This is a genomic window from Geojedonia litorea (genome assembly GCF_042654525.1).
Taxonomy (GTDB): domain Bacteria; phylum Bacteroidota; class Bacteroidia; order Flavobacteriales; family Flavobacteriaceae; genus Geojedonia; species Geojedonia litorea.
The window spans coordinates 1-57671 of the sequence record NZ_JBHSGP010000012.1; the positions used below are offsets into that span (position 1 = coordinate 1).

Annotated in this window: 55 protein-coding genes (1 of these 55 running past the window's edge); 21 read left to right on the forward strand and 34 right to left on the reverse strand. The window is 35.3% G+C overall.

The genetic code is table 11. The annotated features are described in order from the left end of the window. Both ACFO5O_RS06100 and ACFO5O_RS06105 read left to right on the forward strand, forming a co-directional pair. Nucleotides 1–719: gliding motility-associated C-terminal domain-containing protein (locus ACFO5O_RS06100; RefSeq protein WP_387961926.1), on the forward strand; the 719-nt coding region annotated here is incomplete at its 5' end. A 19-nt stretch (nucleotides 720–738) separates the two neighbouring features. Continuing rightward, nucleotides 739–1704 carry a PorP/SprF family type IX secretion system membrane protein gene (locus ACFO5O_RS06105; protein ID WP_387961928.1) on the forward strand — a complete coding sequence of 322 codons (966 nt, stop codon included), beginning with the start codon at nucleotides 739–741 and terminating at the stop codon, nucleotides 1702–1704. Between the two features lie 84 nt (nucleotides 1705–1788). Here ACFO5O_RS06105 and ACFO5O_RS06110 read toward each other — a convergent pair whose 3' ends face one another. Further along, a complete protein-coding gene (locus ACFO5O_RS06110) occupies nucleotides 1789–2133 on the reverse strand; it encodes a winged helix-turn-helix transcriptional regulator (protein ID WP_387961930.1) in 345 nt (114 codons plus the stop codon). Between the two features lie 232 nt (nucleotides 2134–2365). On the opposite strand from ACFO5O_RS06110, the gene ACFO5O_RS06115 reads away from it, so the two are divergent. Continuing rightward, a complete protein-coding gene (locus ACFO5O_RS06115) occupies nucleotides 2366–3352 on the forward strand; it encodes a zinc-dependent alcohol dehydrogenase family protein (protein ID WP_387961932.1) in 987 nt (328 codons plus the stop codon). Between the two features lie 460 nt (nucleotides 3353–3812). On the opposite strand, the gene ACFO5O_RS06120 is transcribed toward ACFO5O_RS06115, so the two are convergent. Continuing rightward, nucleotides 3813–4397 carry a DUF4251 domain-containing protein gene (locus ACFO5O_RS06120; protein WP_387961934.1) on the reverse strand — a complete coding sequence of 195 codons (585 nt, stop codon included), beginning with the start codon at nucleotides 4395–4397 and terminating at the stop codon, nucleotides 3813–3815. Nucleotides 4398–4582: 185 nt separating this feature from the next. Here ACFO5O_RS06120 and ACFO5O_RS06125 point away from each other — a divergent pair, with 185 nt between their 5' ends. From ACFO5O_RS06125 to ACFO5O_RS06135, 3 genes are all read left to right on the forward strand, one after another. After that, a complete protein-coding gene (locus ACFO5O_RS06125) occupies nucleotides 4583–5437 on the forward strand; it encodes an OmpA/MotB family protein (protein ID WP_387961936.1) in 855 nt (284 codons plus the stop codon). Nucleotides 5438–5590: 153 nt separating this feature from the next. Next, nucleotides 5591–5878 carry a DUF3817 domain-containing protein gene (locus ACFO5O_RS06130; protein WP_387961938.1) on the forward strand — a complete coding sequence of 96 codons (288 nt, stop codon included), beginning with the start codon at nucleotides 5591–5593 and terminating at the stop codon, nucleotides 5876–5878. A gap of 4 nt (nucleotides 5879–5882) precedes the next feature. Beyond that, nucleotides 5883–7133: a mechanosensitive ion channel family protein gene (locus ACFO5O_RS06135; RefSeq protein ID WP_387961940.1), complete on the forward strand. Its 1251-nt coding sequence runs from the start codon at nucleotides 5883–5885 to the stop codon at nucleotides 7131–7133. An 89-nt stretch (nucleotides 7134–7222) separates the two neighbouring features. Here the strand turns inward: ACFO5O_RS06135 and leuB are convergent, their stop codons facing one another. The 12 genes from leuB to ACFO5O_RS06195 all read right to left on the reverse strand — a co-directional run bounded on the left by leuB (nucleotide 7223) and on the right by ACFO5O_RS06195 (nucleotide 22420). Then, a complete protein-coding gene (gene leuB / locus ACFO5O_RS06140; protein WP_387961942.1) occupies nucleotides 7223–8281 on the reverse strand; it encodes a 3-isopropylmalate dehydrogenase in 1059 nt (352 codons plus the stop codon). 24 nt (nucleotides 8282–8305) lie between these two features. Then, nucleotides 8306–9829 carry an alpha-isopropylmalate synthase regulatory domain-containing protein gene (locus ACFO5O_RS06145; protein ID WP_387961944.1) on the reverse strand — a complete coding sequence of 508 codons (1524 nt, stop codon included), beginning with the start codon at nucleotides 9827–9829 and terminating at the stop codon, nucleotides 8306–8308. Next, nucleotides 9830–10426, reverse strand: coding sequence for a 3-isopropylmalate dehydratase small subunit (leuD, locus tag ACFO5O_RS06150; RefSeq protein ID WP_387961945.1), 597 nt, complete (start codon nucleotides 10424–10426; stop codon nucleotides 9830–9832). A gap of 105 nt (nucleotides 10427–10531) precedes the next feature. Beyond that, nucleotides 10532–11929 carry a 3-isopropylmalate dehydratase large subunit gene (leuC, locus tag ACFO5O_RS06155; protein WP_387961947.1) on the reverse strand — a complete coding sequence of 466 codons (1398 nt, stop codon included), beginning with the start codon at nucleotides 11927–11929 and terminating at the stop codon, nucleotides 10532–10534. A gap of 268 nt (nucleotides 11930–12197) precedes the next feature. Next, on the reverse strand, nucleotides 12198–13337 hold the full coding sequence (gene bshA, locus ACFO5O_RS06160) for an N-acetyl-alpha-D-glucosaminyl L-malate synthase BshA (RefSeq protein WP_387961949.1): 1140 nt from the start codon (nucleotides 13335–13337) through the stop codon (nucleotides 12198–12200). Between the two features lie 25 nt (nucleotides 13338–13362). Further along, nucleotides 13363–16278: a glycoside hydrolase family 3 N-terminal domain-containing protein gene (locus ACFO5O_RS06165; RefSeq protein ID WP_387961951.1), complete on the reverse strand. Its 2916-nt coding sequence runs from the start codon at nucleotides 16276–16278 to the stop codon at nucleotides 13363–13365. A gap of 152 nt (nucleotides 16279–16430) precedes the next feature. Beyond that, nucleotides 16431–17651: a phosphoserine phosphatase SerB gene (gene serB, locus ACFO5O_RS06170; protein ID WP_387961952.1), complete on the reverse strand. Its 1221-nt coding sequence runs from the start codon at nucleotides 17649–17651 to the stop codon at nucleotides 16431–16433. Nucleotides 17652–17731: 80 nt separating this feature from the next. Next, nucleotides 17732–18217 (reverse strand): ABC transporter ATPase, encoded by a 486-nt coding sequence (locus ACFO5O_RS06175; RefSeq protein ID WP_387961954.1) that lies wholly within the window; start codon nucleotides 18215–18217, stop codon nucleotides 17732–17734. Further along, nucleotides 18217–19008 carry a (Fe-S)-binding protein gene (locus tag ACFO5O_RS06180; RefSeq protein ID WP_387961956.1) on the reverse strand — a complete coding sequence of 264 codons (792 nt, stop codon included), beginning with the start codon at nucleotides 19006–19008 and terminating at the stop codon, nucleotides 18217–18219. The genes ACFO5O_RS06175 and ACFO5O_RS06180 overlap by 1 nt, the downstream gene beginning before the upstream one ends. Before the next feature lie 16 nt (nucleotides 19009–19024). Next, the gene (locus ACFO5O_RS06185) at nucleotides 19025–20329 is read right to left on the reverse strand and encodes a 4Fe-4S dicluster domain-containing protein (RefSeq protein ID WP_387961958.1); all 1305 of its coding nucleotides are present in this window, start codon (nucleotides 20327–20329) and stop codon (nucleotides 19025–19027) included. Nucleotides 20330–20332: 3 nt separating this feature from the next. After that, the gene (locus ACFO5O_RS06190; protein ID WP_387961960.1) at nucleotides 20333–21265 is read right to left on the reverse strand and encodes an MlaD family protein; all 933 of its coding nucleotides are present in this window, start codon (nucleotides 21263–21265) and stop codon (nucleotides 20333–20335) included. A gap of 54 nt (nucleotides 21266–21319) precedes the next feature. Further along, nucleotides 21320–22420 carry an N-acetylmuramoyl-L-alanine amidase gene (locus ACFO5O_RS06195; RefSeq protein WP_387961962.1) on the reverse strand — a complete coding sequence of 367 codons (1101 nt, stop codon included), beginning with the start codon at nucleotides 22418–22420 and terminating at the stop codon, nucleotides 21320–21322. Between the two features lie 110 nt (nucleotides 22421–22530). Between ACFO5O_RS06195 and ACFO5O_RS06200 the strand changes: the two genes are divergently transcribed. Together ACFO5O_RS06200 and ACFO5O_RS06205 are read left to right on the forward strand one after the other, a co-directional pair. Then, the gene (locus ACFO5O_RS06200; RefSeq protein WP_387961964.1) at nucleotides 22531–25284 is read left to right on the forward strand and encodes a putative LPS assembly protein LptD; all 2754 of its coding nucleotides are present in this window, start codon (nucleotides 22531–22533) and stop codon (nucleotides 25282–25284) included. Nucleotides 25285–25371: 87 nt separating this feature from the next. After that, the gene (locus ACFO5O_RS06205) at nucleotides 25372–25752 is read left to right on the forward strand and encodes a RidA family protein (protein WP_387961966.1); all 381 of its coding nucleotides are present in this window, start codon (nucleotides 25372–25374) and stop codon (nucleotides 25750–25752) included. A gap of 4 nt (nucleotides 25753–25756) precedes the next feature. Here ACFO5O_RS06205 and ACFO5O_RS06210 read toward each other — a convergent pair whose 3' ends face one another. Continuing rightward, complete coding sequence (locus ACFO5O_RS06210; protein WP_387961968.1) at nucleotides 25757–27874, reverse strand: M28 family peptidase; 2118 nt, start codon at nucleotides 27872–27874, stop codon at nucleotides 25757–25759. Between the two features lie 153 nt (nucleotides 27875–28027). On the opposite strand from ACFO5O_RS06210, the gene ACFO5O_RS06215 reads away from it, so the two are divergent. The 7 genes from ACFO5O_RS06215 (at nucleotide 28028) to ACFO5O_RS06245 (ending at nucleotide 33967) form a co-directional block, all read left to right on the forward strand. Next, nucleotides 28028–29068 carry a GMP reductase gene (locus ACFO5O_RS06215; protein ID WP_387962457.1) on the forward strand — a complete coding sequence of 347 codons (1041 nt, stop codon included), beginning with the start codon at nucleotides 28028–28030 and terminating at the stop codon, nucleotides 29066–29068. A gap of 98 nt (nucleotides 29069–29166) precedes the next feature. Then, the gene (locus ACFO5O_RS06220) at nucleotides 29167–29808 is read left to right on the forward strand and encodes a peptidylprolyl isomerase (RefSeq protein WP_387961970.1); all 642 of its coding nucleotides are present in this window, start codon (nucleotides 29167–29169) and stop codon (nucleotides 29806–29808) included. After that, nucleotides 29808–30527 (forward strand): 16S rRNA (uracil(1498)-N(3))-methyltransferase, encoded by a 720-nt coding sequence (locus ACFO5O_RS06225; protein ID WP_387961972.1) that lies wholly within the window; start codon nucleotides 29808–29810, stop codon nucleotides 30525–30527. The genes ACFO5O_RS06220 and ACFO5O_RS06225 overlap by 1 nt, the downstream gene beginning before the upstream one ends. Continuing rightward, on the forward strand, nucleotides 30514–31155 hold the full coding sequence (locus ACFO5O_RS06230) for a DUF4159 domain-containing protein (protein WP_387961974.1): 642 nt from the start codon (nucleotides 30514–30516) through the stop codon (nucleotides 31153–31155). Before ACFO5O_RS06225 ends, ACFO5O_RS06230 begins: the two co-directional genes overlap by 14 nt. Before the next feature lie 15 nt (nucleotides 31156–31170). Then, nucleotides 31171–31671, forward strand: coding sequence for a TrmH family RNA methyltransferase (locus ACFO5O_RS06235; protein WP_387961976.1), 501 nt, complete (start codon nucleotides 31171–31173; stop codon nucleotides 31669–31671). 21 nt (nucleotides 31672–31692) lie between these two features. Then, nucleotides 31693–32781 carry an AI-2E family transporter gene (locus tag ACFO5O_RS06240; RefSeq protein ID WP_387961978.1) on the forward strand — a complete coding sequence of 363 codons (1089 nt, stop codon included), beginning with the start codon at nucleotides 31693–31695 and terminating at the stop codon, nucleotides 32779–32781. A gap of 7 nt (nucleotides 32782–32788) precedes the next feature. Beyond that, a complete protein-coding gene (locus ACFO5O_RS06245) occupies nucleotides 32789–33967 on the forward strand; it encodes a THUMP-like domain-containing protein (protein WP_387961980.1) in 1179 nt (392 codons plus the stop codon). Between the two features lie 51 nt (nucleotides 33968–34018). Here the strand turns inward: ACFO5O_RS06245 and ACFO5O_RS06250 are convergent, their stop codons facing one another. The 19 genes from ACFO5O_RS06250 to ACFO5O_RS06340 all read right to left on the reverse strand — a co-directional run bounded on the left by ACFO5O_RS06250 (nucleotide 34019) and on the right by ACFO5O_RS06340 (nucleotide 52843). Next, complete coding sequence (locus ACFO5O_RS06250; RefSeq protein WP_387961982.1) at nucleotides 34019–34708, reverse strand: tRNA pseudouridine synthase A; 690 nt, start codon at nucleotides 34706–34708, stop codon at nucleotides 34019–34021. 96 nt (nucleotides 34709–34804) lie between these two features. Continuing rightward, on the reverse strand, nucleotides 34805–35401 hold the full coding sequence (gene hisIE, locus ACFO5O_RS06255) for a bifunctional phosphoribosyl-AMP cyclohydrolase/phosphoribosyl-ATP diphosphatase HisIE (protein WP_387961984.1): 597 nt from the start codon (nucleotides 35399–35401) through the stop codon (nucleotides 34805–34807). After that, complete coding sequence (gene hisF / locus ACFO5O_RS06260; RefSeq protein WP_387961986.1) at nucleotides 35401–36156, reverse strand: imidazole glycerol phosphate synthase subunit HisF; 756 nt, start codon at nucleotides 36154–36156, stop codon at nucleotides 35401–35403. The genes hisIE and hisF overlap by 1 nt, the downstream gene beginning before the upstream one ends. Nucleotides 36157–36161: 5 nt before the next feature. Next, nucleotides 36162–36896, reverse strand: a complete 735-nt coding sequence (gene hisA, locus ACFO5O_RS06265; protein ID WP_387961987.1) for a 1-(5-phosphoribosyl)-5-[(5-phosphoribosylamino)methylideneamino]imidazole-4-carboxamide isomerase — start codon at nucleotides 36894–36896, stop codon at nucleotides 36162–36164. 1 nt (nucleotide 36897) lies between these two features. Next, nucleotides 36898–37479 (reverse strand): imidazole glycerol phosphate synthase subunit HisH, encoded by a 582-nt coding sequence (hisH, locus tag ACFO5O_RS06270; RefSeq protein WP_387961989.1) that lies wholly within the window; start codon nucleotides 37477–37479, stop codon nucleotides 36898–36900. Nucleotides 37480–37498: 19 nt separating this feature from the next. After that, entirely contained in the window at nucleotides 37499–38638 is a 1140-nt protein-coding gene (hisB, locus tag ACFO5O_RS06275) for a bifunctional histidinol-phosphatase/imidazoleglycerol-phosphate dehydratase HisB (RefSeq protein WP_387961991.1), read from the reverse strand. Beyond that, nucleotides 38635–39684, reverse strand: a complete 1050-nt coding sequence (gene hisC, locus ACFO5O_RS06280) for a histidinol-phosphate transaminase (protein WP_387961992.1) — start codon at nucleotides 39682–39684, stop codon at nucleotides 38635–38637. The genes hisB and hisC overlap by 4 nt, the downstream gene beginning before the upstream one ends. Next, nucleotides 39681–40964 (reverse strand): histidinol dehydrogenase, encoded by a 1284-nt coding sequence (gene hisD, locus ACFO5O_RS06285; protein ID WP_387961994.1) that lies wholly within the window; start codon nucleotides 40962–40964, stop codon nucleotides 39681–39683. The genes hisC and hisD overlap by 4 nt, the downstream gene beginning before the upstream one ends. A gap of 4 nt (nucleotides 40965–40968) precedes the next feature. Then, nucleotides 40969–41826, reverse strand: a complete 858-nt coding sequence (hisG, locus tag ACFO5O_RS06290) for an ATP phosphoribosyltransferase (RefSeq protein WP_387961996.1) — start codon at nucleotides 41824–41826, stop codon at nucleotides 40969–40971. A 265-nt stretch (nucleotides 41827–42091) separates the two neighbouring features. After that, a complete protein-coding gene (locus ACFO5O_RS06295; RefSeq protein WP_387961998.1) occupies nucleotides 42092–42907 on the reverse strand; it encodes a prohibitin family protein in 816 nt (271 codons plus the stop codon). Nucleotides 42908–42917: 10 nt separating this feature from the next. Beyond that, nucleotides 42918–44951, reverse strand: coding sequence for a VWA domain-containing protein (locus tag ACFO5O_RS06300; RefSeq protein ID WP_387962000.1), 2034 nt, complete (start codon nucleotides 44949–44951; stop codon nucleotides 42918–42920). Between the two features lie 14 nt (nucleotides 44952–44965). Continuing rightward, entirely contained in the window at nucleotides 44966–45712 is a 747-nt protein-coding gene (gene fabG, locus ACFO5O_RS06305) for a 3-oxoacyl-[acyl-carrier-protein] reductase (protein WP_387962002.1), read from the reverse strand. 107 nt (nucleotides 45713–45819) lie between these two features. After that, the gene (gene sucD, locus ACFO5O_RS06310; RefSeq protein ID WP_387962004.1) at nucleotides 45820–46692 is read right to left on the reverse strand and encodes a succinate--CoA ligase subunit alpha; all 873 of its coding nucleotides are present in this window, start codon (nucleotides 46690–46692) and stop codon (nucleotides 45820–45822) included. Between the two features lie 97 nt (nucleotides 46693–46789). After that, nucleotides 46790–47725: a UDP-3-O-(3-hydroxymyristoyl)glucosamine N-acyltransferase gene (locus ACFO5O_RS06315; protein ID WP_387962006.1), complete on the reverse strand. Its 936-nt coding sequence runs from the start codon at nucleotides 47723–47725 to the stop codon at nucleotides 46790–46792. Between the two features lie 6 nt (nucleotides 47726–47731). Further along, a complete protein-coding gene (efp, locus tag ACFO5O_RS06320; protein ID WP_387962008.1) occupies nucleotides 47732–48298 on the reverse strand; it encodes an elongation factor P in 567 nt (188 codons plus the stop codon). A gap of 4 nt (nucleotides 48299–48302) precedes the next feature. Further along, nucleotides 48303–49088 (reverse strand): acyl-ACP--UDP-N-acetylglucosamine O-acyltransferase, encoded by a 786-nt coding sequence (gene lpxA / locus ACFO5O_RS06325; protein ID WP_387962010.1) that lies wholly within the window; start codon nucleotides 49086–49088, stop codon nucleotides 48303–48305. A gap of 9 nt (nucleotides 49089–49097) precedes the next feature. Further along, nucleotides 49098–50504 carry a bifunctional UDP-3-O-[3-hydroxymyristoyl] N-acetylglucosamine deacetylase/3-hydroxyacyl-ACP dehydratase gene (locus ACFO5O_RS06330; protein WP_387962012.1) on the reverse strand — a complete coding sequence of 469 codons (1407 nt, stop codon included), beginning with the start codon at nucleotides 50502–50504 and terminating at the stop codon, nucleotides 49098–49100. Further along, entirely contained in the window at nucleotides 50491–51519 is a 1029-nt protein-coding gene (lpxD, locus tag ACFO5O_RS06335; protein ID WP_387962014.1) for a UDP-3-O-(3-hydroxymyristoyl)glucosamine N-acyltransferase, read from the reverse strand. The genes ACFO5O_RS06330 and lpxD overlap by 14 nt, the downstream gene beginning before the upstream one ends. A 94-nt stretch (nucleotides 51520–51613) precedes the next feature. Then, nucleotides 51614–52843: an HD domain-containing protein gene (locus ACFO5O_RS06340; protein ID WP_387962016.1), complete on the reverse strand. Its 1230-nt coding sequence runs from the start codon at nucleotides 52841–52843 to the stop codon at nucleotides 51614–51616. 33 nt (nucleotides 52844–52876) lie between these two features. On the opposite strand from ACFO5O_RS06340, the gene porX reads away from it, so the two are divergent. From porX to ACFO5O_RS06370, 6 genes are all read left to right on the forward strand, one after another. Next, nucleotides 52877–54430 (forward strand): T9SS response regulator signal transducer PorX, encoded by a 1554-nt coding sequence (porX, locus tag ACFO5O_RS06345; protein ID WP_387962019.1) that lies wholly within the window; start codon nucleotides 52877–52879, stop codon nucleotides 54428–54430. 96 nt (nucleotides 54431–54526) lie between these two features. Beyond that, complete coding sequence (gene tsaE, locus ACFO5O_RS06350; RefSeq protein WP_387962021.1) at nucleotides 54527–54979, forward strand: tRNA (adenosine(37)-N6)-threonylcarbamoyltransferase complex ATPase subunit type 1 TsaE; 453 nt, start codon at nucleotides 54527–54529, stop codon at nucleotides 54977–54979. Nucleotides 54980–55222: 243 nt separating this feature from the next. After that, entirely contained in the window at nucleotides 55223–55768 is a 546-nt protein-coding gene (locus tag ACFO5O_RS06355) for a hypothetical protein (RefSeq protein ID WP_387962023.1), read from the forward strand. 59 nt (nucleotides 55769–55827) lie between these two features. Beyond that, a complete protein-coding gene (locus ACFO5O_RS06360) occupies nucleotides 55828–57027 on the forward strand; it encodes an alanine dehydrogenase (RefSeq protein ID WP_387962025.1) in 1200 nt (399 codons plus the stop codon). 27 nt (nucleotides 57028–57054) lie between these two features. Next, complete coding sequence (locus ACFO5O_RS06365; protein ID WP_387962027.1) at nucleotides 57055–57426, forward strand: hypothetical protein; 372 nt, start codon at nucleotides 57055–57057, stop codon at nucleotides 57424–57426. Between the two features lie 64 nt (nucleotides 57427–57490). After that, nucleotides 57491–57671, forward strand: the 5' end (the start) of a protein-coding gene (locus ACFO5O_RS06370; protein WP_387962029.1) for a DegT/DnrJ/EryC1/StrS family aminotransferase. Its footprint extends 911 nt past the window's final position; 181 of the gene's 1092 nt are visible here — the first part of the coding sequence; its start codon is at nucleotides 57491–57493; the stop codon falls past the right edge of the window.

Genomic DNA, 57671 nt, shown 5'->3' on the forward strand with positions numbered 1-57671 from the left:
CGACCAACGGCACCGACCCATTAAATGCAGACAGCGATGGCGACGGTATTAACGATGGTGCTGAAGGTACTACTGATACCGATGGTGATGGTACGATTGATGCTTTAGAATCAAACACAGCCGATGCCGATAACGATGGCGTTGTAGACCAATATGACGCGGATGACAGTGACCCGAATAACGATACAGATGGTGATGGCATCTCAAATACTTTGGAATTATTAGAAGGGTCAGACCCCATGGATTCTTGTGATTTTAATCATTTAAATCAAAACCTTAATAATGTGTCAGACTATTGGCTTGAACTCGATTGTGATAACGATTCAATTTTAAATAAAAACGAATTAGATGATCTAAACAATAATGGCTATCCTGATTATTTGGAAATAACAGAACCTATGTCCGAAGAAGAAAAATTAGTTGTGTATGATATAATCACACCTAATGGTGATGGTTTAAATGATTATTTAGTTTTTAAAGGTCTAGAAGATTTTCCTAATAATACATTACAAATATATAATAGGTGGGGCGTTATAGTCTATTCTGCTAAAGGTTATGGTGTAGGCGATAAATTATTTAAAGGAATTTCAAATGGAAGAAGTACCATTAATAAATCTGCCATGTTACCTGAAGGCACCTACTACTATCTTCTCAATTATGTCGATGACCATGGAAAAAACATTAGTGATGCCGGTCCTATATATATAAATAGAAATTAATATTAACCCATTTAAATTGATGAAAACTCGAATTACAATTTATTTAACTTTTCTTTTAATATTTTTAGGAAAAAGTCAAGTGTTTTGCCAACAAGAGCCACAATATGCTCAATATATGTATAATATACAAAGTATTAACCCAGCATATACAGGAACAGAATCTCACTTAAGCTTATTAGCTCTTTATAGAAGCCAATGGGTAGGTATAGAAGGCGCTCCAAGAACTCAAATACTGTCTGTACATTCACCTTTTGGAAATCATGTTGGACTTGGCTTAAACATTACAAATGATGAAATATTTATTGCACAAAGCACCTATATCGCAACTAACTTTAGCTATAAGTTAACAATTTCAGATCGATCAATTTTATCGTTTGGTATTAAGGCCGGGGGAAAATTGACAAGTATAGATAGTAACAGGCTAAACCATGGTGCTGAATCTTCAGGTGATCAAAGTGCTAATTTCAGTGATTATAATTCTTTTACTCCTCAAATTGGATTTGGTATTTTTTATTACACCAATAAAATGTATTTAGGCTTTAGTATTCCTGAAATACTAGATTCCAAAAAATTCATTAGAAATGAAAATAAACAACATATTTATGTTTCTGAAAAGGCTCATTACAACTTCCTTGCTGGGTATACTACTGCAATCAATAGAAATATTGATTTTAGACCTTCAGCTTTAATTAAAATTGTAAAAGGTGCTCCTTTACAATTGGATTTGTCAACCAATTTTATATTCTACGAAAAGCTTACCCTTGGAACAGCGTATAGGTGGGATGCCACCTTAAGTGCTTTGGCTGCATTTCAAATTACCGATAGCCTTTTACTTGGACTTGCATATGAAGTAGAAACTTCAAAATTACAACAGTACAACGGTAGTTCTTCTGAATTCATCTTAAGATATAATTTCGTGAACAGTCGTAAAAAATCTATTCGCCAACTAGGTGAAGCCCTCACTCATGTCGAAAGACCTAATTAAAAATATTTAAAATTATCAACCTTTTGATGACTAAGCATCATCAAAAAAGCCAAAAAAGACCATTGGCAGATTTGTTATTATATCTTAAACCACAACTTCTCCCTGTTTCTCGACCACATAAACACCCCAATCTGCAATAGATTGGATCAGTGGTATTAAAGTTTTTCCAAAATCAGTTAAGGAATATTCTACTTTTAAGGGCGGTTTGGAGGTATATACTTTTCTCTTAATGATGCCATCATCTTCCAACGTTTTTAACTGTAAACTCAAAGTGCGTTCGGTAACAGTTGGCATTTCCTTTCTTAACTCATTATAACGCAGGGGACCTTCAATTAAATGATACAATATGACAGTTTTCCATTTACCGCCAATAATTCCCATGGTTAAACTTGCGCAGCATGGGTATTCTTTTCCTTTAAAAGTATACATAGATCTTAAATAAAGTTACACAAATACGTTTAATAATTATACAAAGATAATTTACTATAATTATTTATACAACTATATTTTTTATAGTAAAATAAATTAAATTTAATATATTATATATCAATACTTTACAATTTTTATGTTGTACTATCCTTTTTGACCGTTATTGCGAGTTTTATAGACTATACATACTTTTGTCACTATAAAAATGATAGTACAATACAAAAACAAGATTATGAAAGCAATGCTTATTAATTCATATGGTAATGACGCCATATTTAAATTGACCGATATAGCAATTCCAACACTTAAACCAGGAGAGGTATTAGTAAAAATAGCGGCTTCGAGTGTTAATACGGTTGACACAAAAATCAAAAACAAGGGTGAAGCCTTGCCTTTATCTCCAAGCTTACCGGCCTTATTGGGAATGGATTTTGCAGGAACCATTGAAGCCATTGCCAACGATGTAAAAACATTTAAGGTAGGTGATGAGGTTTATGGCTGTGCTGGAGGGTTGGCAGATTTACCAGGAACTCTGGCCGAATATATTGCAGCAGACAGCAAATTAATTGCTAAAAAACCAAAGCAGCTAAGTATGAAAGAAGCTGCGGCATTGCCTTTAGTTGGCATTACTGCTTATGAAGGCTTAAAACGTGCTGGAGTTGGATCTGGACAAAAAGTATTAGTTCACGGCGGTTCTGGGGGTGTAGGGCATGTTGCATTGCAATTAGCCAATTATTTAGGAGCCGAAGTTTATGCCACTGGTGGTGGTGACAAACAGTTGAAACTCATAGAACAGCTAGGTGCAAAGGCTATTAATTATAAAACCGAAGCTGTAGAAGATTATGTTAATAAGCACACCAACGGACTAGGATTTGATGTCGTGTATGACTCGGTTGGAAGTGGCAATATCATAACCTCATTTAGTGCAGCCGCACTTAATGGACAAGTAGTCACTACCGTTTCAAGTTGTGAATTAGATCTGAGTCTGGCACACTTTAAGGGCCTAACCTTGCACGTTGTATTTATGTTAATTCCAATGATCCATAATCACAAGCGTGAAGTACACGGTGAAATTCTAAAGCATCTAACCGAAATTATTGAAGCAGGAGCCCTTAAACCTGTTCTTGATGAACAAGAATTTTCTCTGGAAGAGGCTGGTAAAGCACATGCGAGGCTAGAAAGCGGTAATGCTATGGGTAAAGTAGTGATAACACATTAAAGTATAACTAAGCTTTGATGTAGTAATTGTTAACAAAATGCCTCTTCATTGAGGCATTTTTCTAACATACTTGATTTTTAAAAGCTATCTGGGTAAATAGTAATATGGATTCGTGAATCTTCGATTTCAAGACGATTTTAATACATTACTTCGTAACATTCGCGTGTAATCATTTACAATCGTGCATCTTTTTTAAATTTATCCATTGGTTGTTGATAGTAACACATCATTATTATTGTTCGCTCGTTATGTCTGAAAATCGTCGGGTTTGGCGACGGTGTCGCCATGTCAAGACTATTTATACGTTGCGTGAGAATATCGTATTTGAAATGGTAGTGATCAAACTCCTGAATATTAAAATTATGATATAGAATTGTTGCTAGATATTACTTCAACGTTGAATATTCTAATAAGTACTATAATTAACATTATGTAAAATAGGAGCATCTAAAACACCACTCTAGGGCTTCTTATTTTTATCAATAGGCTCAATTGTTCCTTGATATGCCATACTACTCCGTGTACTACTCAACACCCTTACATCACTAGTCCTTCCTGCAAACACATTGATGTATACATCATAACTTTCCTGATGGCGATACTGATCATTAATACTGAATTTAATCTGCGTTTTTAGTTTGTCGTCATCAAACTCAAGCTCATAATTTTTTGGGATTCCCTTAAATTCAATTCCTATATGTGTGTTTCCCGGATAGCTACCACCAATACGCTGTTCACCAAAAAACGGTAAAAACGCAAACACGCTATCGCCTTCTACACGTAAAAAGTTTTGATTTCCTGTAATATCGATACTACCCGCATTATTGCCTGGTGCTAATAAATTAGCATTTTGTATAGCGGTCATAGCCAAAGTTGCTGCTGGCAATGCGCGTCTGGAGTTGATATTAAAGTGCTTTGAGTTAACCAATTGCTTAAGATCTTCATAAGCCTTAAGGTTTTCGGGAGATTTGCGGGCGTTACTACTGGCACAGCCCACGAGCAGCGTCAACAAAAGTATACTTATATAAGTTGGTAAAGATTTCATAGCCCTTAAATTTACATAATTTGTCGCAAATGTGATGCCAACTTATCCTTAAAAAAGTCTTAATGATGGTGTTTTATGCGAGATTCTGGCTTATCGCCCAATATTCCATAAAAATCGACGAACGGTAATCCATATTTGGTTTTCATCCGTACATAAACTAAACAACTATTTAATTAAATGTAATTATGAAGAAAATTTCAATTGTACTCTTATCCGCTGTCTTTTTATCTGCCTGTGTTTCTAAAAAGAAATATGTTGCACTAGAACAAGAAAACGGTCAAATTAAAAGCGAACTCACTAAAACCAGAGTTGAAAAAGAAGAATTAGAAGCAAAATTTGATAAAATTCAGGCCCGTGTGGATGAATATAACTCTAAAATAAGCTCCCTATCCCAAGATAATGTGGCCTTACAACTAGAAAACGACGTGAAATTCGAAACCGTTGGTGATGCTGCCGTAATCTCTAACGCTACCAAGAAAAAAATGCGTGAAACGCTTAAAAGCGTCGATCAGAATAAATTGGCGCAAGCCACTACCCTTAAAGATTCTATGAATCTTGCCGTATCCTATAACCTACAAAAATCTTTAGATAATAGCACTCTTAATGAAGATGAAGACATTGCTATTGACATTGATGAAACAGTAGTGATGATTTCTATTTCAGATAAAATGTTATTCAACACTGGAAGTTATAGAATTAGTAACAAGGCTAATAATATCCTTCAAAAGTTAGCTGATGTGATCAATTCAGAACCAAGTATCGAAGTTATGGTTGAAGGTCACACGGATGCCAGAACGATTAATACCGAGAAAATTACCGATAACTGGGACTTGAGTGTCTTACGTGCTACTTCGGTAGTTAGAAAGTTACAAAAGGATTATGGTGTTGCTCCTGAAAAGCTTATTGCTTCAGGACGTAGTAGCTACCAGCCTGTTGCCGATAATGATTCTAAAGAAGGACGCTCTAAAAACAGAAGAACCCGAATTGTGATTCTACCAAATATCAATAAGTTTTTTGCCCTAATGGCCTCAAATGAATAAGTAATTAACGTAAATACTATGTTAGTTAATCCGAAAAAGGCTGCTCCCCGAGCAGTCTTTTTTAATGCCCTACTTTTGAAGCATTACTAAAAATTGCTTAAAATGTATAGCCAATTGGGATTGATACGGTATTTTTGCAGCAAAATTAATTCTATGTTTTCATTATTGAATGTATTTAGATTCGTGGCTTTTTTAGAAGGTTTATCTTACATCTTATTATTAGGTATTGCGGTGCCCATTAAATATTTAGCCAATGACCCTCAATATGTCAAATTATTAGGCATGCCTCATGGTATATTGTTTATTGCTTATATTGCTTTAGCATTTACCCTAAAACCAGAGCAGTCTTGGTCTAAATCCACGTTTTATAAAATTCTTGTAGCTTCAATTATTCCCTTTGGAACATTTTATATTGATAAACAGTATTTAAAACAGGCTTAATACTATGAAAAAAGACATTCATTATTTTTTCTATGATAAGTTGATCGACGCTGGCCTTACGGAAGTCAGCTCAAAATATCTGAATATGCTGATATTATTGGTGATTCTCGCCATTATCATCGTTGTCAGTGATTTTATCACCCGTAAAATCTTGGTGAATGCATTTAGTCGTTTTTCTGAAAAGTCAAAAACCACATTTGACGACTTTTTGGTAAGTCATAAAGCTCCCAGAAATATAGCGCATTTGGTTCCTTTGTTTATTACCATACAGTTGTTCCCTATTGTGTTCAAGGATTTTCCAGAGTTTGAGACTTATATTGTCATGGCCTTAAAGGTTTATGGCATTGTCTTGTCGATATGGATTCTTCGAAGCGTTTTAAAAACTTTTGAGTCCTACTTCAAAACCTTACCAAGTTTAAAAGACAAACCCATAGACAGTTATATTCAAGTGGTAATGCTCTTTGTTTGGATTGTAGGTATTGCCTCGTGTCTAGCGGTGTTAATCAATCTTTCGTTTTTAAAGTTTTTCACGACCTTGGGTGCTGCTTCGGCTATTTTACTCTTAATTTTCAAGGATACTATTTTAGGTTTTGTAGCCAGTATTCAGGTGGCCATCAATGATACTGTGCGTATAGGCGACTGGATTACGATGGACAAATATGGCGCTGATGGTGATGTGATTGAAATCAATCTTTCAACCGTTCAGGTACAGAATTTTGATATGACCATTACCAATATTCCTACCTATGCCCTTATTTCGGATTCGTTTAAGAACTGGCGAGGTATGCAAGCTTCGGGTGGTCGTCGTATCAAACGTGCCATATTGCTGAAGCCGTCTAGTATAAAATATTTAAGCCCTGAACGTGTTGATGAGCTTAAGAAGATTCAATTGATTACGAAATACCTAACGAACAAACAAGAAGAGCTAAATAAAATCAATACACGTAATAAGGCTGATAAGTCTTTATTGATTAACGGTATCAACCTCACCAACATTGGTGTGTTCAGAAAATATATGCAAACCTATATTGAAAAGCATTCGGCTATCAATAAAAGTATGTTTATCATGGTGCGTCAATTAGAGCCTACACCACAAGGATTGCCTCTCGAAATATATGCTTTTAGTAAGGACAAACGTTGGGAAAATTACGAGTATATCATGTCGGACATCTTTGACCATGCCATGGCCGCCATTTCCTATTTTGACCTCGAAGTTTTTGAGTTTGCGAGCACAGCTGTGGTGAAGGGAAAATAAATATAATAAAAACGAAGATTGACTTCGTCTTATCTGCACCTATACTTCACATTTCGACAGGCGTTATGTGACACAACGCATTTAAATCTCTATAAGTTTTTAGCAAGCCAGTCCCCTACTTCACTGGTTTTATAGGCTTTTTTACCACCAGCTAAATCTTCAGTGACAACACCTTCACTCAACGAACGATCTACAATAGCTCTAATGGCTTTAGCTTCTTCAGTGAGTCCAAAGGCGTCTTCAAACATCATAGCAGCTGATAAAACCGTTGCTAATGGGTTGGCGATATCTAATCCTGTCGCTTGTGGATACGAGCCGTGAATGGGTTCGTATAATGAGGTGTGTTCTCCAACAGAGGCTGATGGCATGAGTCCCATAGATCCAGAGATAACCGAAGCTTCATCTGTTAGAATATCACCAAATAGGTTTTCGGTAATCAACACATCATAGGAGTTTGGCCATTGTACTAAACGCATGGCCACAGCATCAACAAACTCATAGCTTACTTCTACTTCTGGATAATCCTTGGCCATAGCCTGAACCGTTTCGCGCCATAGTCTTGATGTTTCAAGTACGTTGGCTTTATCGACACAACACAGTTTTCTAGATCGGGTCATGGCTAGTTCAAAACCTTTTTTAGCTAGACGCTGTACTTCTGCTCTGGTATAAACACAATTATCATATGCGGTTTCACCGTCATCTAATCGTCCCTTTTCACCAAAATAAATACCTCCTGTCAGTTCTCTTAAAAACACAAGATCGGTACCTTCTATGCGCTCACGCTTTAAAGGTGAATTTTCTATTAATGATGGAAAAGTAAAGGTTGGTCTTACATTAGCAAACAAACCCAACTTTTTACGCATTTTTAATAAGCCCTGTTCTGGACGTACCTTAGCACTTGGGTCATTATCATATTTGGGATGACCAATAGCACCAAATAGTACAGCATCAGCCTTCATACAAATCTCATGAGTCTCGTCTGGATAAGGCTCTCCAACGGCATCAATGGCAGCAGCGCCTGTTAATGCAGGATTCCAGCTAATCTCGTGGTTGAATTTAGTGGCTATGGCATCACATACTTTAACGGCCTGTGCAATAACTTCAGGTCCTATTCCATCTCCTGCCAATAGTGCTATATTTAATTTCATGGGTGTTGTTTTTTTTGTATTTAATTAGTTGGTTATGATATTGAGCATTTTTTCTGTGGCTTTTATAGCCGATACCGTTTGATCGGAATCCAATCCACGGGTTTTAAATTCTTTAAGATCAAGCTTCCAGGTGATAATGGTTTCACATAAGGCATCAGAATGGCTTCCAGGAGGAATACGCACAGCATAATCTATAAGTTCAGGTAAATTGGTTTTCTGTTTTTTATAAACTGCTCTAATAGCATTCATAAAGGCATCAAATTGACCATCACCTTGCGCGTTTTCTTCATAAGTTTTATCCTCAATAGTTATCGAAACCGTTGTTGAAGGCCGTAAACCTTTAGAATGTGTTAACACATAAGAGTTCACTTTTACTTTTTCCTCATAAGCATAGCTGTCTAATACATCTGAAATGATATAAGGCAAATCTTCTTTAGTGACAACTTGCTTTTTATCTCCAAGCTCTATAATACGCTGGGTTACTTTTTTAAGATCCTCATCATTTAACTGAAGTCCGAGTTCTTGTAAATTCTTTTGGATATTAGCTTTTCCTGATGATTTGCCCAATGCGTATTTACGAGTGCGACCGAAACGCTCTGGTAGCAAATCACTGAAATACAGATTCTTTTTGTTGTCACCATCGGCATGTATGCCAGCAGTTTGCGTAAAGACGTTAGCCCCTATGATTGGTTTATTGGCTGGAATCATCACACCTGAAAAGTTCTCAACCAATTTACTTACTGTGTAAAGCATTTTTTCATTCACATCCACCTGAATTTCAGGAAGGAAGTCGTTAATTACGGCAATGGTACTGGCCATAGGCGCATTACCTGCCCGCTCTCCCATTCCATTTACGGTGAGATGAAGTCCGTCAGCTCCAGCCTTTAGAGCTTCCATAGCATTGGAAACCCCAAGATCGTAATCGTTATGCGCGTGAAAATCGAAGTGGATATCAGGATATTTAGATTTAATTTCTTTGACAAAAGCATAAGATTCTGCCGGTGTTAATACACCTAATGTATCTGGCAGCATGATGCGTTCAATTGGCTGCGTAGAAAGAAACTCTAAAAACTCAAAAACATAGGCTTTTGAATTGCGCATGCCATTGCTCCAATCCTCTAAATACACATTAGTCACAATGTCTTTATTTTGGGCAATAGCAATAACTTGTTCTATTTCTTTAAAGTGTTGATCTGGAGTACGTTTAAGTTGGTGAGTTAAATGGTTTAACGAACCCTTTGTCAATAGATTTTGAACCTTTGAACCTGCCTCTAACATCCAATCAATAGAAACTCCTTTATCCACAAAAGTCAACACTTCTACTTTATCTAAATAGGCATGTTGACTTGCCCAATGTGTTACCGCTTTAACCGCTTCCAATTCCCCTTCAGATACACGAGCAGAGGCAATTTCAATACGGTCTACCTTAAGTTCTTCTAATAGCAGTTTGGCAATGGTCAGTTTTTCAGAAGCAGAAAAAGACACGCTAGAGGTTTGTTCACCATCGCGCAGGGTTGTGTCCATTATTTCAATTCGTTTCATAGTCATTTAGAGCAAAAGACCATCAGCAAAGGATTCAATTTCTCCTTTTATATTTTGAAGATAATCAATATCATCAAATCCGTTCAACATGTTGTCTTTCTTATAACTATTAATTTCAAAAGATTCTTGGGCACCAGTGGCTATAATGGTAATGGTTTGATTAGGTAAGTTAACTTCCAATTGTGAGTTTGGGTCGGCATAGACCGCTTCGAATATCTGTTCTAAAAACTCGGGGCTCACCTGTACAGGTAAAACACCAACATTTAAGCAGTTATTTCTAAAAATATCTGCAAAAAAGCTAGAGACTACACATCGAAATCCGTAGTCGTACACAGCCCAAGCAGCATGTTCTCTAGAGGATCCCGAACCAAAGTTCTTTCCTCCTACAAGGATCTTTCCAGTATATATAGGGTTATTCAGTACGAAGCTTTCCTTGGGTGTATTATCTGCATTATACCTCCAATCCCTGAATAAATTATCACCAAATCCTTCTCTAGCAGTCGCTTTTAAAAATCGTGCTGGTATAATCTGATCAGTATCTACATTCTCTAATGGTAATGGTACAGCTGTGCTGGTTAATGTATTAAATTTATCGTATGCCATTATGTTTGCTTTTCGCCTTTAGCATTAGGCTATTGGCTATTCTCTTTTATCTATTTTTATCTATTTCATTAATTTGCTTATAGCCAAAAGGCTAACCGCAAAAAGCTATGCTAATAATTCTCTTGGATCTGTGACTACTCCAGTAACGGCAGCAGCGGCAGCAACTAAAGGACTAGCCAATAAGGTTCGTGAGCCAGGGCCTTGACGACCTTCAAAGTTTCTGTTCGAGGTACTTACTGCATACTTTCCAGCTGGTACTTTGTCATCGTTCATAGCTAAACAAGCCGAGCATCCTGGTTGTCTCAATACAAACCCGGACTCTGTTAGAATATCTAAAATACCTTCTTCTTTAATTTTATCTTCTACGATATGTGAACCAGGCACCAACCAAGCAGTGACATGATCAGCCTTTTTTCTGCCTTTTACGATAGATGCAAATGCCCTAAAGTCTTCTATTCTACCATTGGTACAGCTTCCTAAAAACACATAATCAATCTTTTTACCAATCATGACATCATTTTCGTCATAACCCATGTATTCGAGAGACTTTTTGTAAGTAGCAACACCACCTTCAACTTTATCAGCATCAGGGATGTTTTTAGAGATTCCAATACCCATACCTGGATTGGTACCGTAGGTAATCATAGGTTCTATTTCACTGGCACTAAAAGTTAATTCCTTGTCAAACGTAGCATCGGCATCGGTTTTTAAGGTTTTCCAATGCGCCACGGCTTTATCCCAAGCCTCACCTTTTAGAGATAGAGGTTTATCTTTTAAATAGTTGAGTGTCGTTTCGTCTGGTGCAATCATACCACCACGAGCACCCATTTCAATTGAAAGATTACAAACGGTCATACGGCCTTCCATGGTCATGTTTTCAAACACATCACCAGCATACTCCACAAAATAACCCGTAGCACCTGAAGTGGTTAATTTTGAAATAATAAATAAAGCTACATCTTTTGGTGTCACACCTCTTCCTAATTGCCCATTAACATTAATGCGCATTTTTTTAGGTTTAGGCTGCATGATACATTGTGTAGACAGTACCATTTCCACTTCAGAAGTTCCAATGCCAAAAGCAATGGCGCCAAAAGCACCGTGTGTAGAGGTATGCGAATCACCGCAAACAATGGTTGCACCTGGGAATGTGATTCCGTTTTCGGGGCCAACAACGTGAACAATACCATTTTTGTGATGGCCAAGTCCCCAATGGCTGATGCCATATTCTTTTGAATTATCTTCCAAAGCTTTTAACTGGTTGGCCGATAATGGATCTTCAACTGGTAAATGCTGATTAATAGTTGGTGTATTATGATCTGCAGTTGCAAAGGTACGTTCTGGGTATAACACTTTTAGCCCTCTACTTTTTAGCCCTAAAAAAGCTACTGGACTCGTTACTTCATGAATAAAATGACGATCTATAAAGAACACATCTGGACCGCCTTCAATTTTTCTAACTACATGTGAGTCCCATACTTTGTCGAACAATGTTTTTCCCATAGACTATTAACTTTTAAAATTTAATTGATTTATCAAAACAAAAGTAGCCAATTAGGCTAGTTTTCGGGATGCAAAGTTACGAAATCTACTTTTTTCAACAGTAGGTTTTGACCTCTAACCTATTTGATTATTAGATTTTTACGTCATCAGGAATTGTGATGCTCAAAAATGAATAAAATGTAAAAGAATTCAGGTATTTCTGATAATTTTATTTTGAAAAATCTTTTCAGAAGTACAGAAAGCTATTTTCTGGAATTTAAAACAGCACTTATTTCAACAGCATGCATTTTTGGAGTGTACTTTCGTAAATAGCTTCGTACTGAGGAACGATATTATGGATATCGAACTTTTTAGATTCTTGTTTAGCATTAGCCTTAAATTTCGAAAGACGATTAGGATCTTCAAGAATATGAATAGCATTTTTAGACATATCATCAACATCATTCACATTGCTTAAAAAACCTGAAACCCCATGAATATTCACCTCTGGAATACCCCCAGTATTACTAGATATCACTGGAACTCCAGATGCCATGGCTTCCAGGGCCGCTAAACCAAAACTTTCGGTTACTGACGGTAACAAAAACAGATCACTAAAACAAAGAATCTTATCAATCTCATTACTATTCCCAAAAAACACCACCCTGTCCTGGATCCGCAACTGATGACATAAGCGTTCAGCAGGTTCTCGTTCGGGCCCTTCACCAACCATCATAAGTTTTGCAGGTATATGCTTTTGAATATTATAAAACACTTTTACCACGTCTGAAATGTTTTTTACTTTCCTGAAATTACTAATATGTGTAATAATTTTTTCATCTTCTTTTGCCATCATATCTCGTTGGCAATCGGTATAGTGTTGTTGATACTTATTGAGATCTATAAAATTTGGAATGACTTCTATGTCGTTTTTAATATCGAACAGTCGAAGCGTATCGTCTTTTAAACTTTTTGAAACCGACGTTACTGCGTCAGATTTATTAATACTGAATGTCACAGCGGTTTTGTAAAATGGATGACTACCAACAAGGGTAATATCAGTTCCGTGAAGGGTTGTAACAATAGGCACATAAATCCCTTCTTCCATTAACATCTTTTTAGCCATATAAGCCGCATACGCATGCGGAATAGCATAATGAACATGTAACAGCTCAATACCATGCAGTTTCACCATGTCAACCAGTTTACTTGACAAGGCAAGTTCATATGGTTGGTATAAAAAGAGCGGGTATTCTGGAACGTTGACCTCATGATAATGAACGTTATTACTCAATAATTCCAACCGAACAGGTTGGCTATAGGTAATAAAATGGATTTCATGTCCGCGTTTCGATAATTCCAAACCTAGTTCGGTAGCCACAACGCCACTTCCCCCAAAAGTAGGATAACATACAATTCCTATTTTCATGAATTCAATATTTTAATAACTTCTATTATTCAACAATTGCCTCATAAATAGCCCGTTGAATTTTTGTTCTTATATCTTCCTTTAGCAACAAATTTGAATCTGCTTTAGGATAGGTTCTATTAGCTAAAAATATATAAACGATCTCTTCTTCAGGATCTGCCCATGCATAAGTGCCAGTAAATCCTGAATGTCCAAAACTCGTCATCGACACGCAACCACAGGTTGGCCCTTCATCCCCCAATTGCGGTTTATCAAATCCAATACCGCGTCGCACATCATTTTGACAATAATAACAGGTATTAAATTTATCAATTGTTTCTGGTTTAAAATAACGTTTTCCTCCATAAAATCCTTTTTGCAAAAACATTTGCATAATTTTAGCAACATCATTAGCATTACTAAATATGCCGGCATGGCCTCCAACACCATTTTGCATAGCTGCCCCCATATCATGCACATAGCCATGCACTTTTTGGAATCTAAAGTAATCGTCAATTTCAGTAGGCACAATCTGTGTATCACTAAATATTGCTGATGGATTATAGGTGGTATAATTGGCCCCTAACGACTCGTAAAAATGCTCTTGCACCAATTCATCCATAGGTTTGTCGTAATATGATTCAATATATTTCTTTAAAATGTAGTAAGGCAAATCACTGTAGCGGTATCGTAGTCTTGAAAGCAATTTACTATCCTTAATAATGGTTTGCATGGTATCTGGATAATCATGCCTTAAATACATTTCATCAGCAACCTTTACATTAAACATAGGACTCGATTTTCGTCTGTAATATTTGGGGTCTGGCTTTTTAGAAGCATCCAAGGTTTCAACATAAAAAGGAATCCACGGGTTTAATCGCGCATAATGCGAAAGCATTTGCTTCAATGTGATATTTGCTTTGTTAGAATCCTTGTACTCTGGTAGTAGTTTTGACAATTTAGTGTCTAAGCTTACAATTCCTTTTTCCTCCAACTCCATCAACAACGGAAGCGTAGCCAGAATTTTGGTAAGAGACGCTACATCGTAAATGTCATTAAACTTTACCTTCTCTTCATCTTCATAGGTATGTTTGCCAAAGTTTTTATTATAGATAACCTTTCCCTTTCTAGCAACTAAAAGCTGAATCCCAGGTGTCATTTTACCTTTTACTGCTACATTAGCAATAGAGTCTAGCTTACGAAGTTTAATAGAACTCATACCAACACTTTCAGGCAAACCATAACTTAAGGATTGAATCGCATTATAGGTTAAACCAGTACCTACCCTAAAAAAACTTCCAGCTGTTACGGGTAGACTGCCTTTAGCAGGAATGGCGCCAAATACTACTTGAGCAGATTTTTGTTGGGCCACCACACTGTTCTGGTAACTCACCACAATGGCTTTAATATTTTCAACCGCTTTTAAATCGTTTAAGGCGTATGGGCGTGCGAAAATATCCAAAATAACACTATTGGTTCTTGCAATTTCATAGAGCCAAACTAATTCTTGATCACTAAATTTATAATCCTTCCAGGGATTGGCATTTGATTTATGAAGGCCTACAATAACCGTATTATAGTTTTGAAGTTTAATTAGTAGTTCATCTAATTTATCAGCTTTAACCTGATGTACTCTTGTATATTTTTTCAACTCTTCAAAAAATTCAGATCCACTATCATCACCCAAGGCAACATAAGCGATTTTTTTAGTTTCTAAATGTCTTAAAGGAAGTATCTCTTTGGCGTTTTTTACAACGGTTATCGCATTTTCAAATAGAGTTTCGTTGAGCAAATCGTCTTTAATGCGATTTAAATCATTTACGAGATTGACCAATCCAACAGGTTTGTGACGATTCAAACCAACCTTATACTTGGCCATTAGTATTTTTTTGATTGAATGTGCCAAGCGTTCTTCAGTAATCTCTCCATTCTTGAAGGCTTCTTCCAATTTAGCAATACCTAATGGGACATCGGCCGACATGAGCATCACGTCATTTCCAGCTTTAAAAGCCGCCAAATCAATTTCACCCGACTCACTAAAATTTGAAGCACCTTTCATAGTCAAGGCGTCTGTAAATATTAATCCTTTGAATTTCAAACGTTCTTTTAGTATATCTGTGATAATATGTTTTGATAAAGACGAAGGATAACCTTCTCTAGGCTCTAAACTAGGTACATTTAGATGCGCAACCATTACACTCGACAAGCCTTCGTTAATCAGCTTTTTATAGGGATACAACTCAACAGAATCAATTCGCTGCGCATTAAAACTAATGGTCGGTAAAGTTTTGTGGGAATCACTGTCTGTATCACCATGTCCGGGAAAATGCTTTGCATTTGCTAAAACTCCTGCAGCTTGCATCCCTTTCATAAAAGCGGAAGCCTTATTAGTGACATTATCACGATCTTCCCCAAACGAGCGGTTACCAATTATGGGGTTATTAGGATTGGTATTGATGTCAACTACCGGAGCAAAATTAAAATGAACGCCTATCCTTTTACTATGTTCACCTATGTGATAGCCTGCTTTTTCAACTAGGGCATTATCACGAATAGCCCCTAAAGTCATATTCCAAGGAAAAGCATAGGTCGAATCTAATCGCATACTTAAGCCCCATTCGGCATCCATACCTATCAGCAAGGGTGTTTTTGAAATGGCTTGTAAGTTATTATTGAGTTTGGCTTGACGCATTGGCCCACCAAGTGAATAGATAAGACCACCAATATGATGCTCGGTAATTAGATTTCTAATAAGTTCTTTATGTTTAGCGTCTCCATTAGAAAAAACCTGAACCATATAGAGCTGGCCGATTCTTTCTTTCAATGTCATGGCACTATACATGCTATCGACCCATCTTTGTTGCATCAAAGCATCATTCGCTTGAAGTGGGTTTACCGATTCTTGCGAAACTAAAACGTTTAAAAAAAGAAGGGTAGAAATGAGAGGGACAATTTGGCGCATATAACAATAAGCTTGATTTATGTGTTTAGATACTAAATACCGTGCCAAATTACTATTTTTAGTAGGAAGTAAAAAAGACTTTAAGATAGATTTATAAAGAAGGTAATTAACAATTTTAGTTTATAGAAAACTAATACACTAGACTTGAATTGCTAGATTAAATCGATATGTCTGTCGTGATAACCTAACAAATATAAAACACCATCAAGACCAATACTGGATATTGAACTTTGTGCATTATCTTTAACCGTAGGTTTAGCATGAAATGCAATACCTAAACCTGCTACATTAAGCATTTGCAAATCATTGGCTCCATCACCAACTGCAATGGTTTGACTCATATTAATCCCTTCCATTTTGGCGATTTCTTTCAAATATTCGGCTTTTTTATCACCGTTAACTATATCACCAATATGGTTTCCAGTTAAAACCCCATCTTTTATTTCTAATCGATTGGCATACACATAATCTATACCTAATTCCTTTTGTAAGTAATGTCCGAAGTAATCAAAGCCACCTGATAAAATTGCGGTTTTAAACCCATAACTTTTTAAGGTATCTATTAATCGTCTTGCGCCTTTAGTAATTGGTAGATTACGAGCTACGTCGTGAAGTACATCCTCACTGAGTCCTTTCAGTAATTTCATTCGTTTGATAAAACTTTCATTAAAGTCTATCTCACCTTGCATTGCCGACTCTGTAATTGCTTTTACTTCATCACCAACACCAGCCAATTCAGCTAATTCATCAATCACCTCGGTTTGAATGAGTGTAGAGTCCATATCGAAACAAACTAAACGCCTGTTACGTCTATAAATATTATCTTCCTGAAATGCGATATCAACATCTAGATCTCTAGATATCTTCATGAATTTTTCATTAAACTCGGCCTTGTTTTCAATTTTTCCTCTAATAGAAAGTTGTATTGACGCTCTAGGATAGTCTTCTTTTCTTACCAGAGATAAACGACCTGTTAGTCGTTTAATGGCATCGATATTCAAATTTTTCTCTGAAATGACTTTTGCAACCTCAGATATTTGTAGAGCCGAAAGCTTTTCGCCTAAAATGGTTACTATATATCTGTCCTTTCCTTGAAGGTTTACCCAATGCTCATAGTCTTCAAGAGAAATTGGGGTAAATTTGGCCGTAATTCCAAGTTCATAGGCTGTAAATAATAATTCCTTTTGTACGGCAGCAGACTTCTCTCCTGATTGAATTTCATAAAGCATACCTAAAGATAAGGTATCATGAATATTAGCTTGGCCAATATCTAATATCTTGGCATCATAATGTGCTAATACTCCTGTTAGGCTTGATGTTAATCCAGGTTTATCTTGCCCTGATATGTTTAATAAGAAAATATCGTTCGCCATAATTTCTTCCTTGCGCTTAAAAAGCGGTAAAATTCATTAATCTATTTGAGATATGAAAGTTTTTATTGGACAAATGAACGTTATTTTAAAAAGCGACTATGCCAGCTTTCGCTCGCAGGCACTTCCCAGTTTTCGTTGAACTCGGCAATATTAGTCACTAAATTATTGAAGACAATCGTATTTTTAGATACGGCTTTTTCTTTAGCCATTTTAATAAAATCTTGTAAAGGTTTATAAGCAATAAACTCACCCTGTTTATAAGAGACATTCATTTTATCCATTAAATCTACCTGATACTCTTGCTCTAGTTGCTGTATAAAGTGCACTGAAGCATCGATTGAACACCCAGTTGCTTTATTTAAATTTTGATTTAATGCAATCACTATAAATCTTTTATATACAATAGTATAACCTGATTGTAAATCACTACCATGAGCTGTCCAGTTTTCAATAAATACTTCTATTTTTTTGGATATTTCATCCTGTTCATTATCTGTAAACGAACGATTGGCTTGGTAGATCCAAACTCGGGACTCTTCTGGTAATGTATTAAAATCAACTAGCATTATAAATCTTGGGCATTAGCAATAAGTTCTGCCACATCCATCACCTGAACACTATCTTCTTTTTCTTTGGCCTTTATGCCATCAGTCATCATAGTGTTGCAAAATGGGCAACCCGCAGCAATAATTTCGGGTTGGGTTTGCAAAGCTTGCTCCGTACGCTCCACATTCACGTCTTTATTTCCTTTTTCAGGTTCTTTGAACATTTGGGCACCACCGGCACCACAGCACAAACCGTTACGACGACAATTTTTCATTTCAACAAGTTCGGCCTCCAACTTTTGAATCAATTCACGAGGGGCTTCATATACATTATTAGCTCTTCCCAAATAACAAGGATCATGAAATGTAATTCGTTTCCCTTTAAACTTTCCACCTTCTATAGTCAATCTTCCTTCTGATAGTAATGTTTTTAAGAATTGCGTATGGTGCATGACTTCATAATTTCCACCAAGAGAAGGGTATTCATTTTTGATTGTATTAAAACAATGTGGACACGCCGTTACAATCTTTTTTACTTCGTAAGCGTTTAGAACTTCAATATTAGTAACCGCCTGCATTTGAAATAAAAACTCATTCCCTGCACGCTTTGCTGGGTCACCCGTACAACTTTCTTCAGTTCCTAATACAGCAAACTCAACATTGGCTCGATTTAATAATTTCACAAAGGCTTTTGTGATTTTTTTTGCTCGATCATCAAAACTTCCAGCACAGCCCACCCAAAACAATACTTCGGGTTGCTTACCTTGTGCCATATATTCAGCCATTGTTGGGACTTTTAGTATGTCGCTCATTTCAATTTTTTATTAACTATTCATTCTTCCAATTCAATCGGTCCATTTGATTGTATGGCCAAGGTGCTCCATTATTCTCAATATTGGTCATCATGTTATTGAGCTCCATTGGTGCTGCACTTTGCTCCATGACCAAGTAGCGGCGCATTTCCAAAATTATTGACAATGGATCGATGCTAACAGGACAGGCTTCTACACAAGCATTACAACTCGTACAGGCCCACAATTCTTCACGAGTTATGTAATCATCAAGTAATTGTTTACCATCATCTTTATATTCGCCATTATTAGCATCTATATTTTTACCAACCTCTTCTAGACGATCTCGTGTATCCATCATGATTTTACGAGGCGATAATTTTTTACCTGTTTGATTAGCAGGACATTCGCTTGTACATCGTCCGCACTCGGTACAGGTATAAGCATTCAATAAATTCACCCAAGTTAAATCCTGAACATCACTGGCTCCAAATTTAGCCGGAATCTCCCCCCCATTATCGGCTGGTACTGCAAATGGATCTGCATTTGGATCCATCATCATTTTTACTTCTTTAGTAACTGCTTCAACATTATTGAATTGTCCTTGTGGCGTTAATTTACCATAAAATGTATTTGGAAAAGCCAACAGAATATGTAAATGCTTTGAGAAATAGAGATAATTCAAAAAGATTAGAATACCAACAATATGTAACCACCAAGCAGATCTTTCAATAATATGCAGTGTGCTTTCAGATAGTCCACCGAACCAAACAGCAATATGCTGACTGATTACATTTCCTGATTGCATTTCCTGAAAATGAACATCAGTTGCATTCATAATTAAGAATAGGGCCATTAAGACCATTTCAAAATAGAGGATAAAATTACCATCATTTTTAGGCCACGAGGTCATTTCGGCTTTCCAAAAACGCTGCAGTTTAAGTATATTTCGACGTATCCAAAACACCACTACAGCAATAAAAACAAGAGCTGCCAAGATTTCGAATGATCCAATCAAAACTCCATAAAGTCCACCCAAAAACGAAAAAACACGATGCGTGCCTAGTAGGCCATCAATAATAATTTCTAATACTTCAATATTGATAATAATAAATCCTAGATAAACAATTATGTGAAGTATTCCCGCTATTGGTCGCCGTACCATTTTGCTTTGACCTAAAGCAATCATGGCCATATTTTTCCAACGCTGTGATTTGTTGTCACTCACATCTACATCTCTACCAAGCTTTATGTTTCGGATGAGTTTCTTTACATTTCTTGAGAAATACGTAATTCCAAGAATGAGTATAATCGCAAATATGATATTTGGTAGAAATGCCATGCTTTATTGGTCTTTAGGTTCTTGATAAGGAATTTCTTTTTTAGACAATATTCTAAAATAACGCTTTGGATGCAATTTAATATCTCGTAACAAGGCTTCCATTTCCTTTGTTGCGCCTTCTAAATTATTGTAAAGCGCATCGTCCTTTAACAATTTACCCATGCTACCTTCTCCTTGTTCTAAACCTGCCATTAGCGTATTCATGCTTGCTAACGTTGCATCTAGTTTAGCGACGCTTTCTCCTAAATTCGCTGCCTTTAGCTCGGCTGATAATTGTGTTAAATCTTGACTAACTGTTTTGAAATTTTCCAGTATACTACTAATGTTCTCATCATTCTTAACGACTAAACTATTGATAGAATAACTTAAGGACTTAAAGCCTTTTAACGTAGCGTTTAATTCTTTCAATATGGCCTTTAAACCATTTTCAGAATCATCAACCACTACTCTATTTAAGTTAGTCAATAAAGAATCAGCCGATTTTAAGGTACCGTCTAAATTACTACTTAACCCTGAAAAGTTTTTGCTCAAACTTTTCACTAAACCTGGTTCAATTTCAGAAGGCAGAAAATCTCCTTTTTGTGCTTGATCACCTTCTTCCGCTGGAACAATTGCCAAGGCATTCCCACCCATTAAACTTACTTCGTACAACCTAACCGTACTATTTTTTGAAAACTTGAGCCTTTTATCTACCGAAATCCCAACGATTGTCTGTCCTGATTCATAATCATAAGTGATACTCGAAATTTTACCAACTGTATTTCCTTTTATGGTTACTGGTGATGAAGTATCCAATGCATTATACTCAAACTTTGTAAAGTAGGTAATATTAGAATCAAATAAATTTTCTCCTTTAAGATAGTTGAATAAATAAATGAAAAGTACTATGCCAGAAATGACGAGTACTGCAGTTTTAACTTCTCTAGATATTTTCAATGGTCTAAAATTTAGCGTCGAACAAAATTAGGAATAAATTTATAAAGAATGTTTCTAATTTGAAGTTGATTTAAAAGCCTCAGAAAGTTCTATGCGCTTTCCATCTTTAAACGCAACAATAAAACAGCTTTTATAATTTTTTTTAGCCTCTTGTTCTAGGCGTTTTGCCTGATTGTAATCGGAAGTACTTCCGTAAAAATAACGATACAGACTACCTGATTTCTCTATTGAAATATCATCTAGCCCTTTAAAATTATAGGATTTTGGCTCTAACCTTTTTGATCCTGCGGCAATTTGCACCTTAAAAGTGATGTTAGGAAAAATTGAATCAGAGACATTAGTGTTTGTTTTTTCAACGGGATTAACGTTTACTAAATCTTCACCAATATATATATCTACGGCTTTTTTATAATCTAAAATGGCTTGATAAATCGATTCAGACATATCACTTTGCCCTTTTCTAGAGTTCAAATAACTGCCTTCTGGCTTATAGGTTAAAAAACCTACCTCAACCAATACACTTGGCATTACCGTTTGGTGTAGCACAATAAACCCTGCCTGTTTTACACCTCTATTAACCCGTTTAAGATTTTCAGTGAAATTATGCTGAATTTTACTCGCCAGCAATATACTTTGATCTAAATATTCTTCCTGGCCCAATAAAATACCTATGGTTGCTTCAGGTGAATTTGGGTCGAATCCTCCATAGTTTTTTTCATAATCATCCTCAAGAAAAATTACGGCATTTTCCTTTTTAGCAACCTCAAAATTGGTTTGATTTCTATGAACTCCTAAAACAAAGGTTTCAGTACCATGTGCTTGCGATGAATGTGAATTACAATGCACTGAAACAAAAAGGTCTGCATCAGCTTCATTTGCAATTTTACCTCTAACAAATAAATCCACAAACACATCAGTTTTACGCGTATAAACAACTTTAATGTTAGGATTCTTTTCCAGTTTTTTACCAATGTCCAAAACAATTTCAAGAGCGATATCCTTTTCCTTGTAACCATTCCCTACATTACCTGGATCATGACCTCCATGACCGGCATCTAAAACTACTACAAACTTATCTTTTCTACCAGAGAAAGAGTTTGCAAAAGTTAAAGAAATTGAAAAAAATACGATAAGTATTGTGATATGCGTTCTCATAATTGTTTTAACGACAGATAAGCTTGTTTATTACAGGTTCGATTCAAGCAATATCTTATTTACAAATTTTAAATGAATAATAAATTAATCCCGAAAAAATATATGTAATTTTGGCTTTTCAAAAACCGAGCCATACTTTTACAAAAATACATTTAAAAGCATTGCGTACAAACATCTTTCAAATACTTTTTAGCTTAAGTTTTACAGTGTTTATTAACACTTTCGGCTTTACACAAGAACTGCCTAAAACTGAAGGTCCTATAGCTCCAAAAACTGAAAGAGATACGGTCACTGTAAAAATTGATAGCCTTATCACTCCTCCTGTTAATTTGAAAGAATCTGATACCATTGTAAAAGATTCCATAACTAAAGAACCTGAATTTTTAACCGATGTTGTAAAGTATAAAGCAACCGATTATGTTTCGTTCAACCGAAAAGAACAGCGTATCTATCTTTACAATGAAGCCGAAGTATATTATGGCGATATGGAAATAAAGGCTGGTATCATTGTTATTGATAACGGGAAAGATTTGGTTTATGCGGGACGAATCAAAGATTCTTCTGGGGTTTATTCTCAAAACCCTGTATTTAAACAAGGCGGAAATGTAGTCGAACCTGACTCCATCATCTTTAATACAAAGTCTCAAAAAGCGTTAATTTTTAATTCCAGAACCGAACAAAGTGGTGGCTATATAGACGCCGATCTTACAAAAAAAGAAAACGATTCAGTTTATTTTATTCGTCGCGGAAAATTTACAACTTCAGAAAATAAAGAAGATCCAGAGTATTATTTCTTAATGCGTAAAGCAAAGATCGTTCCTGGTAAAAAAGTAGTAACAGGCTTAACGAATATGTTTATTTATGATGTGCCTACGCCTATAGGGCTTCCGTTTGCCTATTTTCCATTAACGCAAACCAGAACTTCTGGAATCATTATGCCATCACCTGGTGAAGATAACACTCGTGGTTACTCTTTGCAAAATGGAGGATACTATTTCGCCATTAGTGATTATGTAGATTTGGCAACTATTGGTGATATTTATACCAATGGCAGTTACGGTTTACGACTGGAATCCAATTATGCATTACGTTATAAATTTCGGGGTAATTTGAGTTTTAGGTACGAAAATCTTATTCAAAGTGAACGTGGTTTCCCTGATTATTCAAAATCCTCTATATACAATATTCGGTGGTCACATAGTCAAGATGCGAAGTCAAATCCAAGCTCACGATTTTCGTCATCAGTTAACCTAGGTAGTAGTCGTTATTACCAACAATCAAGAAATCAGCTAAACATCCCTAATACTCAAAATAACACCTTGTCGTCTTCTATTTCGTATTCTAAAACTTTTGAAGGTGAACCCCAAGTGAATATGAGTATGACGGCTACCCATTCTCAAAATACCAATACACAACAAATTGATATGACCCTTCCTACTTTTCAAGGAAGTATGAGTCGTATATTTCCATTTGCACCAAAAGTAGGAAGCAAAAAAGGAGCTATTCAAAATATTAATTTTCAGTATAATTTAAGAGCTGAAAACCGTATTCAAACTACAGATTCATTATTCTTTAAAAAAGAAATGTTTGAAGATGCCAGAGCAGGTGCTCAACATTCTATCCCTATTAGCACCAACTTCAAAGTGCTTAAATATTTTAGTATGAGTGCTAGTGCTAATTTTGAAGAAAACTGGACTTTAAAAACTATAAATAGATATTTTGACGCTAATACTGATAAAGTAGTTACGGAAGACGTGAATGGCTTCGACAGTTACCGTACTTATAATTTTAGCACAAGCATTGGAACTACCATTTATGGCATGTTCGATTTTGAAAAGCCAGGAAAAGACCCTCTTATACAGAAGATTCGCCATGTAATGCGCCCTTCCATCAGTTATAATATTAATCCTGCTTTTGACCAGTACTATGACACCTACGAGGTAATCGATGCCGACGGTACAACACGTGAAGATTACAGCCGTTTTGAACAATCTATTTTTGGAGCGCCATCACAGCGTTTTTCTAGCTCTATGGGAATTAGTTTAGGCAACAACTTTGAAGCTAAAATTCGCCCAAAAGATTCTACCGAAACCGAGCCGAAAAAGATCATTTTATTGAACAATCTTAATTTTTCAACCTCTTATAATTTCGCGGCCGATTCGTTGCAATGGAGTCCGGTACGAATGACTGGTGGTACTCAAATCTTCGATAATAAAATGAGTATTAACTTTGGTGCAACTTTAGATCCTTATGCGCTAGACAACAACAATAGACGTATTGGGACTTATAATATTGAAAATGGAGGAAGTCTATTTAGATTAACATCAGCCAATTTAACTTTAAATTACAGTTTATCCAGCGATAGTTTTAAGAAAAAAGATGATGGAAAGGACGATGCTGCTATACAAGAGAATATACGTAGCGGTGGGCGGGCCGATGACCTCTTTGGAAGGCCAGAGGATTTTGCCGATCGCAGATTAGGCGATGAAAACAATGAAGAGGAAGAAGAACCTTCAGAACTGTACAATAATGCCATTCCGTGGAGTTTACGCTTGGCTTATGCTGTGAATTACAATAACAATGCTAGGCAAAATGAGATTTCGTCACATTCCTTAATGTTTTCTGGGGATATTGAACTGTCTCCAAAATGGTCAGTTGGGGCGTCTTCTAGTTATGATTTTAAAAATAGAGGATTCGGTTTAACACAGTTACGATTTGAACGCGACTTATTAAGTTGGAGTATGAATTTTAGCTGGGTTCCATTCGGCACTTATGGATCATGGAACTTTTTTATAGGAATAAAATCCAGTTTACTTAAAGACCTTAAATATGACAAGCGCAAACAGCGTGATCAGCAGTTGTAAGTGGTTAGTGGTTAGTGGTTAGTGGTTAGTGGTTAGTGGTTGAAAATAATGAAAATCAAGATTGTAAGGATTTAAAACAAAATAAATATGAAAACAATAATAAACACAGCCAATGCCCCTGCTCCAATTGGTCCCTACAGTCAAGCCGTATTGAGCGGGAACACCTTATACACTTCAGGTCAAATCGCTTTTGATGCTCAAACTGGAGAGCTGATTTTAACAGATATCCAAACCGAAACCAAACAGGTCATGGAGAACTTAAAAGCTGTACTTGAAGCTGCGGGAATGACTTTTGACCATGTAGTAAAAACTTCAATTTTTATCAGTAACATGGATGATTTTGCACGTATTAATGAGGTTTATGGTAGGTATTTCAATCCTGAAACAGCGCCTGCAAGAGAAACTGTTCAGGTAGCCCGTTTACCCAAAGACGTAAATGTGGAAATCAGTATGATTGCTGTGAAATAAGCAGCTATCGTTTTAAAGTCAAAGCTCCACTTTCTACATTGGCGTCCAATAGCCTTACAACATCTGATAAAGTCAATGTGCCATAATACCAGTTTCCAGCTGCTAAAATTTCGGCTAATACAGCTTTATAGATGTCATAGTAACTGCGTTTTCCATCCACAAAATTAAAGACTTCCATGCGCATAGTACTATGGATTTGGGTTCCTGCTACATATGATTTTCGTTTACCAAAATACTCATCCAATACAGGATTGTTTTTTGGAACTTTCTTGTTGGCGGCCTGCTCTTCATCAGTTAGCCTAGTATTAGGAACACGTCTGACCTGATATTTAGCCTTATAATTAGTTTCCAGCTCTTCCATTAATGTGTTTTCCTTGATAAGCATTTGATCTGAATACGCTTCGATTAGATCCGTTGAAGATTCTCCATAACCTACTACATCTTTAACCGAATTTAAAGCTCGTAATTCTCTCATAATGCCTTGTTCAATAATAATGTCAGCTATCTTCCAATCTAATTCTGGATTATTTCCTTTTTGAATGTGTTGATACGCGACGTGCAAGTCATTTGCCATGCGTTTACTGCCTTGGGCGTAGGTTTCTGCCAATAACAATTGGGTTTGATCTGCTTCAGCCTTTCCTAAATAATAAGCCATTGAAGCAATGATAAATGCATTGCGCTGTAATTGTGTGGCGTCTATTTGCCAAAGGTCGTCATCTGAAGAATGAATATAAAAATCATCCCAGTTAATAAGTCCAACCGCTGGAACACCTATAGCGCCTTCAATAAAATTCATGTTATCAGAAGCATTGAAAAAAGGTACGAAGCGAGCACCGAAACTTTCACGCGTACCTCGTGTCGCATAAATAGGTCTTGAATGTGGTCTAGGATAACCTCCCATTCTACCTGCAGTGATAAACGGATTATTAGTTTGAATAACAAAAGTTCCAACACTTTCAAAAAGCGCATCTAGATAAGATGTTATGGAGTGTGGCGCATAAATTAAATGTTGAATTCGGCTACCCACAGACTGTTTAGCACCAACCATATCCTGATGAAGATTGGCCATCATTTTTTTGGGTTCTTCAGGGAAATCTCTGAAATAGCGATATTCAGAATAGATTTCATCCGTCCACCAAAATCGAATATCTCGTAAAGGTCGTTCTATTTTGCCTTCAGCTATTAACTTATTTAAGGTACGCGCAATCTCCAAAAGATTTCCGCAACCGCTACCATCATCATTTGCCGAGCCTTGTTCTTCCTGTAAATGGGCAGTTATCACTATTTGCTTATCATGATATTTTGAACCTCTAATCCATCCTTCCACAAATCCGGTTCTACCTGGAGCTTCACCAATTTCAGTATCTACTTTTGCTTTAACAACAACCTTTCCTCCTCTTGTTGCCTTTCCTGTGGCAAAAATATCCTGAAGCTCATTGGTTTGCAGTACTTTCTTTAATTGTTCTCCTTTTCTTGGCGACAGATTAAAAGCAAAAGTTCCTTTTTTACCTGAAGGCGGTGTTACTGGAATTCGAGTCCATGCCAACTGATCTGGAAAATCCATAGGATTTTTACTTTCTGAAGTTCCATAGCATACTACTCCTAAAGCACCTTTGGCATAAACGGCATTGTTAACAGCTTCACCTGGATATCCACTTACTAAAACTATTTTGCCTTTGACGTCAAGGTCTTTAAGGTCTTCTTCAGAACCTGTACCAGCCCAAACTAATTCGGCTGTGACATCGGCATCATGGCTACCGTCAGATAAGTATAAGGCATGATCTCCAATATCGGCGAGTTTAATTTCTATTGGTTCTGTCATCCATAATTCTGCTGAAATTGCTGTATAATTGGGTCCACCAAGTGGTTGCTCAATAAACTTAACATCTTCCAAACCGGCTTTTTTCGCTTCTTCAATTACATAATCAGCCGCTTTAAAATAACCGTCCATACCCGAATCTCGATGCCATTGCGTTAAGACTCTAATATGTTCAAACGAGCGATCTCCAGATAGCTCATTAATAAGCATCCGTATTTCGGCATCATTTAAAAAAGGGGTTTCTTGCGAAAACCCTATAGATGTCATAAAAAGGAGCATTGAAGAATAAATGATTTTTTTCATTTTGAATTGCTTTAAGATGTATTATGTTTAAATATATTCTATTTCAAAAGAACAATCAAAGGATGTTAATAAATCCTTCTGATAAATTAAAAAATACGATTTAAAAGTTGTGAAGAACTTGTATTTTTGAAAGTAACCAAATTACTTCTCAATATGCGTATAGAGTATGATATTAAGCTAGGGTTTAAGGATGTAATGATTCGACCTAAACGTTCCACTTTAAAAAGCAGATCTCAAGTCAATTTAGAGCGCGAATTTAAGTTTTTGAATAGCCAAATAGAATGGAGCGGTATTCCTATAATGGCAGCCAATATGGATACTGTGGGCACTTTTGAGATGGCAGAAGCACTTTTCAGGCATAATTTATTTACGGCTATTCATAAGCACTATTCGATTCAAGAATGGAATGATTTTTTGTTGAATGCACCTTCTGGTCTTGAAAATTATATTGCTATAAGTACCGGAACAGGAAAGCAAGACTCTGAAAAATTAGCTGCAATATTTAATTCGCATCCACAACTTAAATTTATTTGTATTGATGTGGCCAATGGCTACTCTGAACATTTCGTGAATTTTGTCAAACGTACTAGGGATTTATATCCAAATAAAGTTATCATAGCTGGCAATGTTGTCACAGGTGAAATGGTAGAAGAACTTTTGCTTTCGGGAGCCGATCTTGTTAAGGTAGGTATTGGGCCCGGTAGCGTTTGTACCACACGGGTAAAAACAGGTGTAGGCTATCCACAACTGTCTGCCATAATTGAATGCGCCGATGCGGCTCACGGACTTGGAGGTCAAATCATTAGTGATGGTGGCTGTGCTATCCCTGGAGATGTTGCCAAAGCTTTTGGTGCCGGCGCAGATTTTGTAATGCTTGGTGGCATGTTTGCTGGACATGACGAAAGTGGTGGTGAACTTATTGAGCTTAACGGTATTAGCTACAAAAAATTTTACGGAATGAGTTCGCAAACAGCCATGGACAAGCATGTTGGAGGTGTAGCCGACTATCGAGCTAGTGAGGGGAAAACAGTAAAAGTACCTTATAAAGGAAAAGTTAATACTACACTTCAAGATATTCTTGGAGGATTGAGAAGCACCTGTACCTATGTTGGTGCCCAGCGATTAAAGGAGCTAACTAAACGCACTACTTTTATTCGTGTCGCGGAACAGGAAAATAGAGTTTATGATGAATAATTAAGTTATAAACAGTCCTATCTTAAAAACTTTTTTTTACTATTACCCTGATCCAAATATTACAATTAATTTTGAATTCATCTTTTAAATCGGTTTATATGCTTAAATTTTTATCATGCTTTTTTACCATAATGGTTTGCTCGTTTGGGTATTCGCAAGAGGTGTTTGAAGCAGAACTAGATTCTATTGTTAACGAGCATGATGCTTCAGAGTTTATTCAGCGTTACAAAGCTTTAGACGGTAAGCTTATAACCTTTAATAAAGAAAAACACAATACTAATTTGGCTAGAGACCTATTTTCTTTAGGTAAAGGCACCAAAAAAGTTTATAAAACCGATATTGACAAAACCTACTATAAACTTATTGATCGTTTAGAGATTCCCTATCACCGAGTGAGTTATATTTTTCTTGATGGAACTAAAAAATCCATTGAAGAAATTCAAAAATTACAACAAACAGTCATTTCAAAATATAAGCGAGGAATTCCCTTTAAAGTTTTGGCAAAACAATATTCTATGGACCAAAATGCTAACAGAGGTGGCGATTTAGGTTGGTTTGCAAAAGGTGATATGGTTTCTGAATTTGAAGAACAAGTTTTAAGCCCCACCCATAATGTCAATGATATTTTTATAGTTGATTTGCCTTCAAGACAATGGCATTATGTCGTTTTAAAAACACATAACACTAAAATGATTGAAGAAATTAAAGTCTTAAAAGTTACTGAATCAATATCAAAATAATGCAGCTGTTTTTTAACCCTGAAATTAAAGAAGATACTTCCTTAGTTACCTTTTCAAAGGAAGAAAGTCGACATATGGTTAAAGTACTTCGGAAATCTATTGGAGATGAACTCGACCTCACAAATGGTCAAGGATGGCTCTTTAAAGCAGAACTTGTAAGTGCCGATTTAAAACATTGTTCGGCAAAAATCATCTCAAAAAATAAGCAGGTCAAACACAATTACAATCTCCATTTGGCAGTGGCGCCAACTAAAATGAACGACCGCTATGAATGGTTTTTAGAAAAAGCGACTGAAATTGGTATCGATAGCATCACACCTATTATTTGTGACAATAGTGAACGTAAAGTAATCAAGGCTGACCGTTTTGAAAAAATTTTGCAATCGGCCATGAAACAATCTTTAAATTGTTATTTACCTAAATTGAATGAGCCGATTAATTTCAAGGATTTCATGAGTCAAAAATTTACTGGGCAAACATTCATTGCTCACTGTGAAGAATTAAACAGAAAATCATTGAAGCATGAGTTAAAGCCTCAAACTGATATTACTATTTTAATTGGACCCGAAGGTGATTTTAGTGTTAAAGAAATTCAAATGGCAATTGACAACCAATTTATTCCTGTAACTTTGGGTAATACACGATTGCGTACTGAAACGGCGGCAGTGGTTGCTTGTCATTCTGTAGCTTTTATAAATGAATCCTATGAAAACGTTTAGCATCTATTTTCTATTCATAATTCCATTCATGGGGATTGGGCAAGATTTGGCCGTTTTAAAATACAAAGGCGGCGGCGATTGGTATGGAAACCCAACTTCCTTACCTAATTTAATCGCTTATTGCAATGCCAATATTAGCACCAAAATGAATCCAAAACCCGAATTTGTTGAAGCCAATAGTGCTGATATATTTCAATATCCACTAATTCACATGACAGGTCATGGCAATGTGTTTTTTAGTGACGAAGATGTAGAAAATTTGCGCGACTATTTAATGTCTGGTGGTTTTTTGCACATTGATGACAACTATGGCATGGAACCCTATATTACCAAAGAACTTAAAAAATTATTTCCAGACCAGGATTTAATTGAACTTCCTGCTTCGCATTCTATCTTTAGTTCCGCTTTTAAGTTTCCTGACGGACTTCCAAAAATTCATGAGCATGATGGTAAACGACCACAGGCTATGGGCTTATTTTACAAGGCCAGATTAGTGGTTTTGTTAACTTTAGAAAGTGATTTAGGTGATGGCTGGGAAGATCCAGAAGTACACAATGACCCCGAATCAGTTCGTGAAAAGGCTTTAAAAATGGGTGCTAATATTGTTAAGTACGCCTTTGAAAATTAATAGGCTAAAATTTTAATGCAACTCAACTATTACACTTCAAAATTTAGAAAGCATCAGTTTCCCATCACTTTAATTTGTGACAATGTTACTAATGCCCCAAATATTGGTAGCTTATTTAGAATTGCTGATGCATTTGGCATTGAAAAAGTTGTTTTTTGCGGTGAACATATACCGTTAGGCCGAAAAATGACAAAAACATCAAGAGCCACTGAAAATTATGTGAATTATGAAGTTGTTCCTTCGGCATTGGAAATAGCTCAAACTTTAAAAAGCAAGAACTATCAACTCATTGCATTAGAAATAACATCTGAAAGTCAATCGCTACACAACTATCAATTAACATCAAAACAACCATTAGCTATAATCATTGGTGATGAAATTCATGGTGTTTCAGATGAATTACTTCAACTTTGCGATACTGTAGTTCATATCGAAATGTTTGGCAACAATAGCAGCATGAATGTTGCACAAGCCACATCAATCGCATTGTATGAATTCACCAAGCAACTTCTGTAACAGTTTTTATATATTTACTAGATGAATTCAAAACTAATTGCAAACGGCATTTTACGGGCTTTAGGAATAATCTTAAGTATAATCCTTATTTTATACTTTTTGTATAAAATACAAGCTGTAATTGTTTATGTGGCCATTGCAGCTGTCATCTCCCTTGTTGGAAGACCAATTGTCCTTTTTCTGCGTAAGCGATTAAAGTTTAATAATACACTTGCGGTTATTATAACTATGGTGATATTTTTAGGTTTGCTGGTTGGCCTAATTGGGATGTTCATCCCGTTAGTAATTGAACAGGGCCATAATTTAGCACTATTAAATATTGATCAACTACAACGTAATTTGGAGGATTTATACATTCAAGTTATTAACTATTTTAATTACAACCAGATTGATATTGAGCAATCGCTAAAGGATTCTAACTTATGGTCTAAGATTGATTTTAGTATCATTCCCAACTTTTTAAATTCAATCATCAACGGTCTTGGAAGTTTTAGTATTGGGCTGTTTTCGGTGTTATTTATCTCCTTTTTCTTTTTAAAAGATAGTCAGTTGTTTGAAGATAGCATTATGACCATTGTTCCTGATGATAAAGAATCGCGGTCTAAAAAGTCATTTACTAAAATAAAAGATCTATTGTCTCGATATTTTGTGGGGCTCATTTTTCAAATCCTCATACTGTTTGTTATATACACTATAGTTTTGCTCATATTTGGAATTAAAAATGCCATAGTTATTGCTTTTTTATGTGCACTTTTAAACCTTATACCCTATGTTGGACCGTTGGTGAGTGGCGCTCTGATCCTCATTTTAACCATGTCGAGTAATCTAGGAGCAAGTTTTAGTGAAGTCATCTTACCAAAAACCATTTATGTGATGATTGGTTTTATCATAGCCCAATTGGTGGATAATTTCTTCAGTCAGCCATTCATCTTTTCAAAAAGTGTAAAATCACATCCATTAGAAATATTTTTAGTAATTATAATAGCAGGTATATTATTTGGTATTATAGGTATGATTGTAGCTATTCCAACTTATACAGCTATAAAAGTGATTTTAAAGGAGTTTTTATCAGAATACAAAATAGTCCAGAAACTCACCAAAGACTTATAGCATTCATTTGAATAAAAGCATTTTAAATATTGAAATACAGGATTTTATAAATTCAAATCTGAATTCAGAAGTCGGTCCACTTTTACTCAAAGGAACGAATTTTAAAGCAGTTGAAACTCGTGAAATCATTGAACAAATTGAGGCCAAAAAGAAGTGTGAAACCAAACTGCCAACTTGGTTTAAAACTCCAAACATTTATTATCCCAATAAACTCAATATAGAACAAACATCTTCTGAACTTACAGCAACCTATAAGTCACAATTAGTTCAGGGTCAATCACTAATCGACATTACGGGTGGATTTGGAGTTGACTGTTATTACTTTTCAAAACATATCCAGCAAATCACACATTGTGAAATTGATAATCAGCTTTCCATAATAGTTAATTATAATTTCAAGCAATTAAATGCAAGTTCAATAGTTACACAAGCTGAAGATGGTTTGACTTATTTGAAAAACCACAACAAAGTTTTTGATTGGATTTATGTAGATCCATCGAGGCGTCATGAAACTAAAGGGAAAGTTTTCTTTTTGAGTGATTGTTTACCTAATGTTCCCAAATATTTAACTCTTTTATTCAAGCGTTCGAATAATATTTTAATTAAAACCTCTCCATTATTGGATATTAGTGCAGGTTTAAGTGAGTTAAAGCAGGTAAAGTGTATTCATGTTGTAGCAGTCAACAACGAGGCTAAGGAACTGCTTTGGTTTTTGGAGAAAAATTATGATAAGCCTGTTGGAGTGAAAACCGTTAATCTTACCAATCAAAAAAATGAAACCTTCAACTTTTTGTTAAATGATGAACCTAATTCTGAAGTAAAATTCAGTAACCCACTCACCTATTTGTACGAACCAAATGCTGCCATTTTAAAGTCTGGAGCATTTAAATCCCTATCTAAACAGCTTGGCGTAGCAAAACTGCATATCAATTCGCACCTTTACACCAGTGATGAACTCCTCGAGTTTCCAGGACGTCGATTTATGATTGAAAACGTTTTACAATTCAACAAAAAGGCTTTTAAGGCACTGGGCATGAATAAAGCCAATATTACCACGCGCAATTTCCCAGAAACGGTATCGCAATTGCGAAAAAAATTTAAAATTGGTGATGGTGGTAACCATTTTCTATTTTTTACAACCACCGGTAACAATGAAAAAATTGTTGTAGTTTGTACAAAAGTATAATTTTAGGCTTTTTTTGTCAACTTGGCTCGGAGCATGCATGCCAAGAGCAAGTTATAAGTCAAAAGTTATTGTATTTAATATCAATCCTGAAGCTGGAGCAATATCATCCAACACTATTTGACTTTCATTTTTCAAGCTATTCTTAATGAATTCCAGAGTGATTTCTCCAGTACCTAATTTAGCTAATACGCCCATCATCAAACGTACTTGATTTTGACCAAATCCTTTAGCTCTTATTTTATACAAGTAAGATTTATTGGGGAAAAAGCTAGCATTATATATAGTGTTTTCAACGATTTCAGAACTTATTATCGTTCGATGATATAAACCGTCTTCCTTAACGTTTGAACAGTAACTTTTGAAATAATGCTCCCCTTCAAACAGTTTTGCCCCCAATTGCATAGCTTCAATATCTAATTCATCTCTAAAAGTGGTCATAATAGAAGCACAAAACGGATGTGTTTTTTCTCCAAAGGCAAACAAATACTGATATTCCTTGACTTTAGAACTTTGAATAATATTGAATTCCTTGGTGACTTCTTTGACCGCAAGTGCCTTAATATCCTGTGGTAAATAATAATTAAACGTATTGAGAAAATCCTCAAAATCAAGGATTGGATGATCTATAAACAATTCGAAAGCAGATGCATTTGCAGAAACCATTGCATCCGTTCTGCTAGCTCCCAATGTCTTAAAAGTTATGTTGCCTTCAAAAATATAATTCAGGGTTTTATCAATCATTAAATGCACGGTTTTAAGCTTATTTTGCTTTTGCCATCCGTGATAACGAAATCCTAAATATTGAATAGTTATAAGATAGTAATACCTTTTTTTCAATTAGTGTCTATTTTTGAGAATATTTACCACATCTTGCATCGTATAACCCTTTGCTTGAAGCAACATCAAATAATGAAATAATAAATCGGCGCTTTCATTTAAAAACAGGTCGTCATTGCTGTCTTTTGCTTCAATCACTACTTCAACAGCTTCCTCTCCCACTTTTTGAGCTAATTTATTGATTCCTTTCGCAAATAATGCTGAAACATAAGATTCTTCAGGACTAAAGTTATTTCTGCGATCTTTTATAACTCCTTCTAAATAGGAAATAAAACCGAAGGAATCTAAATTTTCTTCAGCCCAACAGGTATCGGTTCCTTTATGGCAAGTTGGTCCTTTAGGATTCACCTGAATCAGTAAGGTGTCGTTATCACAATCTAATTTTACACTTACCAAACTCAAAACGTTACCACTCTCTTCTCCTTTAGTCCACAAACGATTTTTAGTTCGGCTATAAAACGTTACGAGTTTCGTTTCTTGAGTTTTTTCAAGAGCGTCTTGATTCATATACCCTAACATCAAAACATTTTTTGTTTTGGCGTCTTGAATGATTGCAGGCACCAATCCGTCATTATTTTTATTAAAATCTATTTTCATTACAATCGAACTTCAATGTTGTTTTTTCTTAATTCTTCTTTTAAATACTTTATTTCAATTTCACCAAAATGAAAGACGCTTGCTGCGAGGGCGGCATCGGATTTTCCAATTTTAAAAGTGTCTATAAAATGCTGAACATTTCCTGCACCACCAGAGGCAATAATAGGTATATTCAATTCTTCGGATAATTTCGCAAGGGCCTCATTTGCAAATCCATCCTTCGTACCATCATTATTCATCGACGTAAATAGTATTTCTCCAGCACCACGTTGTTCCACTTCTTTTGCCCAGTCAAATAAATCTAAATCTGTTGGTATACTACCGCCAGCTAAATGAACCTTCCACTGGCCGTCAATTTGTTTAGCATCAATAGCAACCACTATACATTGACTTCCAAATTTATTAGATAACTCGTTTACCAAATCTGGCCGTTTTACCGCCGAAGAATTAATTGACACCTTATCAGCTCCACATTTTAGCAAGGCATCTACATCTTTAACAGAAGAAATCCCTCCCCCAACTGTAAACGGAATATTCACTTGCTCTGCAACACGTAAAACCATATCCAATGTGGTATTTCGAGCTTCTAATGTTGCTGAAATATCTAAAAACACAAGCTCATCTGCACCTTTTTCAGCATATTGTTTAGCCAAAGCTACAGGATCACCAGCATCAATCAAATTCAAAAAATTAACACCTTTGACGGTACGCCCATTTTTGATGTCTAAACAGGGTATAATTCGTTTTGTAAGCATATTAATTATATCACCCGTTCCAAATCCCTTAAATCGATATGGCCTTCATATAAAGCCTTTCCTATAATTGCGCCTTCACAGCCTAATGATCTTAATTGTTTTATGTCCTCTATTGAAGTCACTCCTCCAGAAGCTATTAACTTTATTGATTGACCATCGCTATTGCTGGAACATTCATTGATTATTTCTTTATATAAATCAAATGACGGACCTTCTAGCATACCATCTTTTGAAATGTCAGTACAAATAACGTATTGAATCCGTTTCTTTTGATAGGCTTTAATAAAAGGAATTAGATCTTTTGAACTGTTTTGTTGCCATCCATTAATGGCTATTTTACCTTGATTACTGTCTGCCCCTAAAATAATTTTTTGCCCACCGTATTTTTCTATCCAACCTTCAAAAGTTTTGGAGTCTTTGACCGCAATACTTCCACCTGTAATTTGTTTGGCACCTGAATTGAAAGCGATATAAAGATCTTCGTTGGATTTAAGTCCTCCTCCAAAATCAATCTTTAAACTGGTCTTAGACGCAATTTGTTCTAATATTTTATAATTGACAATGTGTTGTGCCTTTGCACCATCTAGATCAACTAAATGCAAATATTCTATACCTGAGGCTTCAAATTGCTTGGCAACCTCCAATGGATTTTCATTATAAATCTTTTTGGTGGTATAATCTCCTTTGGTTAATCGTACACATTTACCGTCTATAATATCTATTGCTGGGATAATTCTCATGCTATAATTCTAAAAAATTTTTCAATAGTTGTTCGCCTGCTTTAGCACTTTTTTCTGGGTGAAATTGGACTCCGTAAAAATTATTATGTTCCAAAGCTGATGCATATTCTAAACCATATGATGTAGTAGCAATGGCTTGAGGGCAGTTTTCGGCATAATAACTGTGCACAAGGTACATAAAGGCTTCGTTATTTATATCTTTAAAAAGCTTTGATTTTAAATTTTCTATAGTATTCCAACCCATTTGAGGCACTTTTAAATTGTTATTAAAACGTTTAACCGAAGTATTAAAAATTCCAAGGCCTTGTGTTTGCCCTTCTTCAGTATCATTACACAACAATTGCATACCCAAACAAATCCCTAGAACAGGCTGTTTTAGCATCGGAATTGGTTTATCCAATCCACTTTCTTTTAACATTGACATGGCACTACTAGCCTCTCCAACTCCTGGAAAAATAACTTTATCAGCCGCCATAATTTCTTTAGGGTTACTTGATAATATAGCCTCAACTCCTAATCGCTTGAAAGCAAACTGAATACTTTTAATATTGCCTGCTCCATAATCTATAATTACTACATTCATAACAATTTACCTATTTCAATTAAAGCATTCCTTTTGTTGACGGTAAGATCATTTTTTCAATATCTCTTTTAACTGCCATTTTTATGGCTTTTGCAAAAGCTTTGAAAATGGCCTCAATCTTATGATGTTCATTTGTTCCTTCTGCTTTTATGTTTAAATTACATTTAGCTCCGTCACTAAACGATTTAAAGAAATGATAAAACATTTCTGTAGGCATTTTTCCAATCATTTCTCGATTGAATTCGGCATCCCAAACCAACCAGTTTCTTCCACCAAAATCAATAGCTACTTGAGAAAGGCAGTCATCCATGGGCAAACAGAAGCCGTAGCGTTCAATTCCCAATTTATTACCAAGCGTTTGTGCAAAAACTTCTCCAAGTGCAATGGCTGTATCTTCGATAGTGTGATGTTCATCAACTTCTATATCACCTTTAACTTTGATTCTTAAATCTAGTTGTCCGTGACGCGCAATTTGATCTAGCATATGATCAAAAAAAGCAATTCCTGTATCTATATCACTTTGACCCGTTCCATCTAAATTTAATTCAATTGCGATTTGAGTTTCATTTGTATTTCTAACAATAGACCCTGTTCTGTCCTGAACCTTCAAAAACTCATAAATTTCTTGCCAGTCATTAGTTTCTATAGCAATATAAGGACTCAACAGTTCTCGATTTGAAATTTCCTCATCACTATTTAAATATTGGTTTTGGTCATTGATAAAAACCGCTTTTGCACCTAAATTTTTCGCTAATTCGACATCTGTAAGTCGATCTCCAATTACAAATGAATTGGCCAAATCATATTTATCAGAAAAAAAGTCTGTTAGCAACCCGGTTCTTGGTTTGCGTGTAGGCGCATTATCACTTTCAAAAGTTCTATCTATAATTTGCTCGCTAAAAACTACCCCTTCACTCGATAGTACGTTGATTATGAAATTATGGACAGGCCAAAATGTAGGTTCTGGAAATGAATTTGTACCCAATCCATCTTGATTGGAGACCATTACCAGTTCAAAATCCAACTCCTTAGCTATCCGACTCAAATATTGAAATACTTGAGGGTAAAACACAAGCTTATCAAAACTATCAATTTGTTTATCCTCAGGTTCTTTTATAATAGTACCATCTCTATCTATAAATAATACTTTTTTACTCATGCTATTTGTTTTAAAAGCTGGATTAATATTTTATTTTCTTTAGGTGTGCCCACTGTGAAACGTAGGCAATTTTCACAAAGTTCCTCCTTGGTTCTATTTCTGATTACGACGCCTTTTTCTATTAATTGATCGTAGCGTTTTACAGCATCATCGACTTTTACCAACACAAAATTAGCATCTGTTGGAAAAATTTGAGAAATGAATGGAACGTTTTTCAATTCTGAAATTAAAAGCTTACGTTCATGTTTTATAGATTCAATTTCCTTTGTTACAGCTCTGGTATTAATTAACCTTTCCAATGCCTTTTTTTGTGTCAACTCATTCACATTATAGGGGGGTTTAATCTTGTTCAATACCGAAATAATTTCTGCCGAAGCATAGCAAATACCTAAACGTATGCCGGCCATACCATAAGCTTTTGAAAGCGTTTGTGTCACAATGAGATTAGGAAACTCGTTTAATCGGGTAAGCCAACTCTGTTCTTCCGAAAAATCGATGTAAGCTTCGTCAATAACTACTAACCCATTAAACAGGTTCAAGAGTTTCTCAATGCTTTTTGTTGAAAAACTATTTCCGGTTGGATTGTTAGGTGAACAGATAAAAACGATCTTGGATTTGTAGTTTGCAGTACTAAAAATGCCTTCTAAATTGGGTTGAAATTTATCTGTTAATGGAATTTTTCGGTTTTCGACTGTATTGATTTTTGCCAACACTTCGTACATGCCATAGGTTGGCGGCAAAGTTATGATGTTATCTTCTTTTGGTTCACAAAATGCCCTGAAAATTAAATCTAAAACTTCATCACTTCCGTTTCCTAATAAAATTTGATCCACACCAACACTATTCTTTTCAGAAAGTAATTGCTTAACCTTATTCTGTTGAGGATCGGGGTAGCGATTAACTCCATTTTCAAAGGGATTTTCATTGGCATCGAGAAATATCATTTCCCTAGTAAACTCTTTGAACTCATCCCTAGCCGACGAATATGGTTTTAAAGCCTTAACGTTAGGACGAATGAGTGTATTTATATCAAAATTTGTTCTCATTTTAAATCGTTTAGTCGTATGGTCACTGCATTTTTATGAGCCTGAAGTCCTTCGGCCTCTGCCATGAGCTCTATAGTGTTGCCAATATTTACGAGTCCTTGTTTAGAAATTTTTTGAAAGGTGATACTTTTAGTAAAACTATCTAAATTAACCCCTGAATACGCTTTGCTAAATCCGTTTGTTGGTAAAGTATGGTTTGTTCCAGACGCGTAATCACCTGCACTTTCAGGCGTATAATTTCCAATAAATACAGAGCCCGCATTACATACACCATCTATAAAAAGCGATTCATTCTTTGAACAAATTATAAAATGTTCAGGGCCATAAGCATTAATCAATTCTAGAGCTAATTCATCAGATTCGACATAAATCAATTTAGAATTATGAATTGCTTTTTCAGCAATAGCCTTTCTTGGAAGCACATCTAATTGTTTATTAATTTCTTCGGATACTTTTGAAATAAGCTGTTTTGAGGTGGATACTAAAATTACTTGACTATCGGAACCGTGTTCTGCCTGGCTCAACAAATCAGAAGCTACATAACTTGCATTTGCACTATCATCGGCCATGACTAAAAGTTCACTAGGGCCTGCGGGCATATCAATAGCGACTCCATATTTAGTGGCCAATTGCTTTGCAACGGTTACAAATTGATTTCCTGGACCGAAAACCTTATTTACTTTTGGTATTGATGCTGTGCCAAAGGTTAATCCTGCAATTGCTTGAATTCCTCCAACTTTCAAGATTTTTGATACACCACACAAGTGGGCTGCATATAAAATTTCATTGGCAATTTTTCCTTCTGCATTTGGTGGCGAACATAAAATGATTTGTTTACAACCTGCGATCTGCGCAGGAATTGCCAACATTAAAACCGTTGAAAACAAAGGTGCTGTACCTCCAGGGATATAAAGTCCTACGCTTTCTATTGGCCTTTTTTCCTGCCAACAAGATACTCCTTTAGTAGTTTCTACTTCAACTTTAGACGTTTTTTGGGCTCTATGGAATTTTTCAATATTTGTTTTAGCAACTTGGATGGCAGTCTTTAATTCTGGATTTACCTGTTTAATGGCCTGTGCTATTTCGTCAGAGCTAACCAATTGCGATTTCATACTGACTTTATCAAATTTTAAGGTGTAATTTGCAATAGCCTTATCGCCATTTTGTCTTACATCATTAAAAACTTCAGTCACAATTTGTTCGATGTCATCTACCGTTTGTGTTGGTCGTTTTAAAAGCTCAGGCCATGCTTCCTGTGACGGATTCTCTATAATCTTCATAAGCTTAAATCACCATATTATCAATTGGACACACTAAAATACCTTGAGCTCCTTTTGCTTTTAGCTCATCAATAATCTCCCAAAATTCATTTTTATTAATAACTGAATGTACTGAACTCCAACCCGCTTCGGCCAAAGGTAAAACCGTTGGACTCTTCATCCCAGGAAGCACATTGATAATTTCCTGTAGTTTATCATTTGGTGCATTTAGTAGAATATATTTGGACTTCCTTCCTTTTAGAACTGATTGCAATCTAAATTGTAATCGGTCTAAAATGTTTTGTTTTTCATCAGAAATAACAGGAGAGGCTGCCAGTACAGCTTCAGATTTTAAAATGACTTCAACTTCTTTTAAGTTATTTTTAAAAAGGGTGCTTCCACTAGAAACGATATCAACAATAGCATCGGCCAATCCAATATTTGGTGCAATTTCAACTGAACCATTAATAATATGAATATTGGCTTCTATATTATGTTGTTTTAAAAATTCGTTTACCGTATTTGGATACGAGGTTGCAATGCGTTTTCCTTCTAAATCTTGAACGCCTTTATATTTAAACGCTTTTGGTACGGCTACAGAAACCTTGCAGCTCGAAAAACCAAGTTTTTCAACAACTGTGATGTCCTTTCCCTTTTCAACTAATACATTTTCACCAATAATAGCCGCATCCACAACACCGTCTTTGAGATACTGTGGAATATCCCCATTACGTAAATAAAAAACTTCTAAAGGGAAATTTCTGGCGGCTGCTTTTAATTGGTCTTTGCCATTGTCTATTGAAATGCCTACTTCTTTTAGGATTTGCATGGAGTCGTCGTGAAGACGACCCGACTTTTGAACTGCAATTTTTAGTTTACTCATTGTTTGTTTTATTTTTTGAGCAAATCATCTAGGTATAAATAAAAAACCCGTTTGATTTACTCAAACGGGTTTAAAAATATATTTCCAATTTATTCAATACATTTTCAGCTCGCTTGAGTGCAAGTATGAAAATGATGGTGATGTGATTGAATAAATGTCATTATCTAATTTGTTTCCACAAAGATTTGCAATAAAAGTTTACAAATCCAAATCTTTCCTGAAAATTTTAAAAGAATTGAATAATCTTTAGTTTTTTGCTTTCAATTTATTGATTTCCTAAAATAAGAGGTAATCCACTATCACCAGCACCAATCACAATAACTTTAGTATTGGGTGACTCAGCTAACTTAATCGTTGCGTCAATCCCTTTATCTTGTAAAATTTTATCGGTTAAAGACGCGCTTAAAATTCTATTAGACTCTGCTTTACCTTCGGCTTCAATAATTACCTTTTCAGCTTCTTTTGCAGCTGTTACTAATCTAAATTCATATTCTAAAGACTCTTGTTCTTGTTTTAATTTACGTTCAATTGCGTCTTTTATAGTATTTGGTAGGGTGACATCGCGAACTAATACTTCATTCAACTGTACAAATTGTTTATCAAGAATTTTTTTCGTTTCTAAAAATATTTCATCCTGGATCGCATCACGCTTACTAGAATATAATTGTTCTGGAGTATAACGACCTACAACACTTCTAGCTGCACTTCGTATTGCAGGTTGAATTACACGTTGTAAATAGTTCTCCCCTAATGATTGATGTAAATTTCCTAAATCGTTGTATACGGGTTGATACCAAGCCGATGCATCAATTTGAATTTCTAATCCATTTGAAGATAATACTTTCATTTTTTCAAAAAGTTCTTGCTGACGCACTTCATAAACGATTACCTTATTCCAAGGTGCAATTATGTGAAATCCTTCACCAAGCGGTGGCTGGTCTGTAACCACACCATTATCAAAAGTTTTGTAAAGCACTCCTGCTTCTCCAGAACCTATTGTTACTGCCGATTTAGCAAGCAAAATTATTAATGCCACAACTGTAATAATTGCGGGTAATGCAATTTTAGGTAATTTTTCCATTGTTTTAAATTTAAATTAGTCCGTTATATTTTCTGATAAACCATTCACAAGTTAAGCTCATGGCGATTAATATGAGTAGATATTTCCAATCGATCAAAGGTACAATATTTTTAGTGCTTTTTTGAACCGTAACATATCGATTATCTAACACTAAATTTTTAACCAATTGCGATGTATGATTTATAAAGTAGGCGTTGCCATTAGTTTGAGTTGCCAAGGCATTTAGTTTTGTGACGTCGGCATTTAAAAATTGTTGTTCTACATTATAGTCCAAAATTTTAAGCTTTCCAGACCTGCTCATATTCTCGTTTGTTACCGAGACTGTAAACTCATAATCTCCAGGTTCCAAGCTACTTAAATCCACTTGATAATTATTATTTTTCAATACAAAAGGAAATTCTCTTGAACTTTTTGTTTCATCATTTGTGATTCTAATGGTCAAACTAGCATTACTGTCAAACTCAAAGTTTTTATTAAAATATTGAGCCTTTAAGGTAACGTCATCATTTCCATTATAAAAAGATTCGTAATTGAGGCTTAATCGACTTCTCGTTTGGTTAGAACTTAAATATTGAACCAACTTTCCAATGACATTGTCAAAGGCATCAAAAGACTTAGTATTTAAAAAATGTTGTGAACGCCAACGCCAAATACCTTCACCATTAAGAAATGCTTCTTTTTTAGTATTAGTTTCAATTATAGCCAAAAGAGGTTCGTTAATTTGAATACCATTAATTGTTTTATTTAAAATTATTTGAACAGGAACATTTATTTGTGTTTTCCCAAACTCGGTTTGTAAAGGCGGAAACTCGCTAAAATCCAGATCATCTATAATAAATCCAGAAAAATTTAAATTTAATTCAGGTTGAAATTCTTCTGTTTGACCTGTTTCTTCCTGCTGATAATAACTTTGAATTGAATTCAGAAATTGCCAATCTGTTATGGTTCCAACCACTAGAAATCGATTCATATTTAGACGATCAAGTTCTTCAAAAACCAATCTAAAACTACTATTGGGTTGGTAAAGAATAGCCATCTGAAACGCTGTAGAATTATTCATAAATTCCGCTGGTGTCAACAATGAAACACTTCGTTGTTCGTTACTTTCGATTGACTTTTTAAGAGCTCCTAAATCAGGGTGCAACACATCTGAAATAATAGCTACATGGGTTTTTTGGTCAATAACTTCTACGGCGAAATTTTTAATGTTGTTTGCGGTATTTCGCTCATTTTCTAATGCTGTTAATTCTGCTCGAAAACTATTAACTCCAACCGAATTGGCAGGCAAAGTAATAGTAACTACTCTAGATGTATTTGAATTGTCAAATCTCAAACGTTCAGAATGTACAACCGTTGTGCCTTGTGAAATTTTTAGTTCTGTATTTACAGCTTCATTTCCACTATAAACAGCAATAACTTCAACTGGAAATCTATTTTTTAAATAGGCGTATCGGTTTACATTAAGTTGTTCAATCTTAAGGTCGGAATAGGTTATTGTATCACCTAATATAACAGGATAAATGGGCTGTTTGTAACTTGAAGACGTTAATTGATAATCAGCTCCATAGGTTTGATTACCATCAGTAATTATAACTGTTGGTGAAATTGAAGTATTATAAATCTCTGAAAGTTGTTTAAAAACATTAGACAGGTTGGATTGCTTTTCTGAAAAATTCAAAGAATCTAGCGTTCTTAAATTTTTTCCGAAAGCGTAAATTTCAACATTAAAACGTTCTTTTAAGGAATCATTGACTGCTAAATACTCAATAATTTTTGAAGTATTTTCAGCTTGATTTAAATAGCTAATTGATTGTGTGTTGTCAACTGCTATTACAAGGTTGGGCTTTTCGTTATAAAATGAAACAGATTCAAATTTAGGGTTAATAAGAAGTAGTAAAATAAGGAACAAAGTCAAAAATCTTAAAAAAGCCAACACCTTATAGAGGCTTCCTTTTTGTTTAGATTTATATAAATACTGAAATAGCGCCAGTGATAGCGCTATTATTCCAGCAATAATGATGTATAAAATTGTTTCTGTCTGCATTATAGGATTTGTGCTTAAGTCAGCATACCACCATTTACATGAAGTGTTTGCCCAGTGATATAAGCACTCATATCACTTCCTAAAAACACACAAGCATTGGCAATGTCCTCTGGCGTTCCACCACGCTTTAATGGAATGGCATCTCTCCAACCTTTTACGGTATTCTCATCCAGTTTCGCAGTCATTTCGGTTTCGATAAATCCTGGTGCAATAACATTGCTTCTAATATTACGAGAGCCTAATTCTAAAGCAACAGATTTTGAAAAACCAATGATTCCTGCTTTTGAAGCTGCGTAATTGGATTGTCCCGCATTTCCTTTAACTCCAACCACAGAACTCATATTAATAATTGACCCCTTGCGCTGTTTTAACATTGTGCGTTGAACCGCTTTGGTCATGTTAAAAACCGATTTAAGGTTAACCGCAATCACCTGATCAAAATCTTCTTCAGAGATACGCATTAATAGATTATCTTTTGTAATACCAGCATTGTTGACCAAAATATCGATGCTTCCAAATTCTTCTACCACCTGATCCGCTAGAATTTGAGCCTCAGCAAAATCAGCCGCGTTACTTTTATAGCCTCTAGCCTTTACCCCGTGAGTTTTTAATTCGTTTTCTAATTCGTTGGCAGCATCAACAGAAGAACTGTATGTGAATGCAACATTTGCCCCTTGTTCAGCAAAAACGAGAGCTATCCCTTTACCAATTCCTCTACTCGCTCCAGTGATAATGGCGGTTTTTCCTTCTAATAATTTCATTATGACTTATACTTTTAGTTGATTTTCAAAGATAACAAATACAAGTTGCAAGAAATAAAAAAACCTCACAAGATTTTGTAAGGTTTTTAACAGTATTATTTGTTTGTTTAGCTTAAAACTTCGGCAACTTTTTTACCAATCTCGGCTGGTGAATCCACAACATGAATCCCACAGCTTCTCATTATTTTCTTTTTAGCTTGAGCAGTATCATCACTACCTCCAACAATTGCACCAGCATGCCCCATTGTACGACCGGCAGGAGCTGTTTCTCCAGCTATAAAACCGACAACCGGTTTTTTGCTTCCACTTTCTTTATACCATTGAGCAGCATCGGCTTCTAATTGCCCACCAATTTCACCAATCATAACTACAGCTTCAGTTTCTGGATCGTTAATCAATAATTCAACAGCTTCTTTTGTAGTGGTTCCAATAATTGGATCGCCACCAATTCCAATTGCAGTAGTAATCCCTAATCCTTGTTTAACAACCTGATCAGCAGCTTCATATGTTAGTGTGCCTGACTTTGACACAATACCAACTTTTCCTTTTTTGAAAACAAAACCAGGCATGATACCTACTTTGGCCTCTTCAGGAGTGATTACTCCAGGACAGTTAGGACCAATGAGCCTACAATTTTTATTTTTAATATAATTTGAAGCCGTAATCATATCAGCGACAGGAATACCTTCAGTTATAGTAATAATTACTTTTATTCCCGCATCAGCAGCTTCCATAATTGCATCAGCAGCAAATGCTGGTGGCACAAATATAATGGTAGTATCTGCTCCCACTTGATCTACTGCTTCTTTAACAGTATCAAAAACTGGTTTATCTAAATGGGTTTGCCCTCCTTTTCCTGGAGTCACACCACCGACTACATTAGTTCCATATTCAATCATTTGACCAGCGTGAAATGTCCCTTCACTACCTGTAAAACCTTGTACGATTATTTTTGAATTCTTGTTTACTAAAACGCTCATTTATTTTTTAGTTTTTATTTTAAAAATCTTTACAAAAGTAAAGTTTTAAGAAGTATTTGTATAGTGTTAATCAAATTTATTGTAAAAATTCCTGTTTTTACTTTTTATTTAATGTTTCTAAAATTTTTGGTATTTGTTTTATTAATGCTAATTCTTTTAACTTAACCCTAGATTCTTCAATTGGAGTACCAAAATATGTCTTTCCGCCTTCAATTGATTTGGTTACTCCAGTTTGCCCCATAATAACTGCCTTTTCACCAATAGTAATTCCACTAGTAGTACCCACCTGCCCCCAAATGGTGACTTCATTTTCTATAATGCAGCAGCCTGCAATACCAACTTGTGAAGCTATTAGGCATTTCTTACCAATAATTGTATCATGCCCAATTTGAATTTGGTTATCTAATTTTGAACCTTCACCAATGGTCGTATCACCTGTAACACCTCGATCTATAGTGCATAGCGCACCAATATCAACATTATCTTTTATAACTACCCTTCCTCCTGAAATTAAAGGGTCAAATCCTTCAGGTCTCCTTTTATAATAAAAAGCACTAGCACCTAATATAGTTCCTGCATGTATGGTTACATTGTTTCCAATTATAGTGTCGTCATAAATACTCACATTAGAATGAATCACACAATTATTTCCAATTTCTACATTATTGCCGACAAAACAATTGGGTTGAATTATAGTCCCTTTCCCAATTGTAGCTGTGTCTGAAATAGCTGCATTTGAAGATTTAAAAGGTTTAAAATGGCGTGTTAATTTATTGAAATCTCTAAACGGGTCGTCACTCAAGAGCAACGCTTTTCCTTCTGGACAATCTACTTCCTTATTGATTAATATAATGGTTGCGGCAGATTGTAAAGCTTTATCATAATATTTGGGATGATCGACAAACACTATATCCCCAGGTTCAACAACATGAATTTCATTCAATCCTAGAACTGGAAATTCATCATCTCCAACATATTGACATTTTATTATTTTGGATATCTGCTTTAAAGTGTATGGATTAGGGAATTTCACTTATAGCTATTCTTTAATACGTTCTTTGTAAGTTCCCTTTTCAGTTTCCACCCTAATCTTATCTCCCTCGTTAATAAACAAGGGCACATTAACTTCTGCCCCTGTTTCAACAGTCGCTGGTTTTGTTGCGTTGGTTGCGGTGTTTCCTTTAACTCCAGGTTCTGTTGCAGTAACTTCCAACACAACACTTGCTGGCATTTCTATAGACAAAGGCAAATTATCCTCAGTATTGATTAAAACAGTTACAACTTCTCCTTCCTTCATTAAATCAGGACGATCTAAAGCCGCCTCGAGCAATCTAATTTGAGTATAATCTTCGGTATTCATAAAATGATAAAACTCGCCGTCGTGATATAAAAATTGGAATTTATGTGTTTCTACACGTACATCTTCCAATTTATGCCCAGCCGAAAATGTGTTATCTAACACTTTTCCGTTGGTAACACTTTTCATTTTAGTTCGTACAAATGCAGGTCCTTTACCAGGTTTAACATGTAAGAATTCAATAATTTTATAAATATCATTATTATACCTAATGCATAATCCGTTTCTAATATCTGATGTGGTTGCCATAAATTTAATTTGATTTAAAATATCCTTTCATTATTCCTCGATGCGAATTTCTTATGAATTGTAAAATTTCATCACGTTCTGGAGTTGCTTCCATTTCGGCTTCTATAAGATCTGAAGCCTGTGAGTTATTATAATTTTTTTGATAAAGAATTCTATAAATATCTTGTATTTCTCTTATTTTATCTGAAGAAAACCCTCTACGTCTTAATCCAACTGAATTTATACCTACATAGGATAAGGGTTCACGAGCGGCTTTAACAAATGGCGGTACATCTTTTCTTACCAAAGAACCTCCAGTAACAAAAGCGTGGTTTCCAATAGAGCAAAACTGATGGACTGCAGTCATACCAGCCAATACCACATAGTCTCCTACAGTAATGTGACCTGCCAACGTACTATTGTTAGAAAAAATACAATTATTACCTACCACACAATCATGTGCGATGTGGCAATAGGCCATAATTAAACAATTATTACCAATGACAGTTTTCATCCTGTCTGTGGTTCCTCTATTAATAGTGACGCATTCTCTTATGGTTACATTATCGCCTATTTCAACAGTTGTATCCTCATCATTATACTTTAGATCTTGAGGCACAGCTGAAATGACAGAACCCGGAAAAATATTACAATTTTTACCTATACGGGCACCTTCCATGATAGTAACATTACTCCCTATCCACGTACCTTCTCCAATGGTTACGTTATTATAAATGGTAGTAAACGGTTCAATTACTACATTTTTTGCAATTTTCGCACCTGGATGCACGTATGCTAAAGGTTGATTCATACTTATTTATTATTTTACTTTAGAAATTTGAGCCATTAATTCAGCTTCTGCACAAAGTTTACCATTAGCATAGGCATAGCCTTGCATATGGCAAATACCTCTACGAATAGGCGTTATAAGGTCGCACTTAAATATTAAGGTGTCTCCTGGAACCACTTTTTGTTTAAACTTAACATTGTCAATTTTCATGAAAAAAGTGAGATAATTTTCAGGATCTGGCACTGTACTCAAAACCAAAATTCCGCCTGTTTGAGCCATAGCTTCAACTATTAACACTCCAGGCATTACTGGTGCACCTGGGAAATGTCCTGCAAAAAATGGTTCATTCATTGTGACATTTTTCAATCCAATCACACCTGAATCTGTAAGCTCAAAGATTTTGTCTATTAATAAAAATGGCTGTCGATGTGGTAACATCTCCATGATTTTATTAACATCCATCAATGGCTCTTGATTAATATCTATATTAGGAACATTATTTCTGCGTTCATTCTTAATGATTTTTGATAGCTTTTTTGCGAATTGTGTGTTGACAAAGTGACCTGGCTTATTTGCTATAATTTTACCTTTAATTCGAGTTCCAACTAAAGCAAGATCACCAAGAACATCTAGCAACTTATGCCTTGCCGCCTCATTAGGATGATGCAGGGTAAGGTTGTCTAAAATACCATTTGATTTAACTGCAATATTGTCCTTTTTAAAGGCAACTTTTAGTTTTTCCATGGTTTTAGGAGACAACTCTTTGTCTACATAAACTATAGCATTGTTTAAGTCACCACCTTTGATTAAACCATGTTCCAATAAGGTTTCTAATTCATGTAAAAAACTAAAGGTACGAGAATCAGCTATGTCATTTTTAAAATCACCAATGTGATTTAAGGTGGCATTTTGAGTGCCAAGAACTTTGGTTCCAAAATCAACCATAGTTGTTACTTGGTACTCTTTAGCTGGCATTACTATGATTTCACTACCTGATTCTTCATCGCTATATGAAATGACATCTGAAACTACATATTCTTCTCGAAAATCATCTTGTTCTTCTACCCCTACTTTCTCAAGCGCTTGGACAAAGAATTTAGATGATCCATCCATAATTGGTGGTTCGGAAGCATTAAGCTGTATAATCGCATTATCAATATCCATCCCAACTAAAGCAGCTAAAACATGTTCTGAAGTTTGAATAGTTACTCCATTTTTCTCAAGGCAGGTACCACGTTGCGTATTGGTTACATAATTCACATCAGCCTCTATCAACGGAGCGCCTTCTAAATCAACACGTTGAAAAGCAAATCCGCTATTTACTGCAGCAGGCAGAAAGGTCAAGGTCACTTCTTTTCCAGTATGTAATCCTACACCTGTTAAAGAAACTTCACCTTTTATAGTTTTTTGTTTAACGTCTGTTTTAATTATTGCCATTTATTTTTTTCTCTATTTCAGTTATATCTTTTGCCAGTTTTGGAAGATTTTTAAAATACACATAAGATTTATTGAAATCTCCGTATCCAAATGCCGGAGAACCTTGAAGTGTTTCATTGTCTTTAATGTTTCTTCCTATGCCAGATTGCGCTTGAATTTTCACATTATTTCCAATAGTTATATGCCCAACAATTCCAACCTGTCCGCCAATCTGACAATTTTCGCCAATTTTAGTAGATCCTGCAATTCCTGTTTGAGCAGCAATAACTGTGTTTTTACCAATTTCTACATTATGGGCAATTTGGATTTGATTATCCAATTTTACCCCTTTCCGGATAATAGTTGATCCTAATGTAGCTCTATCTATTGTTGTAGCAGCGCCAATATCAACAAAATCTTCAATAATTACATTTCCTGTTTGAGGGACTTTACTATATTCTCCATTTTCACTGGGTGCAAATCCAAAACCATCAGCACCAATTATAGCTCCAGAATTTATAACACAATTATTACCAATAATACAATCGGAATAAATTTTAGCACCTGAAAATACTATTGTATTCTCGTCAATAGTTACATTATCACCAATATAGGTGTTAGGGAAAATCTTAACGTTATCACCTATTTTTACATGCTCTCCAATATAAGTGAATGCTCCAATGTAAACGTTTTCGCCGTAATTAGACGATTCTGCAATAAATGAAGGCTGCTCAATCCCTGACTTATTTAATTTAACTTGATTGTAATATTCTAATAATTTCGAAAACGACTTATAAGCATCTTCAACCTTAATCAAGGTTGTGGTGAGCACCTGTTCTGCTTCAAAAGTTTTATTAACTATGGTAATTGAAGCTCTTGTACTATAGATATAAGGTTTATACTTCGGATTAGCTAGGAACGTTAATGAACCTTCAGTGCCTTCTTCTATTTTAGAAAGTTTGGAAACTTCAACATCTGGGTTTCCTACGATATCCCCCTCTAATATTCCGGCTATTTGTGTTGCTGTGAATTTCATCTATTATAGATATATTTCATTATACGGTTAGATGTCCTTCACATCTAGAATATAGTATTGGGTTAAAGTTCTTCGCAAAAATAGAAAAAATGTATCACATTTTGTCTTTAGGGTAGCATATATAATATTTGGTAACCGATTTAGAAAGCGCTTTAAGATTGAGTTGGTCTGAAGCTTTTACAATATCTCCAACTTTGCCCGACTTATATAAAACACTGATTTTTTGAGCGTTTTGTTGATAAGCTTGATTTGCTATTTCGCCAGTAAATACAAAATATTGCGCTTCCTCATTTGTTATGCAATAGCGATCCATCAACTTACTAATCTGAACTTCTAATAATTCAGGTTTTATTGCTTTGCTTTTTATCTTGATTTTAAGTAAATCTCTATTGATTATCATGTCACATAAATTACTTAGCACAAAATCATTGTGGAATTGCCAAATTTTCATGGCCGATATCACATCATAATCATCAAGTTTTGTAAAGGTATCTAGGGTGTGTTTATCAAAATCATTAAGTGTAATCTCATTATTCAAAAAATAAAGCAACGGCTCACTTGCATTGAGTTGAAGACCATTATTAATAAGTTCTTTTGCACGTTGCAGGACCCTAATTAATAGTTGTTCTGCAACAAGTCCTGTTTTGTGTAAATAGACTTGCCAATACATAAATCGTCTAGCTACTAAAAATTTTTCGACACTATATATTCCCTTTTCCTCTATCACCAAATTATCATTGACAACGTTGAGCATGGTAATTAATCGTTCGCTATTTACGTTGCCTTCGGCGACACCCGTATAAAAGCTATCGCGTTTTAGGTAGTCGGCTCTGTCCATATCCAATTGCCCCGAGATAAGTTGGCACAGGAAGTTTCTATGGTAGTTTCCTTTGAAGATTTCAATGGCAAGCGTTAAACTTCCGTTAAATTCTTTATTTAATTCCTCCATTAAAAGTAACGAAATGGCTTCGTGTGACACACCATTTACGATGCTGTGCTCCATGGCATGAGAGAATGGTCCATGACCAATATCATGCAATAAAATAGTCGCAAATAGAGCGCTTTCTTCAGCTTCAGAAATAGTAACTCCTTTAAAACGAAGCACATTGACCGCTTTTTGCATTAAATGCATACATCCAATGGCATGATGAAAACGCGTGTGATGCGCACCAGGATAAACCAAATAGGACATTCCCATTTGCGTAATTCGGCGTAACCGTTGAAAGTATTTATGCTCAATTAAATCAAAAATTAACGTATTTGGAATGGTAATAAATCCGTAAATTGGGTCGTTAAATATTTTGAGTTTATTTTTTGTGCGCAAACTTGAAATTTTAATAATTATAAACAAATATACATGAACAATATAAATATTCTTTGGGTTGATGACGAAATTGATTTACTTAAACCACATATCCTTTTCCTTGAACAAAAACAGTACAAAGTAACCACCTGCCAAAGTGGAACTGAAGCAATTGAAATTATAGATGACACCAATTTTGACATAGTGTTTCTAGATGAAAATATGCCAGGTTTAACTGGGCTAGAAACACTTAATGAAATTAAAGAGCGGCGCGCCAATCTTCCGGTGGTAATGATTACCAAAAGTGAGGAGGAATATATAATGGAAGAAGCCATTGGAAACAAAATTGCTGATTACCTTATAAAACCAGTCAATCCAAATCAAATATTATTAAGTCTAAAAAAGAATTTAGATCACTCGCGTTTAATTTCTGAAAAAACTACTTCAAATTACCAACAGGAGTTTAGAAAAATAGCTATGGACATGGCTATGGTAAATAGCTATGAAGAATGGGCAGAACTCTATCAAAGACTGATCTATTGGGAATTACAGCTCGAAGACATTGAAGATGTAGGTATGACCGAAATTTTAGAGTCTCAAAAAACAGAAGCCAACTTGCAATTTGGGAAATTTATCGACAAAGTTTACCCAACTTGGTTTGAGCATAATGCTGATGCCCCAACAATGTCTCACACACTATTTAAAGATAAGGTTGTGCCACAATTGAGTGACAAGCAACCAACGCTATTAATTATCATTGATAATTTAAGATATGATCAATGGAAGGCTTTTGAACCCATTGTAAGTAATTATTACAAAAAATCGTCCGAAATACCATTCTACAGCATACTACCTACGGCAACACAATATGCGAGAAATGCTATTTTTTCTGGATTGATGCCTCTTGAAATGGAAAAACTTCATCCAAAATTATGGAAAAATGATATTGATGACGGAGGAAAGAATTTATATGAAGCCGAATTTTTAGAGGCGCAATTACGCCGTCTAGGTTTATCTCACTTAAAGCACGAATATCACAAAATCACCAATTTAAGGTCGGGCAAAAAATTAGTCGAAAATTTCAAAACGCTTAAAGACAATGACTTGTCTGTAATAGTCTATAATTTTGTGGATATGCTTTCGCACTCCAAAACGGAAATGGAGGTTGTAAAAGAATTAGCCTCAAATGATAAGGCCTATCGCTCACTTACATTAAGTTGGTTTAAAAATTCGCCTTTGTTGGAAATGATACAACAGGCGCAACAACTAGGCTTTAAACTAATATTAACTACAGACCACGGTACAATTAATGTCAAAAACCCATCTAAAGTTATTGGTGATAGAGATACCAGTTTAAATTTAAGATATAAAACTGGAAGAAGCCTCACCTATGAAGATAAGGATGTTTTAGCAGCAAAGGACCCTAAAGCTCTTCATTTACCAACCTTAACCATGAGCAGTTCTTTTATATTTGCCAAAAGTGATGTTTTTTTAGCCTATCCCAATAACTACAATCACTATGTGAGTTATTACAGAAACACGTATCAACATGGAGGCGTTTCTCTTGAAGAAATGATAATTCCTTTCGTAGTGATGAACCCAAAATAACTCCATGTAATGCATAAATATCCGACGAAATGCATTTTTTTCTAGTTTTTTTGAATAATTATGCTTATACTTGTGCCATAGTTTAATAAGTTAACCGTGAAAAGAGCGTTTACCATATCTGAAATCGATAGTGTTGCAAGAGACCTTATACCGCATTTTGAGACAAAGGTCATTGCTTTCAAAGCCGAAATGGGTGTAGGGAAAACTACACTAATTAAAGCTTTAGCAAAAGCATTGGGTAGTGAAGATGTCGTAACAAGTCCTACCTTTTCTATTGTTAATGAATATCACATGCAAGGTGACAAGATATTTCACTTTGATTTTTATAGACTTAAAAATGAAGAAGAAGCATTAAATTTAGGTATCGAAGACTATTTTCAGTCCAATCACTGGATTTTTATGGAATGGTTTGAGAATATACCCAATTTATTACCCGAAAACCTTGATTTAGTGACCCTAAATCTTGAAAAAAACGAGTTTAGAACCCTCAAATTGAATAATAACTTAACAATAACACAAAAAAATGCTATGGAACAGCAAAATTTTTAATTAAATTTTGGCAACTTGCCATTAGAGTAACTCTGCATAGTACGGAAAAACCGTAATGATTAAGAGGATTATACGATTAATTTTAACATTTGGTTAACTGCGTTTGAAGCGACCTGCCTTTAAATTTGTAGTAATTAATTAATTAAATCCCTTAAATTATGAAAGCTAAAAAATTAGTACTTGCGATTGCAATCTTTGGTGGTATGTTGTTTACAGTTCAAGCAACTAACATTATAGATTTAAATGGACAATCAACAACACAAATGGACAAAACCAGGATTAAAGTTCCTAGCGGAGAACAGTAATCGTTCTTTGATTATAGGGAGTATTATAGCTACATTAATAGCTTTAACTCCTTATTATTTTACTTTATATGAAAGTGTTCCAGACACAAAAGTTTGGGACACTTTTTTATTTACCTATGAAAGCGGGTATTATGAAAGCGCTTTTATCCTTGCCTGGACCTTAACTAATAAACTTGTACCACTATTTTTATTGTTTATATGGTTCTTTACATGCCGCCATTGGTGGTTTCACACTTTGTTAGTTCCAATTGCATTATATGTTTATCAAATAATTGGAGTTCTTAACGATGATTTGAAATTTTTTGACACCAATCAATTCTTATACCTTTTGCCTGTTATGGCAATTGTTATTCCTTCAATCTATCTAATTAGAGCAAGAATGTTTAATAAAATAAATGATGCAGATAAGACCATGCAAGAATTGGAGGACGAATTTAGAATTGGCTCTAAAGGACTATTTGGTAAGTTAAGAGATTACTTTTAATGGAGTTTTATAAAAATTAAAAAAATAGTTGTAATTTGAAATTTATATTTACAACTTAAATGAGCAAGTCGTTATCGCCGTTTAGTAAGGCACAATTACTTCCACAGGAAGAAACTCTGGAAATTTTAAGAAAAAAAGGAGAACTATTTATTGGTATACCCAAAGAAACATTTTTTCAAGAAAAACGAGTGTGCTTAACCCCAGATGCCGTATCGGCCTTATCTTCAAACGGTCATAGAGTATTACTTGAATCCGGAGCTGGAGAAGGAGCCAACTTTAAAGACAAGGCTTACAGTGAAGCTGGTGCAGAAATTACAAAAGATACAGCAAAAGTTTACTCCTGCCCTATAATACTTAAAGTAGAGCCACCTTCAATAGAAGAAATCAAACTCATTAACCCGCAAACCTTATTAATTTCAGCGTTACAAATAAAAACACAAAGCAAATCCTATTTTGAAGCTTTGGCTTCAAAACGCATTACAGCACTTGCATTTGAGTTTATAAAGGATGAAGATGGTGCCTACCCCGCGGTAAGATCATTAAGCGAAATTGCTGGAACGGCATCAGTTCTTATTGCGTCAGAATTATTGTCCAATGTAAATGGTGGCAATGGATTGTTATTTGGTAATATAAATGGTGTTCCACCTACCGAGGTTGTCATTATAGGTGCCGGAACTGTTGGCGAATTCGCTGCGCGATCTGCTTTGGGCTTGGGAGCTAATGTGAAAATATTTGATAGTTCAATTACAAAACTTAGATGTGTTCAAACTAATTTAGGGAGAACCGTATACACGTCAACCATACAGCCAAAAAACCTAATTAAGGCTTTAAAACGCTGTGATGTTGCTATTGGTGCGGTAAGAGGATCTAATCGCGCGCCTATTATAGTTACTGAAGATATGGTTAAGTGTATGAAGAATGGCGCTGTTATTATTGACGTTAGCATTGACATGGGTGGATGTTTTGAAACTAGTGAAATCACCAATCATGATCATCCAACTTTTGAAGTCAACGGTGTAACACATTATTGCGTGCCAAATATTCCAGCACGTTACTCACGTTCGGCTTCAGTTTCTATAAGTAATATTTTCACCCCTTATTTATTAAAAATCGCAGAAGACGGTGGAATTGAAAATGCTATCCGTTTTGACCGTGGTTTAAAAAATGGGTTGTATTTTTACCACGGCGTTTTAACTAACAAATCTGTTGCAGATTGGTTCGACTTAAAACATACCGATCTTAATTTACTTGTTTTTTAACACCAAAACATCAAACTTTATTTACCGATGAAATTAATTCAACGTGTAGGCTATTATTTGGGAGGATTTTCCATAGGATTGATTATTCTGGCCTTTTTTTTAAGCGGAAAAAAGACATCCTGCGATTATGGGCCCAACGCCCGAACCATCAAAAACATCTCCATTAAAAAGAAACACTATTCTGAAGAAGCTTTAGCATTTATGGCTTTGCATTCAATTGATTCCTCAATTGTATCAGATTTAATTAAAACAGGAGATGTCAACTTCTCTGAAAGTGATACAAAAAGCAAACCTTGCAGTTTATATAGTATTGATACTTATTTAGATAAAAATGCTATTACGCTAAAAGTTAAAAATTGTGATTCCATAGCCATAATTTCTGAATTAAAACTCAATTAATAAGCTTTTCAAATCCTCAATGCAAAACAATGACAACAAAAAAATCTGGTTATCGCCTCCACATATGAGTGGACACGAAAGAGCGTTTATTAATCAGGCTTTTGAATCGAATTGGATTGCTCCATATGGAGAACATATTGATGGTTTTGAACTTGAATTGACAACCTATCTAAACCCTAATTATTTTGTAACGACATTAAATTCAGGGACTTCAGCTATTCATTTGGCGCTCTTGCTTTTAGGGG

Bases quoted from the DNA above. Each gene is read 5' to 3' on its own strand.
- ACFO5O_RS06220 (WP_387961970.1), top strand. From the start codon at position 29,167: ATGCTTAAATTTTTATCATGCTTTTTTACCATAATGGTTTGCTCGTTT.
- hisF (WP_387961986.1), bottom strand. From the start codon at position 36,156: ATGCTTACAAAACGAATTATACCCTGTTTAGACATCAAAAATGGGCGT.
- ACFO5O_RS06125 (WP_387961936.1), top strand. From the start codon at position 4,583: ATGAAGAAAATTTCAATTGTACTCTTATCCGCTGTCTTTTTATCTGCC.
- ACFO5O_RS06105 (WP_387961928.1), top strand. From the start codon at position 739: ATGAAAACTCGAATTACAATTTATTTAACTTTTCTTTTAATATTTTTA.
- ACFO5O_RS06355 (WP_387962023.1), top strand. From the start codon at position 55,223: ATGGACAATCAACAACACAAATGGACAAAACCAGGATTAAAGTTCCTA.
- ACFO5O_RS06195 (WP_387961962.1), bottom strand. From the start codon at position 22,420: ATGAGAACGCATATCACAATACTTATCGTATTTTTTTCAATTTCTTTA.
- ACFO5O_RS06295 (WP_387961998.1), bottom strand. From the start codon at position 42,907: ATGGAAAAATTACCTAAAATTGCATTACCCGCAATTATTACAGTTGTG.
- hisB (WP_387961991.1), bottom strand. From the start codon at position 38,638: ATGAGTAAAAAAGTATTATTTATAGATAGAGATGGTACTATTATAAAA.
- efp (WP_387962008.1), bottom strand. From the start codon at position 48,298: ATGGCAACCACATCAGATATTAGAAACGGATTATGCATTAGGTATAAT.
- ACFO5O_RS06330 (WP_387962012.1), bottom strand. From the start codon at position 50,504: ATGGCAATAATTAAAACAGACGTTAAACAAAAAACTATAAAAGGTGAA.
- hisH (WP_387961989.1), bottom strand. From the start codon at position 37,479: ATGAATGTAGTAATTATAGATTATGGAGCAGGCAATATTAAAAGTATT.
- ACFO5O_RS06120 (WP_387961934.1), bottom strand. From the start codon at position 4,397: ATGAAATCTTTACCAACTTATATAAGTATACTTTTGTTGACGCTGCTC.
- ACFO5O_RS06250 (WP_387961982.1), bottom strand. From the start codon at position 34,708: ATGATTGATAAAACCCTGAATTATATTTTTGAAGGCAACATAACTTTT.
- fabG (WP_387962002.1), bottom strand. From the start codon at position 45,712: ATGAAATTATTAGAAGGAAAAACCGCCATTATCACTGGAGCGAGTAGA.
- ACFO5O_RS06110 (WP_387961930.1), bottom strand. From the start codon at position 2,133: ATGTATACTTTTAAAGGAAAAGAATACCCATGCTGCGCAAGTTTAACC.
- lpxA (WP_387962010.1), bottom strand. From the start codon at position 49,088: ATGAATCAACCTTTAGCATACGTGCATCCAGGTGCGAAAATTGCAAAA.
- hisC (WP_387961992.1), bottom strand. From the start codon at position 39,684: ATGAGAACAAATTTTGATATAAATACACTCATTCGTCCTAACGTTAAG.
- leuC (WP_387961947.1), bottom strand. From the start codon at position 11,929: ATGGGAAAAACATTGTTCGACAAAGTATGGGACTCACATGTAGTTAGA.
- ACFO5O_RS06145 (WP_387961944.1), bottom strand. From the start codon at position 9,829: ATGACTATGAAACGAATTGAAATAATGGACACAACCCTGCGCGATGGT.
- ACFO5O_RS06235 (WP_387961976.1), top strand. From the start codon at position 31,171: ATGCAACTCAACTATTACACTTCAAAATTTAGAAAGCATCAGTTTCCC.
- ACFO5O_RS06115 (WP_387961932.1), top strand. From the start codon at position 2,366: ATGAAAGCAATGCTTATTAATTCATATGGTAATGACGCCATATTTAAA.
- ACFO5O_RS06225 (WP_387961972.1), top strand. From the start codon at position 29,808: ATGCAGCTGTTTTTTAACCCTGAAATTAAAGAAGATACTTCCTTAGTT.
- ACFO5O_RS06165 (WP_387961951.1), bottom strand. From the start codon at position 16,278: ATGCGCCAAATTGTCCCTCTCATTTCTACCCTTCTTTTTTTAAACGTT.
- ACFO5O_RS06215 (WP_387962457.1), top strand. From the start codon at position 28,028: ATGCGTATAGAGTATGATATTAAGCTAGGGTTTAAGGATGTAATGATT.
- leuD (WP_387961945.1), bottom strand. From the start codon at position 10,426: ATGGCATACGATAAATTTAATACATTAACCAGCACAGCTGTACCATTA.
- ACFO5O_RS06240 (WP_387961978.1), top strand. From the start codon at position 31,693: ATGAATTCAAAACTAATTGCAAACGGCATTTTACGGGCTTTAGGAATA.
- ACFO5O_RS06130 (WP_387961938.1), top strand. From the start codon at position 5,591: ATGTTTTCATTATTGAATGTATTTAGATTCGTGGCTTTTTTAGAAGGT.
- ACFO5O_RS06180 (WP_387961956.1), bottom strand. From the start codon at position 19,008: ATGAGCGACATACTAAAAGTCCCAACAATGGCTGAATATATGGCACAA.
- bshA (WP_387961949.1), bottom strand. From the start codon at position 13,337: ATGAAAATAGGAATTGTATGTTATCCTACTTTTGGGGGAAGTGGCGTT.
- ACFO5O_RS06230 (WP_387961974.1), top strand. From the start codon at position 30,514: ATGAAAACGTTTAGCATCTATTTTCTATTCATAATTCCATTCATGGGG.
- porX (WP_387962019.1), top strand. From the start codon at position 52,877: ATGAACAATATAAATATTCTTTGGGTTGATGACGAAATTGATTTACTT.
- ACFO5O_RS06210 (WP_387961968.1), bottom strand. From the start codon at position 27,874: ATGAAAAAAATCATTTATTCTTCAATGCTCCTTTTTATGACATCTATA.
- hisD (WP_387961994.1), bottom strand. From the start codon at position 40,964: ATGAAGATTATAGAGAATCCGTCACAGGAAGCATGGCCTGAGCTTTTA.
- sucD (WP_387962004.1), bottom strand. From the start codon at position 46,692: ATGAGCGTTTTAGTAAACAAGAATTCAAAAATAATCGTACAAGGTTTT.
- ACFO5O_RS06205 (WP_387961966.1), top strand. From the start codon at position 25,372: ATGAAAACAATAATAAACACAGCCAATGCCCCTGCTCCAATTGGTCCC.
- ACFO5O_RS06300 (WP_387962000.1), bottom strand. From the start codon at position 44,951: ATGCAGACAGAAACAATTTTATACATCATTATTGCTGGAATAATAGCG.
- ACFO5O_RS06365 (WP_387962027.1), top strand. From the start codon at position 57,055: ATGAAATTAATTCAACGTGTAGGCTATTATTTGGGAGGATTTTCCATA.
- hisG (WP_387961996.1), bottom strand. From the start codon at position 41,826: ATGAGTAAACTAAAAATTGCAGTTCAAAAGTCGGGTCGTCTTCACGAC.
- hisIE (WP_387961984.1), bottom strand. From the start codon at position 35,401: ATGAAAATAGATTTTAATAAAAATAATGACGGATTGGTGCCTGCAATC.
- ACFO5O_RS06175 (WP_387961954.1), bottom strand. From the start codon at position 18,217: ATGCTAGTTGATTTTAATACATTACCAGAAGAGTCCCGAGTTTGGATC.
- leuB (WP_387961942.1), bottom strand. From the start codon at position 8,281: ATGAAATTAAATATAGCACTATTGGCAGGAGATGGAATAGGACCTGAA.
- ACFO5O_RS06360 (WP_387962025.1), top strand. From the start codon at position 55,828: ATGAGCAAGTCGTTATCGCCGTTTAGTAAGGCACAATTACTTCCACAG.
- hisA (WP_387961987.1), bottom strand. From the start codon at position 36,896: ATGAGAATTATCCCAGCAATAGATATTATAGACGGTAAATGTGTACGA.
- lpxD (WP_387962014.1), bottom strand. From the start codon at position 51,519: ATGAAATTCACAGCAACACAAATAGCCGGAATATTAGAGGGGGATATC.
- ACFO5O_RS06135 (WP_387961940.1), top strand. From the start codon at position 5,883: ATGAAAAAAGACATTCATTATTTTTTCTATGATAAGTTGATCGACGCT.
- serB (WP_387961952.1), bottom strand. From the start codon at position 17,651: ATGGCGAACGATATTTTCTTATTAAACATATCAGGGCAAGATAAACCT.
- ACFO5O_RS06185 (WP_387961958.1), bottom strand. From the start codon at position 20,329: ATGGCATTTCTACCAAATATCATATTTGCGATTATACTCATTCTTGGA.